The 57,344-nt window shown below is 64.7% G+C and carries 50 protein-coding genes (1 of these 50 running past the window's edge); 28 read left to right on the top strand and 22 right to left on the bottom strand.

The features are described 5' to 3' along the window. Positions 1 to 796, bottom strand: partial view of a hypothetical protein gene (locus DFO58_RS14100; protein WP_120991477.1) — the 5' portion only. It extends 329 nt beyond the left edge of the window; the window shows 796 of its 1,125 coding nt (coding positions 1-796); the start codon lies at positions 794 to 796; its stop codon lies off the left edge, out of view. Positions 797 to 909: 113 nt separating this feature from the next. Between DFO58_RS14100 and DFO58_RS14105 the strand changes: the two genes are divergently transcribed. After that, a complete protein-coding gene (locus DFO58_RS14105; RefSeq protein WP_120991478.1) occupies positions 910 to 1,881 on the top strand; it encodes a D-2-hydroxyacid dehydrogenase family protein in 972 nt (323 codons plus the stop codon). 72 nt (positions 1,882 to 1,953) lie between these two features. Here the strand turns inward: DFO58_RS14105 and DFO58_RS14110 are convergent, their stop codons facing one another. From DFO58_RS14110 to DFO58_RS14125, 4 genes are all read right to left on the bottom strand, one after another. Then, positions 1,954 to 3,240, bottom strand: coding sequence for a sodium/glutamate symporter (locus DFO58_RS14110; RefSeq protein ID WP_120991479.1), 1,287 nt, complete (start codon positions 3,238 to 3,240; stop codon positions 1,954 to 1,956). Positions 3,241 to 3,245: 5 nt separating this feature from the next. Further along, entirely contained in the window at positions 3,246 to 4,184 is a 939-nt protein-coding gene (gene hutG, locus DFO58_RS14115) for a formimidoylglutamase (RefSeq protein ID WP_120991480.1), read from the bottom strand. Next, a complete protein-coding gene (locus DFO58_RS14120) occupies positions 4,181 to 4,915 on the bottom strand; it encodes an IclR family transcriptional regulator (protein ID WP_160309066.1) in 735 nt (244 codons plus the stop codon). Before DFO58_RS14120 ends, hutG begins: the two co-directional genes overlap by 4 nt. Before the next feature lie 414 nt (positions 4,916 to 5,329). Beyond that, positions 5,330 to 6,034 (bottom strand): phosphatase PAP2 family protein, encoded by a 705-nt coding sequence (locus tag DFO58_RS14125; protein WP_052772206.1) that lies wholly within the window; start codon positions 6,032 to 6,034, stop codon positions 5,330 to 5,332. A 56-nt stretch (positions 6,035 to 6,090) separates the two neighbouring features. Here DFO58_RS14125 and DFO58_RS14130 point away from each other — a divergent pair, with 56 nt between their 5' ends. The 7 genes from DFO58_RS14130 (at position 6,091) to DFO58_RS14160 (ending at position 14,982) form a co-directional block, all read left to right on the top strand. Continuing rightward, on the top strand, positions 6,091 to 6,549 hold the full coding sequence (locus tag DFO58_RS14130; protein ID WP_183043211.1) for a 23S rRNA (pseudouridine(1915)-N(3))-methyltransferase RlmH: 459 nt from the start codon (positions 6,091 to 6,093) through the stop codon (positions 6,547 to 6,549). A 59-nt stretch (positions 6,550 to 6,608) separates the two neighbouring features. After that, entirely contained in the window at positions 6,609 to 7,076 is a 468-nt protein-coding gene (locus DFO58_RS14135) for a hypothetical protein (protein ID WP_120991481.1), read from the top strand. Continuing rightward, the gene (locus DFO58_RS14140) at positions 7,060 to 7,359 is read left to right on the top strand and encodes a transcriptional regulator (RefSeq protein ID WP_120991482.1); all 300 of its coding nucleotides are present in this window, start codon (positions 7,060 to 7,062) and stop codon (positions 7,357 to 7,359) included. The genes DFO58_RS14135 and DFO58_RS14140 overlap by 17 nt, the downstream gene beginning before the upstream one ends. Before the next feature lie 39 nt (positions 7,360 to 7,398). Next, a complete protein-coding gene (locus DFO58_RS14145; RefSeq protein WP_120991483.1) occupies positions 7,399 to 12,063 on the top strand; it encodes an ATP-dependent helicase in 4,665 nt (1,554 codons plus the stop codon). A gap of 54 nt (positions 12,064 to 12,117) precedes the next feature. Then, on the top strand, positions 12,118 to 12,945 hold the full coding sequence (locus tag DFO58_RS14150; protein WP_120991484.1) for a DNA-formamidopyrimidine glycosylase family protein: 828 nt from the start codon (positions 12,118 to 12,120) through the stop codon (positions 12,943 to 12,945). A 47-nt stretch (positions 12,946 to 12,992) separates the two neighbouring features. Then, positions 12,993 to 14,006, top strand: a complete 1,014-nt coding sequence (locus DFO58_RS14155) for a pseudouridine synthase (RefSeq protein WP_113607724.1) — start codon at positions 12,993 to 12,995, stop codon at positions 14,004 to 14,006. A 76-nt stretch (positions 14,007 to 14,082) separates the two neighbouring features. Further along, entirely contained in the window at positions 14,083 to 14,982 is a 900-nt protein-coding gene (locus DFO58_RS14160; RefSeq protein WP_053797299.1) for a hypothetical protein, read from the top strand. Between the two features lie 24 nt (positions 14,983 to 15,006). Here DFO58_RS14160 and DFO58_RS14165 read toward each other — a convergent pair whose 3' ends face one another. Further along, the gene (locus DFO58_RS14165) at positions 15,007 to 15,783 is read right to left on the bottom strand and encodes an SDR family NAD(P)-dependent oxidoreductase (RefSeq protein ID WP_047118030.1); all 777 of its coding nucleotides are present in this window, start codon (positions 15,781 to 15,783) and stop codon (positions 15,007 to 15,009) included. A 159-nt stretch (positions 15,784 to 15,942) separates the two neighbouring features. After that, a complete protein-coding gene (locus tag DFO58_RS14170) occupies positions 15,943 to 17,370 on the bottom strand; it encodes an MDR family MFS transporter (RefSeq protein ID WP_231736008.1) in 1,428 nt (475 codons plus the stop codon). A gap of 216 nt (positions 17,371 to 17,586) precedes the next feature. Here DFO58_RS14170 and DFO58_RS14175 point away from each other — a divergent pair, with 216 nt between their 5' ends. Further along, positions 17,587 to 18,126: an NUDIX hydrolase family protein gene (locus DFO58_RS14175; protein ID WP_047118032.1), complete on the top strand. Its 540-nt coding sequence runs from the start codon at positions 17,587 to 17,589 to the stop codon at positions 18,124 to 18,126. Here DFO58_RS14175 and DFO58_RS14180 read toward each other — a convergent pair. Further along, positions 18,123 to 19,223: an FUSC family protein gene (locus DFO58_RS14180; RefSeq protein ID WP_244910908.1), complete on the bottom strand. Its 1,101-nt coding sequence runs from the start codon at positions 19,221 to 19,223 to the stop codon at positions 18,123 to 18,125. The two genes, DFO58_RS14175 and DFO58_RS14180, sit on opposite strands and share 4 nt — an antisense overlap. Positions 19,224 to 19,366: 143 nt before the next feature. Here DFO58_RS14180 and tgt point away from each other — a divergent pair, with 143 nt between their 5' ends. Further along, positions 19,367 to 20,665, top strand: a complete 1,299-nt coding sequence (gene tgt / locus DFO58_RS14185; protein ID WP_286163630.1) for a tRNA guanosine(34) transglycosylase Tgt — start codon at positions 19,367 to 19,369, stop codon at positions 20,663 to 20,665. Between the two features lie 51 nt (positions 20,666 to 20,716). Here tgt and DFO58_RS14190 read toward each other — a convergent pair whose 3' ends face one another. The 3 genes from DFO58_RS14190 to DFO58_RS14200 are packed head-to-tail and all read right to left on the bottom strand — an operon-like array spanning position 20,717 to position 23,744. Beyond that, complete coding sequence (locus tag DFO58_RS14190) at positions 20,717 to 22,267, bottom strand: DUF6297 family protein (RefSeq protein WP_120991486.1); 1,551 nt, start codon at positions 22,265 to 22,267, stop codon at positions 20,717 to 20,719. A gap of 7 nt (positions 22,268 to 22,274) precedes the next feature. Next, entirely contained in the window at positions 22,275 to 22,970 is a 696-nt protein-coding gene (locus tag DFO58_RS14195) for an ABC transporter ATP-binding protein (RefSeq protein WP_113607646.1), read from the bottom strand. A 60-nt stretch (positions 22,971 to 23,030) separates the two neighbouring features. Further along, the gene (locus tag DFO58_RS14200; protein ID WP_047118037.1) at positions 23,031 to 23,744 is read right to left on the bottom strand and encodes a queuosine precursor transporter; all 714 of its coding nucleotides are present in this window, start codon (positions 23,742 to 23,744) and stop codon (positions 23,031 to 23,033) included. 337 nt (positions 23,745 to 24,081) lie between these two features. Between DFO58_RS14200 and DFO58_RS14205 the strand changes: the two genes are divergently transcribed. From DFO58_RS14205 to DFO58_RS14225, 5 genes are all read left to right on the top strand, one after another. Beyond that, on the top strand, positions 24,082 to 24,786 hold the full coding sequence (locus DFO58_RS14205) for a TetR family transcriptional regulator (RefSeq protein WP_120991487.1): 705 nt from the start codon (positions 24,082 to 24,084) through the stop codon (positions 24,784 to 24,786). A 144-nt stretch (positions 24,787 to 24,930) separates the two neighbouring features. Next, the gene (locus DFO58_RS14210; RefSeq protein ID WP_147407293.1) at positions 24,931 to 25,545 is read left to right on the top strand and encodes a hypothetical protein; all 615 of its coding nucleotides are present in this window, start codon (positions 24,931 to 24,933) and stop codon (positions 25,543 to 25,545) included. A gap of 36 nt (positions 25,546 to 25,581) precedes the next feature. Further along, on the top strand, positions 25,582 to 26,406 hold the full coding sequence (locus DFO58_RS14215; RefSeq protein ID WP_120991488.1) for a hydroxymethylpyrimidine/phosphomethylpyrimidine kinase: 825 nt from the start codon (positions 25,582 to 25,584) through the stop codon (positions 26,404 to 26,406). Positions 26,407 to 26,791: 385 nt separating this feature from the next. After that, a complete protein-coding gene (locus DFO58_RS14220) occupies positions 26,792 to 27,280 on the top strand; it encodes an FBP domain-containing protein (RefSeq protein ID WP_120991489.1) in 489 nt (162 codons plus the stop codon). 380 nt (positions 27,281 to 27,660) lie between these two features. Beyond that, positions 27,661 to 30,924, top strand: a complete 3,264-nt coding sequence (locus tag DFO58_RS14225; RefSeq protein WP_120991490.1) for a S8 family serine peptidase — start codon at positions 27,661 to 27,663, stop codon at positions 30,922 to 30,924. Between the two features lie 117 nt (positions 30,925 to 31,041). Here the strand turns inward: DFO58_RS14225 and DFO58_RS14230 are convergent, their stop codons facing one another. The 3 genes from DFO58_RS14230 to umuD are packed head-to-tail and all read right to left on the bottom strand — an operon-like array spanning position 31,042 to position 34,116. Continuing rightward, complete coding sequence (locus DFO58_RS14230) at positions 31,042 to 32,331, bottom strand: glycoside hydrolase family 3 N-terminal domain-containing protein (protein WP_183043212.1); 1,290 nt, start codon at positions 32,329 to 32,331, stop codon at positions 31,042 to 31,044. A 56-nt stretch (positions 32,332 to 32,387) separates the two neighbouring features. Then, a complete protein-coding gene (locus DFO58_RS14235) occupies positions 32,388 to 33,680 on the bottom strand; it encodes a Y-family DNA polymerase (RefSeq protein WP_047118045.1) in 1,293 nt (430 codons plus the stop codon). Further along, the gene (umuD, locus tag DFO58_RS14240; RefSeq protein WP_286163616.1) at positions 33,670 to 34,116 is read right to left on the bottom strand and encodes a translesion error-prone DNA polymerase V autoproteolytic subunit; all 447 of its coding nucleotides are present in this window, start codon (positions 34,114 to 34,116) and stop codon (positions 33,670 to 33,672) included. Before umuD ends, DFO58_RS14235 begins: the two co-directional genes overlap by 11 nt. Positions 34,117 to 34,282: 166 nt before the next feature. Here umuD and DFO58_RS14245 point away from each other — a divergent pair, with 166 nt between their 5' ends. After that, positions 34,283 to 35,137 (top strand): NAD-dependent epimerase/dehydratase family protein, encoded by an 855-nt coding sequence (locus tag DFO58_RS14245; protein ID WP_047118046.1) that lies wholly within the window; start codon positions 34,283 to 34,285, stop codon positions 35,135 to 35,137. A 96-nt stretch (positions 35,138 to 35,233) separates the two neighbouring features. On the opposite strand, the gene DFO58_RS14250 is transcribed toward DFO58_RS14245, so the two are convergent. Beyond that, positions 35,234 to 36,508: an FAD-dependent oxidoreductase gene (locus DFO58_RS14250; RefSeq protein WP_047118047.1), complete on the bottom strand. Its 1,275-nt coding sequence runs from the start codon at positions 36,506 to 36,508 to the stop codon at positions 35,234 to 35,236. A gap of 308 nt (positions 36,509 to 36,816) precedes the next feature. Between DFO58_RS14250 and DFO58_RS14255 the strand changes: the two genes are divergently transcribed. Further along, the gene (locus DFO58_RS14255; RefSeq protein ID WP_120991492.1) at positions 36,817 to 38,040 is read left to right on the top strand and encodes a hypothetical protein; all 1,224 of its coding nucleotides are present in this window, start codon (positions 36,817 to 36,819) and stop codon (positions 38,038 to 38,040) included. Between the two features lie 88 nt (positions 38,041 to 38,128). Here the strand turns inward: DFO58_RS14255 and DFO58_RS14260 are convergent, their stop codons facing one another. The 3 genes from DFO58_RS14260 to DFO58_RS14270 form a co-directional block, all read right to left on the bottom strand. Next, positions 38,129 to 38,749 (bottom strand): malonic semialdehyde reductase, encoded by a 621-nt coding sequence (locus tag DFO58_RS14260; protein WP_047118049.1) that lies wholly within the window; start codon positions 38,747 to 38,749, stop codon positions 38,129 to 38,131. Between the two features lie 342 nt (positions 38,750 to 39,091). Further along, the gene (locus DFO58_RS14265; RefSeq protein WP_053797286.1) at positions 39,092 to 40,276 is read right to left on the bottom strand and encodes a histidine kinase; all 1,185 of its coding nucleotides are present in this window, start codon (positions 40,274 to 40,276) and stop codon (positions 39,092 to 39,094) included. 46 nt (positions 40,277 to 40,322) lie between these two features. Further along, positions 40,323 to 40,514, bottom strand: a complete 192-nt coding sequence (locus DFO58_RS14270; RefSeq protein WP_120991588.1) for a hypothetical protein — start codon at positions 40,512 to 40,514, stop codon at positions 40,323 to 40,325. Between the two features lie 85 nt (positions 40,515 to 40,599). Between DFO58_RS14270 and DFO58_RS14275 the strand changes: the two genes are divergently transcribed. The 8 genes from DFO58_RS14275 (at position 40,600) to DFO58_RS14310 (ending at position 47,426) form a co-directional block, all read left to right on the top strand. Further along, positions 40,600 to 41,277, top strand: a complete 678-nt coding sequence (locus tag DFO58_RS14275; RefSeq protein WP_053797285.1) for a response regulator transcription factor — start codon at positions 40,600 to 40,602, stop codon at positions 41,275 to 41,277. Between the two features lie 123 nt (positions 41,278 to 41,400). Continuing rightward, a complete protein-coding gene (locus tag DFO58_RS14280; RefSeq protein WP_047118053.1) occupies positions 41,401 to 43,956 on the top strand; it encodes an ATP-dependent Clp protease ATP-binding subunit in 2,556 nt (851 codons plus the stop codon). A gap of 132 nt (positions 43,957 to 44,088) precedes the next feature. Then, positions 44,089 to 44,430, top strand: a complete 342-nt coding sequence (locus tag DFO58_RS14285) for a VOC family protein (RefSeq protein WP_147407294.1) — start codon at positions 44,089 to 44,091, stop codon at positions 44,428 to 44,430. A 4-nt stretch (positions 44,431 to 44,434) separates the two neighbouring features. After that, complete coding sequence (locus tag DFO58_RS14290; RefSeq protein WP_120991494.1) at positions 44,435 to 45,022, top strand: hypothetical protein; 588 nt, start codon at positions 44,435 to 44,437, stop codon at positions 45,020 to 45,022. A 205-nt stretch (positions 45,023 to 45,227) separates the two neighbouring features. Then, a complete protein-coding gene (locus DFO58_RS18295; protein ID WP_147407295.1) occupies positions 45,228 to 45,422 on the top strand; it encodes a hypothetical protein in 195 nt (64 codons plus the stop codon). Between the two features lie 45 nt (positions 45,423 to 45,467). Next, positions 45,468 to 46,025 carry a hypothetical protein gene (locus tag DFO58_RS14300; protein WP_120991496.1) on the top strand — a complete coding sequence of 186 codons (558 nt, stop codon included), beginning with the start codon at positions 45,468 to 45,470 and terminating at the stop codon, positions 46,023 to 46,025. Positions 46,026 to 46,043: 18 nt separating this feature from the next. Next, the gene (locus DFO58_RS14305; RefSeq protein ID WP_120991497.1) at positions 46,044 to 46,712 is read left to right on the top strand and encodes an alpha/beta family hydrolase; all 669 of its coding nucleotides are present in this window, start codon (positions 46,044 to 46,046) and stop codon (positions 46,710 to 46,712) included. A 165-nt stretch (positions 46,713 to 46,877) separates the two neighbouring features. After that, positions 46,878 to 47,426, top strand: coding sequence for an AAA family ATPase (locus DFO58_RS14310; RefSeq protein WP_181728138.1), 549 nt, complete (start codon positions 46,878 to 46,880; stop codon positions 47,424 to 47,426). 186 nt (positions 47,427 to 47,612) lie between these two features. Here the strand turns inward: DFO58_RS14310 and xsc are convergent, their stop codons facing one another. Further along, a complete protein-coding gene (xsc, locus tag DFO58_RS14315) occupies positions 47,613 to 49,454 on the bottom strand; it encodes a sulfoacetaldehyde acetyltransferase (protein ID WP_220124912.1) in 1,842 nt (613 codons plus the stop codon). 188 nt (positions 49,455 to 49,642) lie between these two features. Between xsc and DFO58_RS14320 the strand changes: the two genes are divergently transcribed. Genes DFO58_RS14320 through DFO58_RS14330 form a run of 3 tightly spaced genes read left to right on the top strand, consistent with a single transcriptional unit; the run spans position 49,643 to position 53,196 of the window. Beyond that, positions 49,643 to 50,470 carry an IclR family transcriptional regulator gene (locus tag DFO58_RS14320; RefSeq protein WP_120991498.1) on the top strand — a complete coding sequence of 276 codons (828 nt, stop codon included), beginning with the start codon at positions 49,643 to 49,645 and terminating at the stop codon, positions 50,468 to 50,470. Positions 50,471 to 50,475: 5 nt separating this feature from the next. Further along, positions 50,476 to 51,492, top strand: coding sequence for an AAA family ATPase (locus DFO58_RS14325; RefSeq protein ID WP_120991499.1), 1,017 nt, complete (start codon positions 50,476 to 50,478; stop codon positions 51,490 to 51,492). Next, positions 51,493 to 53,196 carry a cobalt chelatase gene (locus DFO58_RS14330; protein ID WP_120991500.1) on the top strand — a complete coding sequence of 568 codons (1,704 nt, stop codon included), beginning with the start codon at positions 51,493 to 51,495 and terminating at the stop codon, positions 53,194 to 53,196. Positions 53,197 to 53,265: 69 nt separating this feature from the next. Here the strand turns inward: DFO58_RS14330 and DFO58_RS14335 are convergent, their stop codons facing one another. Genes DFO58_RS14335 through DFO58_RS14345 form a run of 3 tightly spaced genes read right to left on the bottom strand, consistent with a single transcriptional unit; the run spans position 53,266 to position 57,280 of the window. Beyond that, positions 53,266 to 54,825: an APC family permease gene (locus DFO58_RS14335; protein ID WP_286163617.1), complete on the bottom strand. Its 1,560-nt coding sequence runs from the start codon at positions 54,823 to 54,825 to the stop codon at positions 53,266 to 53,268. A 2-nt stretch (positions 54,826 to 54,827) separates the two neighbouring features. After that, positions 54,828 to 55,868: a phosphate acyltransferase gene (locus DFO58_RS14340; RefSeq protein ID WP_220668559.1), complete on the bottom strand. Its 1,041-nt coding sequence runs from the start codon at positions 55,866 to 55,868 to the stop codon at positions 54,828 to 54,830. A gap of 17 nt (positions 55,869 to 55,885) precedes the next feature. Then, a complete protein-coding gene (locus DFO58_RS14345; protein WP_113607628.1) occupies positions 55,886 to 57,280 on the bottom strand; it encodes an aspartate aminotransferase family protein in 1,395 nt (464 codons plus the stop codon). Between the last annotated feature and the right edge of the window lie 64 nt (positions 57,281 to 57,344).

A 57,344-nucleotide genomic window follows, 5' to 3' on the forward strand; every position in this document is an offset into this window, starting at 1 on the left:
GCCTTGGCTCGGTGATGTGGAATACCGGCTTCCGGCATTCGATCTGCAGGCGCCGCACCAGCGCCGAGCTCCATCCCATGCCGTCCTCCACACAAGCCAGGCCGATGGGCTCTTCAAGCTCGAAGGTTCCGAAGCTGCGGTACAGCCCGCCCGGCGGATTCGGCCACCAGTGCCCGCTGGCCAGCTGGTCCATCTTTTCCCGCAGGTCTGCCTTGCTGGCGCGTTCTTTCTCCGCGAGATCGAGGTTCCACGCCTTCAGCTGGGATTGCGCAGGTTCAAGGCCCGGTTCCCACTGGCCTTCGGCGCTTTCGCCCGTCCAGGTGATCATCCACTGGTTCGACTGCGTGGATGCGCCCATCCAGCTCTGGATGATGCCGGTTGACGCGACATGCTCTGCTACCCGCTCCAGTGCTTGAACGAGTCGGGGGTCGCCGAACAAGGTGTCCTCGGCATCCGGAGGCTGCCAGTACATGGCCCAATCGACGCTGTCCGTCAGCGCTGAGCGAATCAGCTCGGGCATCGCTTCGGGCAGGGGCACGGTGCGGAGCATCTGCGCAATCTGGGCAATCGATGGCGCCGTTTCATCCGCGGCGGATTCCTGCGGCTCTGCACCTGCACTTTCCTCGGCCATGGTGAAGCGCACAACCCCGTCGCCTCGTTGCTGCGCCAATTCGAAGGACGCGTCGAACACCGAACGCATCAGGTGTTGCGCCTCGGGGGCGGTCCCGGACAGCACGATACTGCTGAGCAGCCGGCGGCCGCGGCGCCCGGCGAGCAGGGATTGTTTCAAGTCCATGGATGTTCCCTTCACCCGGAAGTTTCCACCCAGTCTGCCAGAGTGCGTGCTGGTCAGCGGAAATAAGGGAAATACTCTCGTTTCCCGGCACCGGTGGTGCTTAGTATTGAGCCATGCGAATTGCCGTCCTCGACGATTACCACGACATCTCCCGCACGCTCGCCGATTTCCAGTCCCTGGCCCAGGAGCTGGACGCCGAACTGAGCGTCTTCACCGAATTCCTGGGGCATGACGACGCCACCGTGATCGCGGCGCTTGAGCCCTTCGACGTCATCGTCGCGATGCGCGAACGCACGCCGTTTCCGCGCGCCCGGCTGCAGGCCCTGCCGAACCTGAAGCTGCTGGTGACCACCGGACGGCGCAACGGCTCCATCGACCTCGAAGCGGCCGCGGAGCACGGCGTGGTGGTCAGCCATACCGGCTACATCGCCACCGACGCCGCCGAGCACACCTGGGCGCTGATCCTCGCCGCGGCCCGGCGCCTGGATGTGGAGATCTTCTCCGCGCAGCGCCCGCTGGAGCACTCCACAGGGTGGCAGAGCACCATGGGCATCGGCTTGTCGGGCAAGACCCTGGGCGTCTACGGGCTGGGAAACCTCGGCTCCCGCGTGGCGAAGATCGGGCTGGCCTTCGGCATGCACGTGATCGCCTACAGCCAGAACCTGACCGCGGAGCGCGCCGCCCAGGTCGGCGTGCGCAAGGTGAGCGAGCACGAGCTGTTCGCGACCAGCGACGTGCTGACCATCCACCTCAAGCTCTCCGAGCGCAGCACCGAGGTGGTGGGCTCCAAGCAGCTGGCCTGGATGAAGCCCGACGCGATCCTGGTGAACACCTCGCGCAGCCGCATCGTGCAGACCGATGCGCTCATTGATGCGTTGGAAAACGAGCAGCTCTACCTGGCCGCGGTGGACGTCTTCGATGTGGAGCCGCTGCCGGAGGGCGACCGGCTGGCCGCAACCCGCGGGGTCGTCGCCACCCCGCACATCGGCTACGTGACCGTGGAGCAGTTCGCGATGTTCTACCAGGACGCGGCCGCGGACATCCGGGCCTGGGCCAAGGGCAAACCGGTGCGGGTGCTGAATTAATCCCGTGCAGACAGCAGTGCCCTCGGCGCATCGTATTCCCGATGCGCCGAGGGCACTTGGTGGTGAGCGGATTTAACCTGCCACGAGGTTCATGCACCACACGATCCAGGGCAGCGCCACCAGGTCGATGAGCACCGCGCCGGCCAGCGGCACGATCAGGAACGCCTTCTCCGAGCGCACGCCGTACTTGGCGTTGAAGGAGTCCATGTTCGCCAGGGCGTTGGGGGTCGCGCCCAGGCCGTGGCCCATGAAACCTGCGACCATGGTGGCCGCGTCGTAGTTCTTGCCCATGATGCGGAAGACCACGATCGCGCTAAACAGGGTGATGAACACCAGCTGCACCAGCAGGATGATGGACAGCGGGCCGGCGAGGTTCGCCAGTTCCCAGATCTTCAGGCTCATCATGGCCTGGGTCAGGAAGAAGCCGAGGGTCAGCTGGGAGATCAGGTTGACCGAGTCGTCATTGATCTTCACCCAGTTGAACTTGTCGTTCAGGTTGCGGAAGATCACCGCGGCGATCATGGCGCCCACGTAGGCGGGCAGCGAGAAGCCGGTCATCTGCGCGATCCAGTCGCCCAGCAGCATGCCCAGCACCATGATGATGCCGATGATGGTGGAGGTGGAGAGGATCGAGGAGTAGTTGCTGATCTCGTCGCCCGGCTGCTTGACGGCCTCGTCGAGGTCCTCTCCGGTGGCCGGGCCGCCGGCGAAACCGCCGCCGCCGGCAAGCTTCTTCACGCCGTAGCCTGCGCCGACCTTCTGGGCGATCGTCTGCGGCTTGGCCGGAACTTCCAGCTTGTGGCGGTGCATCAGGAAGCTGGCGAGCATGCCGCCGATCAGGCTGCCTGCCACCAGGCCGAAGGTGGCCGAGGCGATGGCCACGGTGGTGGCGCCTTCGACGCCCATGGATTCAGCGGTAGGGCCGAAGGCCGCGGCGCCGCCGTGTCCGCCTTCGAGGCTGACCGCGCCGGCCATGATGCCCAGCATCGGGTCCACGCCAAGCAGCTTGGCCATGCCCATGCCGATGATGTTCTGCGCGAAGGCCAGCGTCCAGCAGGCCACCAGGTAGATCAGCAGCAGCTTGCCGCCCTTTTTGATGGTCGCCAGCGAACCTGCCAGGCCGATGGTGGTGAAGAACGCGATCATCGCCGGGGTCTGCAGGGAGGTGTCCAGGCTGATTTCCACGGTGCCGGTCTGGCGCAGCACGAGCACCAGCAGGGCGAACAGGAAGCCGCCGACCACGGGGGCCGGGATGCAGAACTTCTCCAGAAAGGCGACGCGGCGGCGGGCGAACTCGCCGAAGACCAGCAGGATCAGCGCCAGTGCCGCGGTCTGGACCAAGGATAGTTGTAATTCCATATATCTTAACCTCGGTTCAAGATCAGGTCATTGAGCAGTCGCGCGCCAGTGCGGGCGGTGCGCTGATCGATGTCAAAGAGAGGGTTGAGCTCAGCAATATCTGCGTGCTTGAGCTTGCCGCTGCGGGCGGCGGCCAAGACGATCTCGCGGACCATTTCAAGGCTGACGCCGAAGCCGGCCGGGGCGCTGACGCCCGGTGCCACGCTGGCCGGCAGCGCGTCCAGGTCGATGGTCAGGTACAGGTGGTCCACCGAGTCGGCGAAGTTCGCGATGAATTCGCGCACCGCCTGCAGGTTGCCCAGATGGCATTCGGTGTCCAGAAGCACCTCGACGCCAAGCTCGGCGGCGCGGTCGAAGAGCACCTTGGTGTTGGCTGCTTCGCTGATGCCCACGGCCGCATAGCGGAAGGGGCGCCTGGCGGCTGCCTGGGCCTTGGCGATCTGCGCGAAACCGGTGCCGGAGCTCGGCAGCGGCGCCTCGCGCAGGTCGAAGTGCGCATCGATGTTCAGTATGCCCAGACTCCAGCTGGAGTCTTCGCCGAGGGCGCGGGCCAGTCCGGCGTAGCTGGCGAAGGTGATTTCGTGGCCTCCGCCAAGACCCACGGTGAAGTGTCCTTCGCGCAGCAGCTGGGCCAGCACGTCCGCGAAGGCCTCTTGCCCGGATTCCAGGTCTTCGCCGTCGACCTCGATGTCTCCGGCGTCGTAGAGCTTGACCGGTTCGTGCAGGGCAATGGAGGACAGCGCGGTGCGCAGGGCCTGCGCCCCGTCGCGCGCACCCACTCGGCCCTTGTTGCGGCGCACGCCTTCGTCGCTGGCGAAACCCAGCAGCGCGGCGCCGGGTTCGGCCCCGGCTGTCCAGGCCTGGATGGTGTTGTGCCAGCGGGCATGCTCCGGACCGGGACCATCGTTGCGTCCGGTCCAGTCGGTTGCCTGTTTCCAGGTCATTTGATTCCTCCACTCAGGCTCAGTGCGGTTCTGCAGGTTTGTTGGATCAGTTCAGCTTGGCGTTCGAGGCTGCGCTGGGCGGGAGCCATTAGGCTCACCACTGCTTGCAGCTCTCCGTTCAGGTCCGTGACCGGGGAGCTGACGCACCAGACGCCTTCCTCCACCTCAGAGAGGCTGACTGCGTAGCCCGCTCGGAAGGCCGATTCGCAGGCCTGCTCAAGGCGTGTCCTCGACGGAGCATCGACATCATGGAAGTCGAAGATTTCGGCGCGTTGCTCCCGGGACATCAGGGCCATCAGCATGGTGCCCGAGGCCCCGAGGGTCAGCGGGTGGGAAGTGCCCACCGAGTAGCTGCACCGCAACGCCTGGGTGGACTCGATGGTTTCCACGCACACCGATTCGGCGCCATGGGCCACGATGAAGGCGGCGAGTTCGCCGGAGTCCTGCGACAGCTGGCGCAGGTAGGGGGCGACGGTTCCGCTCGCCAGGCTGGAATCCCAGTAACGTTCGGCAAGCTGCACGGCCGCGGCGCCGGCGCCGTAGTGTCCGGAGGAAGTTTTGTGGACGAAGCCGGAGAACACCAAGTGGTCCAGCAGACGGTACACCGAGCTCACCGGAATGCCGGTTTCGGTGGACAGCTCGCGCACGCTTGCCTGCGGAACCTTCGCCAATGCAGAGAGAATCCACAAGACCCGTGCGGTCTGTGAATCGGACTCTTTCCTTACGCTCATGGCACCTTCATCGAGAGGCCGTGGACGGCCGTGAACAACTTTTTCGTGCGGGTCCGCCCGCCGGCGGAAATTGGCACAATGAACCATTGTTCTGTCATGTATGCGGCGAGGACAAATCGAAATTCTCACCGAGTGAGAAAGAATCGGGGCAAATTCTCAGTCGCTGGAAAAAGGTGTGCCTCGCCGGCAGCGCCCCGGAATCATGCCCAAATTCTCCAATGGATTGTTGAACAACATGAAATCTCCCGAGGTTCCGCGTACTGACGTGCGCTAAAGCGGCGCTTTTGAACTCCGGGCTAGTTGAGCAACACCAACAGGGTCGTTAAGCAGCGCATCGCAGGCCGATAAGTCGGCCCGCGATGTCGGAATCATATTTGAAGTTAATGTCACATCCACCCGGGGATGTTCAGCAAGCTAGGAAGATTGCCGAATCCTCTTCGAGGGGACGAAGAAATAGTGCAAGATAGCCACAACAGCCGCCCAGCCTGCGCCAATGAGCAACCCGACTAGGACGTCAGAAACCCAGTGGTGGGAAAGGTAGACCCTGGAGGCTCCCATGGCCGCGACGAACAACACCGCTATGCCGCCCAGCAGGTATGCGTAGCGACGCAATCCGTAGACCACAGCCAGGTAGGTGGCGATGCCAATCAGAGCTGCCGCATTCAGCGTGTGCCCGCTGGGGAACGAGAAGGACCCCGGCGGCGCAGGGCCTCCGGGCACGCCAGTCGGGCGCGCAACCTGCAGCACTGATTTGAGCACCACCGTCAGCAGCACCGACCCCAAGGCGGTGAAGGCTACCGTGGCCAAAGGCCACCAGCTGCGCGCCCACAGGCAAATGATTGCCGTCAGGATCACCATGGTCACCGTCATGCCGGGCGTTGATCCCCAGAGATAGAGCACGGTGGCAACCGAGTGCCACACAGGATCCTGGTGAGCCAGAACCCACTGCTCGACCGGCAGGTCGACATCCTTGGACCATCCCCCGATCCTGAGGGAGACCAGCATTCGCCGGGTGAAATAGAACAGCACCACGATGAGTCCAAAGGCGATCCACAACGCCTGCACGCCGCGTGATCGCTGACCCGGGCGAAAAAACCATGAAGATCGCATGGTCTCCATCGTATCCACAGACCCCCTGTGTTCGCTGACCGGCGGCTATGCGGAAGAATAGAACCATGACAATCAAGGTGTTGGCCGTCGGCAAGAAGCATGAGTCTTGGGTGGACGAGGGGATCTCCCGCTATGAGAAGCGGCTGAAGAAACCCTTCGACCTGTCGTGGCAGCTGCTCTCGCATTCCTCGCGGGAAAACGACGCGGCACGCACCGAGGAGTCGGCCCGCATCCTGGCCAAAATCGACGACCGGGACTTCGTGGTGCTGCTCGATGAGCGCGGGAAGAACGTCGACTCCCCAGCGCTGGCCAATACCCTGCGCACGCCGATCGACTCCGCGCGAAATGTCGTGATCATCATCGGCGGAGCCTACGGCGTTGATCCAACCGTTCACGCGCGGGCGAACTTCACCTGGTCGCTGTCCAAGCTGGTGTTCCCGCACCAGCTGGTCCGCCTGATCCTCACCGAACAGCTCTACCGTGCCCAGGACATCTTGGCCGGCGGCAAGTACCACCACGTTTAGCCATCCTTGACTTTCCATCTTGGAAAGACAAAACTTGCCGTAACGGAAAGTGAGGGAACATGAACCCGCAAGAACCCGCGAACCCGACCAAGCACGAGGCCTCCAGTCTCCTTGCCGACGCACAGGCCGCCTCTCAGAACATGGTCCGAAGCAGCGACTCTCCGCGCGGATTCACCACCTGTGTAGTCCTGCTGATCAGTGCGCTAACAAGTATCGACGGTCTCGTTCCAGACCAGATTCTGTATTCGCTTTTCGCGTTGTTCATTCCCCTGATTATTTGGTTGGCTGTCTTTCTACGCAAACGCGCCAAGCAGCGGCCACTGCCCGGCAATTCGACAGCCTTTGGCTGCTACCTGGTGGTGATCATTCTGGCCACGATGTTCCTGCGTATGTGGGAGGCATCTACTTGGTTCGAAGCCGCGGGAAAGATGGTTGTCTGCTGTGCAATCCTCGGGGTCCTAGCCCACAAAATGCGTGCTTCGCTGACGCAGGAACGCGTGGAGGACGGCAGTGAGCAAGCCTGCTGAACCACGCTTTGACGACCTGATTCACGCACCGTTGCGCCTGCGGATCTGCGCCAGCCTCGCACCCGTCCAATGGGCCGAGTTCGCGCACCTCAAGGAAAATTTGAACGTTGCCGATTCAGTGCTGAGCAAACACCTGAAACAGCTCACCGATGCCGGATACGTGGAGGTGGAACGCTTCGCCAAGCTCGGCCGCAGCCACGTGCGTCTCTGCCTGAGCAAGGAAGGCCGCCGTGCCTACGTCGGCCATCTGGCGGCACTGCGCAAAATCACCGAGGGCGAATAAGCCCTCCAGCTGTCCGTGCCAGAACGTAGGATCGATTCCATGAGCGATGTCCTGACCCGCTTCGGCGCGGCCACCCAGAAGTGGTTCACCGAAGTCTTCACCGAGCCGACCACCGCACAGGTCGGTGCCTGGACATCCATCTCCGAAGGCAACCACACGCTGGTCATCGCCCCGACCGGCTCCGGCAAGACCTTGGCGGCCTTCCTCTGGGCGCTGGATCGGCTGCACCACGCGGAATTGGATGCCCCGGCGCTGCCCGGACTGGACCAGGACAGCGACCATCCGACGGGCACCGGCACCAAGGTGCTCTACATTTCGCCGCTGAAGGCCCTGGGCGTGGATGTGGAGCGCAACCTGCGCTCCCCGCTGGCCGGCATCCGGGCCACCGCCCACGAGCTGGGACTCTCCCAGCCCTCGGTCTCGGTGGGCGTGCGCTCGGGCGACACCCCCGCTTCCGAGCGCCGGCAGCTGCTGCGCAATCCCCCGGACATCCTGATCACCACACCCGAGTCGCTGTACCTGATGCTGACCAGCCAGGCGCGCACCACGCTGTCGCAGGTGCACACGGTCATCATCGACGAGATCCACGCGATCGCCAACACCAAGCGCGGCACCCATCTGGCGCTGTCCCTGGAACGGCTGGATTCCCTGCTCGCCGCCCCGGCACAGCGCATCGGCCTGTCAGCCACCGTCGAGCCGCCCGAGGAAGTCGCGCGCTTCCTGGCCGGCTCCGCCCCGGTGAACACCGTGCGCCCGGAATCCACCAAGCAATGGGAGCTTGAGGTGCGGGTTCCGGTCGAGGACATGACCGACCTGCCCTCCGCCGCCGCCGCCCACGACCTGGGCCCCGGCTCGTCTCCGGCAGCCGCGGCCAGCATCTGGCCGCACGTGGAGAACCAGCTGGTGGACCTGGTGCTGGCCAACCACTCGACCATCATCTTCGCCAACTCCCGGCGGCTGGCCGAACGGCTGACCGGGCGGCTGAATGAAATCTATGCCGAGCGCGAGGGCTTCGCGGTAGAGAACCAGCTGTCCTCCTCCCCCGCGGTGATGATGGCGCAGGCCGGGTCCACCGCGGCCGCGGATCCCGAGGCGCCGCTGCTGGCCCGCGCCCACCACGGCTCGGTCTCCAAGGACGCCCGCGCGGCCATCGAGGAGGATTTGAAGCTCGGCCGGCTGCGCGCGGTGGTCGCCACCAGCTCGCTGGAACTGGGCATCGACATGGGCCTGGTGGACCTGGTGATCCAGGTCGAGTCCCCCAACTCGGTGTCTTCCGGACTGCAGCGCGTGGGCCGCGCAGGCCACCAAGTGGGTTCGGTCTCCCAGGGAATCTTCTTCCCCAAGCACCGCGCCGACCTGCTCTCCACCGCGCTGGTGGTCACCCGCATGCGCGAGGGCAAGATCGAGAAGATGGCGATCCCTGCCAATCCGCTCGATGTGCTGGCCCAGCAGACCCTTGCCGCGGTGGCCATGGAAGACCTGGACGTCGAGGCATGGTTCGACACCGTCCGGCGCGCGGCCCCCTACCAGCAGCTGCCGCGCAGCGTGTACCTGGCCACGCTGGACATGCTCACCGGCAAGTACCCCTCCGACGAATTCGCCACGCTCAAGCCGCGGATCATCTGGGACCGCGACGCCGGGGTGCTCTCCGCGCGCCCCGGAGCGCAGCGCCTGGCCGTGATCTCCGGCGGCACCATCCCTGACCGCGGGCTGTTCGGCGTGTTCCTGGCCGGATCCGAGGACGACAAGGCGCCCAAACGCGTGGGCGAGCTGGACGAGGAAATGGTCTACGAGTCCCGGGTGGGCGACGTGTTCGCCCTAGGCGCCACCAGTTGGCGCATCGAGGACATCACCCACGACCGGGTGCTGGTCACCCCCGCCTTCGGCCAGCCCGGCAAGCTGCCCTTCTGGCACGGCGACGGGCTGGGCCGCCCGGTGGAGCTGGGCGCGGCGTTGGGCGAATTCACCACCGGCCTGCTGGCCCGCGAACGCTCCGAGGCCGCCGAAGAGCTGGGCGCAGGAGGACTGGATGCCTTCGCCGCGCAGAACCTGCTGAACTACCTGGGCGAGCAGCGCGAGGCCACCGGGCAGGTCCCCAACCACCAGACCTTCGTGGTGGAGCGCTTCCACGACGAGCTGGGCGACTGGCGGGTGATCCTGCATTCGCCCTTCGGGCTGGCGGTGCACGCCCCGTGGGCGTTGGCAGTCGGTGCGCGGGTGCGTGAACGCTGGGGGCTGGACGCCTCCGCGATGGCCGCCGATGACGGGATCGTGCTGCGCATCCCCGCCATGGACGACGAGCCGCCCGGGGCCGAGCTGTTCGCGTTCGAGTCCGACGAGATCGTGGATCTGGTCACCGGGCAGGTGGCCAATTCGGCGCTGTTCGCCGCGCGCTTCCGCGAATGCGCCGCCCGGGCGCTGCTGCTGCCGCGCATCAACCCGACCAAGCGCACCCCGCTGTGGCAGCAGCGCCAGCGCGCCAGCCAGCTGCTGGACGTGGCCCGCAACTACCCGGATTTCCCGATCATCCTGGAAACCGTACGCGAATGCCTGAACGACGTGTACGACCTGCCAGCGCTGACCCGGATCCTGTCCCAGGTCTCTTCGCGCGCCATCCGGCTGGTGGAGGTCACCACCGAGCTGCCTTCGCCCTTCGCGCAGTCGCTGCTCTTCGGCTATGTGGCGCAGTTCCTCTACGAATCCGACGCTCCGCTGGCCGAACGCCGGGCCGCGGCGCTGAGCCTGGACCCGGTGCTGCTGGGCGAGCTGCTGGGCCGCAACGACGTGCGCGAGATCCTGGATCCGCAGGTCATCGCCGAGCTGGCGCAGCAGCTGCAGTACCTGGCGCCCAAGCGCCGGCTGGCCGGCATGGAGGGGGCCGCGGACCTGCTGCGGCTGCTGGGCCCCCTGACCGCCGCTCAGCTGGCTGAACGCCTGCGTGATCCTGCCGACGAGCAGGCCCCGCTGGCCGAGGCGGCGGCCCGCGCGCACGCCGAATCGCTGGTGGCCACCCGGCGTGCGTTCACCCTGCGGATCGGCGGGCAGCTGGCCTACGCGGGAATCGAGGACGCGGCCAAGCTGCGCGACGCACTGGGCACCCCGCTGCCCACCGGCATCCCCGCCGCCTTCCTGGAGCCCGCGGCCCAGCCCGTCGAGGACCTGGTTTCGCGCTATGCCCGCACCCACGCCCCGTTCACGCTCACCGAGATCTCCGGGGTGCTGGGCCTGGGCGTGGCGGTGCTGCGCCCGGTGCTGGATGCCATGACCGCCGCCGGGCGGCTCTCGCTGGGAGCCTTCCGCCCGGTGGAGCTGATTCCCGAGGGCGTCAGCGGGGACGAGTACTGCGACGTGCAGGTGCTGCGCACCATCCGCACCCGCTCGCTGGCCGCCCTGCGCGCCGAGGTGGAGCCGGTGGACCAGCTGGCTTTCGCGCGTTTCCTGCCGGCCTGGCAGCAGGTCGGCTCCCGGCTGGAGGGCAGCGACGGAGTCTACGAGGTGGCGATGCAGCTGGCAGGCGTCGAGCTGCCCGCCTCCGCGCTGGAGTCCTTTGTGCTGCCTGCCCGGCTGCCCGGCTACCAGAGCGCCTGGCTGGACGAGCTGACCAGCGCCGGGGACGTGCTCATCTGCGGCGCCGGCGCGGCCGGGGGCAAGGACGGCTGGCTCTCGCTGCATACCGCCGAGCATGCCCCGCTGAGCCTGCCGATCCCGGACCCCGCGCCGCTGGATGCGCTGGCCCGCCGGGTGCTTGAATCCTTCGACCCGACCGGCGCGTACTTCGTGCAGGAGATCGCCGCGCGCATCCACCCCGGCGAGGGGCGCCCGCCCAGCGAGCAGGAGATCACCGAGGCTTGCTGGCAGCTGTTCTGGGCCGGGTTCATCTCCCCTGACACCCTGGCGCCGGTGCGCGGCTACCTGGCCGGGGGCAGCACCGCGCACAAGATCGCCAAGCCCGCCCCGCGCGCCCGCGCCGCCCGGCTGAACCGGCTGTCCGGACTCAGCCGCATGGCCCGCGAGCAGGGCGTGGTGCATGCGCGCAGCACCCGCGGTTCGGCGCGCTGGGCGCTGCTGCCCGAGCCGGTGCGCGACCCCACCATCGCCGCGCACGCCACCGCGGAAATCATGCTTGAGCGCTACGGGGTGCTGACCCGCGGCTCGGTGGCCGCCGAGGCGGTGCCGGGGGGCTTCGGACAGCTTTACCGGGTGCTGTCCAAGCTGGAGGAGGCCGGGCATGCGCGCCGTGGCTACTTCATCGAGAAGCTGGGCGCCGCGCAGTTCTCCACCTCGAACACCATTGACCGGCTGCGCGGCTTCGTGCTGCCCGAGGACCCGCGCCGCCAGCCCGAAGCCGTGGTGCTGGCCGCCACCGACCCGGCCAACCCCTATGGCGCGGCGCTGCCGTGGCCCGCCACGCAGACCGGGCACCGCCCCGGGCGCAAGGCCGGGGCGATCGTGGGCATGCTGGACGGCGAGCTGGTGCTGTACCTCGAACGCGGCGGACGCACCGTGCTGGCCTTTGGCGAACCCGGAGAGCAGGCCTGGGCGCTGCTGGCGGCCAGGCTGGTTGCGGCGCTGCGCCGTGCCGGGGTGGACAAGATCGCCATCGCCACGGTCAACGGCGAACCTGTGCAGGAGCACCCGGCGGCCGCCGCCCTGCTGGGCGCCGGTTTCTACTCGACCCCGCAGGGCATCCGCTTCCGGCGGTAGCCTGGACACCAGCGCGCTGTACGCGGCGGCTGGCAGCAGCAAAGGAGATGCACCATGCCGGAAGGCGATTCCGTTTACCGGGCCACCGCAAGGCTGCACCATGCGCTGGCCGGGAAGAGCATCCTGCGTTCGGACTTCCGGGTCCCGGCACTGTCCACGGTGGACCTGGCCGGCTACACGGTGTCCGAGGTCCTCCCGCGCGGCAAGCACCTGCTCATGCGGCTGCAGCCTCCCGCCACGGCGGAACCTGCCTTCAACCAGCCGCCGCTGACCCTGCATTCGCACCTGCTCATGGAGGGGCGGTGGGATCTCTACGGTCCGGGAGCCCGCTTCAAGCGTCCGGCGCACACCGCACGCGTGGTGCTCGCCTGCGACGGCGTCGTGGCGGTCGGCTTCGACATCGCCCAGGTCAAGCTCGTGCCCACTGCCGAGGAAGCGCAGCTGGTCGGGCACCTGGGCCCGGACCTGCTGGGGCCCGACTGGGATGCGCAGGCGGCCGCCGCGAATTTCCGCGCGCAGCCGCACCGCGGGATCGGCGAGGCGCTGCTGGACCAGCGGCTGATGGCGGGGGTGGGCAACATCTACCGCTGCGAGGTCCTGTTCCTCACCCGGCTTCACCCGCTCACGCCGGTGGGGCAGGTTGTGGGCTTGGAAAAGGTCATCGAGATGTCGCAGCGCTTGCTGGACATCAACAAGGACCGGCCGCGCAGGGTGACCACCGGCCTGGCCCGGACCCGCGAGCCCTATTGGGTGTACGGGCGCGCCGGCAAGCCCTGCCTGCGCTGCGGCGCGAAGATCCAGCTGCTGAAGATCGCGGCCGAGGATTCGGGCCTGGAGCGAGACTGCTACTTCTGCCCTTCCTGCCAGCCGGCTGCGCACTGATGAGGACAACGGCCCGGGGCAAAGATGAAAGAATGGGAGCCATGGCCATGGCATCTCCGCTCCCCGTCCGCAACGGCGTCAACGCCACCCGTCTGCACCTGCCGCGCACCGGTCCATGGGACACGGTGGCCCAGTATCTGCTCGAACGGTTCGGGCATGTGGACCCCGAGGGCATCCTGCGCCGCTTCGATGACGGCGAGATCGTGGGAATCGGCGGGGTGAAGCTGGACCGGCAGACGCCTATGGGCGAGCACGAGTTCATCTGGTACTACCGCTCGCTGCCGGTGGAGACCCCGATCCCCTTCGAAGCCAAGATCCTCCACCAGGACGAGCACCTGCTGGTGGTGGACAAACCGCACTTCCTGCCCACCACTCCGGGCGGCAAGTTCATCCAGGAATCCGTCCTGGTGCGGCTGCGCAACCAGACCGGCATCGACGATCTGGTGCCGATGCACCGGCTGGACCGGGCCACCGCCGGGGTGATCCTCTTCGCCGTCAACCCGGAAACCCGCGGCGCCTACCAGATGCTCTTCGAGCGCCGCGAGATCGCCAAACGCTACAAGGCGGTGGTCGCGCTGGCCCCCGGCGACGGGCTGGAGACCGGCGTGGTGCTGCAGGCCAATGGGGAGCACAGCCAGCAACGCACCAGCGAAGAACTGCGCGCCCTGCTGGCTGGCATGCCGATGACCTACGAGAACCGCATGTCCAAGGTGAAGGGCCAGCTGCGCTCGATCGTCGAGGACGGCGAGCCCAACGCGCAGACGCTGATCAGCGTGGAGGCCATCGGCCGCAGCGCCGGATTCCACGCGGGCACCGAGGTGGCGCTGATGGATCTGGAGCCGCATTCGGGCAAAACCCACCAGCTGCGCATCCACCTCGCCTCGCTGGGCCTGGGCATCGTCAACGATGCCTTCTACCCGCGGCTGTGGGACCTGGCGCCGGACGACTACGACCGCCCGCTGCAGCTGCTGGCGCACACCATTTCCTTCACCGACCCGATCACCGGCGCCGCGCGCAGCTTCAGTTCCGCGCAGAGCCTGCGCGAAGCCCCGGCCGCCTAGCGCCTCTTCTCACCTCGGCATATTTACCCTAGGCTGTTGCACACCCCTGCACGGGCCCGACGAAGGATGGTATGCCATGGCCGAGCCACAGCCCAATATGCAGCTGCGCACCCTGGTGGGCTCCGCCCAGCGGGCCATCGCCGAGTCCACGCGCAGGCCTGCGTTCGAGCTGCCCTATACGGCCCCTGACCTGCGGCCCAATCCCGCGGTGGAAGTCTTCGACAAGGTCCGCGCCGGGCTGTTCGCCCTGTCCGGGGTGCTACTGCTGGCCACCTCGCTGGCCTTCGGCGCCGGGATGGATGCCCGCACCCAGGCCAGCCTGCTGGATACCGGGCTGGTGCATGCGGTGATCTGGCCGGTCATCGGGATCGCGCTGATCGCCAGCGCCGCCTTCAGCGCCCTGCCCGCCCAGCTCTCCTCGCGCCGGCAGCGCGCCGCCGGCATCCATGCGCTGAGCGCCGCGGCCCTGCTGAGCTGCGCGCTGACGCTCGCCTCCGGGTTCCTGCCCTGGACCGCCGCGGCGGTCTCCGCGGCGGCCGCCGGGATCGCGCTGTACGGGGTGCACCAGCTGAACCTGAATACCGCCCGCAACCGGACCGAGCGTATCGCCACGGACATGCCGCTGGGCTTCTTCGCCGGATTCGCCCTGGTCTACACGCTGCAGCTGGTGTTCGCAGCCGCCGGCTGGAACGAGCCGGGCCATGCGCTGGCGGTGTCGCTGGTCGCGGTGGCCGCCGCGGTGCCGGCGGCGGTGTTCGCCCACTCCGAACGCGGCAGGCATGCCTTCGCCAGCGGGTTCGGCCTGGCGCTGGCCGCTGCCGCGGCCCAGGGCTGGATGCTGGGCGCCACCCCGCTGTGGGCCTGCGTGCTGTGGGTGTTCCTGGCGATCGTGGTGTTCGTCTGCGCGGAGAACCGGCGGTTCCAGATCAGCCACGCCGAGCACCGGGTGCAGGCGGGCCGGACCCTGGATTTCTGAGTCCGGCCCGCCTGCGCCGCGGGTTCAGCGCGGCGCCATGCGGATCGCGCCGTCCAAACGGATCGTCTCCCCGTTGAGCATCGGGTTGGCCACGATGTGCTCCACCAAGGCCGCGTACTCCTCCGGGCGGCCCAACCGCGAAGGGTGCGGCACCTGCGCGCCGAGCGAATCCTGCGCCGCCTGCGGCAGCCCTGCCATCATCGGCGTCTGGAAGATGCCCGGGGCGATGGTCATGACGCGGATCTGGTGCTGCGCCAGCTCACGGGCCAGCGGCAGCGTCATTGCGGCCACGGCGCCCTTGGAGGCGGCGTAGGCCGGCTGCCCGATCTGCCCGTCGAAGGCCGCCACGGAGGCGGTGTTGATGATGACCCCGCGCTCGGCGGTGCCCTGCGCGTCGATGAGCGACTCGCTGTGCGCCATCAGCTCGGCGCCCAGGCGGATCACGTTGAACGTGCCGTTGACATTGATCTGGAGCACCTTGGCGAACTTCTCCAGCGGCAGCACGCCCTCGCGTCCCAGCACCTTGCCCGGGGTTGCCACCCCTGCGCAGTTCACCAGCACCCGCAGCTGGCCCAGCTCGCGCACGCGCTCCATCACGTCTGCCACTTCCTCGGAACTGGTGACGTCCGCCGGGGCGTAGCGCACGTTCGCGCCGATCGCCGCGGCGATTTCATCCCCGTCCTCGCGCGGCAGGTCCAGCACCACCACGTGCTTGGCCTGCGCAGCCAGTTTCTGGGCCGTGGCCCGTCCCAACCCGGACAGTCCGCCAGTCACCAGCGCGACCGAATCCCGTAGCTGCATGCAAACCCCTTCGATAGTCGTGAATCTCCGGTCAGCCTATCGCCCGCATGGGCAAAGGTGAAGATCCGGATCCCGGTGCCCGGGAGCCCGCTGGCACGCAAAAGCCCGGCACCACGAGGGTGCCGGGCTGCGCGGCAAAGCCGGAGAATTCCGCTCTGGCTAGTGGGATGCCACCGGAGCCTGGTCGGAAGGCTGCTGGGTCTCCTGCTTCTTGCCGCCCAGCAGGATCCCGATGACCAGGATGCCGATGCTGCACGCGGCGCCCACCAGGAAGCCGGGCTTGAAGCCCTGAACCGTCGCGGTGACGACGTCCGTGCCTGCGGCGATCTTCGAGGCGGTGGACGCGGCCACCACGCCGACGATCAGCGCGGTGCCCATGGCGCCGGCCAGCTGCTGCAGGGTGGAGAGCAGCGCCGAGCCGTGCGAGTGCAGGTGGTGCGGCAGCGGGTTCAGCGCGGTGGTGAACGCCGGGGTGAAGATGAAGGCCAGGCCCAGGCTCATGACCAGGTGCAGCAGAACCAGCAGCCAGATCGGGGTGGCGGCGTTCAGGATCAGCGCGTAGCCGAACAGCGACGCCAGCAGGATGATGGAGCCCGGAACGATCAGCGGGCGGGCGCCGACCTTGTCGTAGAGCTTGCCGACCAGCGGGGCCAGCAGGCCCATGAGCAGGCCGCCGGGCAGCATGATCAGGCCGGTGGTCAGCGTCTCGATGCCCAGCACCGTCGTGAAGAACAGCGGCAGCAGGATGATCACGCCGAACAGGGAAATCATCGCGCACATCATCAGCGCCAGCGACAGCGTGAAGTCGCGGTAGGTCAGCGAGCGCAGGTCCAGCAGGGCCTTGTCCCCGTGCTGCAGCTTGACCTGCAGCAGCACAAAGGCGGTCAGGCACAGCACCGAGACCGCCAGGATCCCGAGGCCCAGCGGGGTCACGCCGGCCGACAGGCCGCTCAGGCCGTAGACCAGGCCGCCGAAGCCCGGCACGGCCAGGATCAGCGACGGGATGGACAGCGGCGCGGAGTTGTCGCCCGGTTCGTTGGACAGGCGCGGGGTGCCGATCAGCAGCGCCGCCACGGCGATCGGGATGATCACGATGAACATGAACCGCCAGGACAGGTACTGCAGGATGATGCCGGACAGGGTCGGGCCGATGGCAGGGGCCACCGAGATCACGATCGACACGTTGCCCATCAGCACCCCGCGGCGTGCCGGCGGCACCAGGTCGAGGATCGTGGTCATCAGCAACGGCATCATGATCGCGGTGCCGCAGGCCTGGATGACGCGGGCGACCAGCAGCACGGAGAAGCCCGGGGAGACCGCGGCCAGCACGGTGCCCAGGGTGAACAGGCCGATGGCCAGCACGAAGACCTTGCGGGTGCTCAGCCGCTGCAGCAGGAATCCGGTGGTCGGGATGACCACCGCCATGGTCAGCATGAAGATCGTGGCGAGCCACTGGATGGCGTCGGCGGTGACGTTGAATTCCTCCATCAGCACGGGCAGTGCCACGTTCATGATGGTTTCATTGAGGATGACAACGAAGCTGGAGACGATCAGCACGGCAATCGTCGTGAAATTTTGTTTGCTCAAGCGGTCCGGAGCGTGTGACACAACAGGTCTGCTTCCAAGAGAAGTGCGGGAATGGTCGGCCGATCCAGGGTCAGATGCATTCTGATTGGGATAGCCCAATCAATTCTACAGAGCGCCTCGGCGCGATACTAGGGCACGGGCGCAGCAGATTGGTGAGTTGCGCAACACGGATACAGATTCATGGCCTGAGAGGTGTTTGTGTACCAAGATGGAACCATGAACGTGCGCACGCCTGATCCCTACCCTGGATGGCTCTCTGAGGAAGATCTCTACGAGGCCCGCCAGCGCCTTCCCATGCTGTACGTCGAGGCCATTCCGGTGCGCCTGGACCCGCTGGGCTATGTCAACGAGGTCGGCCTGCTGCTGACCGCGGACAACGACGGGCGCATGTTGCGCACCTTCGTCTCCGGACGCGTCATGTACCGCGAAACGATCCGTGCCGCATTGATCCGGCACATCGAGAAGGATCTGGGCACCATGGTGCTGCCGCAGCTCCCGGCGTCCCCGGTGCCGTTCACCGTGGCCGAGTACTTCCCGGCGCCCAGCGAAACCGGGCTGACCGACGACCGCCAACATGCGGTCTCCATGTGCTATATCGTGCCGGTGCGCGGCGAGTCCTCGCCACGCCAAGACGCGCTGGAACTGACCTGGCTCACCCCTGCCGAAGCGCTGAGCAGCGACATCCAGGGCGAGTTCGCCGGAGGCCGCGAAAATATTCTCCGTCAGGCATTAGCCCACGTCGGAGTGAATATCTAGAACTGCTTGCCCGGGTTTGGCGGGTCGATGCCGGCCTGGCGCCGCTTGATCCCGCCAAACCAGCTCCCCAGGAGCACCCCGAGGATGCCGACCACGGAACCGATCACGGTTTCCACCATGCGGTCGTAGAGCAGCGCCGTGGACAGTCCCGACATCACGGAGACGCCCACCAGCGCCAGCGGGGTGACGAAGATCTGCGCCATGAAGTAGTTGCGCATGACCAGCATCTCGGCCATGAACTGGAAGAATCCGATCAGCGTCAGCAGCAGCCACAACGGCGGATTCAGCACGATCAGCAGCGCCATGAGCACCAGCCCGACCAGGGTTCCCAGCACGCGGTGGATGCCGCGGCGCATCCTGAGCTTGGTGGTGTGCCCGACCAGCGGCACCACCGCGGCCACCATGGCCCAGTAGTTGTGGCCGGCTTCCAGCCGACTTCCCACGATGTTGGCCAGGGCTCCGGCGATGCCGGCGGTCAGGATGTAGAACAGCCCTTCCCACCAGATCGCGGAGCGGACGTTGTCCGACAGCGGTGGCAGCGGCGTGCGCTGCCACAGGCTCGACCACTGGCCCAATGCTCCGGCCGCGCCGATCACCAGCGCCAGCATCATGGTCAGCACCGCCACCAGCAGTCCCTGCCAGGCCGGGACCGGGTTGGAAATGGAGGCAATCGCGGCAAACGCGAAGATGTGGAACAGCGAACCGGCCGGACGCAGCCGCAGGAATCCAGCGAGCACCGAGCAGAGCCCCGCAACCAGCGTCGTGGCGCCGACGATTTGCCATGCCTTGAGCTCCGGCTGGTCGTGGGCGATCCACAGGTGGGAAGCGGCCAGCGCCGCGGCGATGACGCCGAACAGCAGCGCGCTTGAACGCACCTGCATGCGCAGGCGGTTCCAGTAGCCGTCCACCCGGCCGTAGACGCCGACGAAGGCGCCGAAGACCGCGAACACCACCAGGTCCAGGCGGTCGATGGCCATCAGGAAGATCAGCGGGGCGAAAACGCCGACGGCGGTACGCAGGCCGATCCAGTGGTCCTTGCGGGCAGGGCCCAGCGTGATCAATGACTTCGCGGATTCTTTCAATTGCTCTAGACCCACAGCTTCCTTCCGTCGCGTTGCACACAACAAGACAGCCTCCATTATTCGCTCTTTCCCATGTGAAAGCCTAGGTTTCGGGGCCGGATCACACTGTCGTTTTACTCACCGGCTCTTTAATACGGCAAACTTGGTACGTGCCCGATATGAACTTTGATCCCAGTGCCCCCCACCCGCGCCAGCAAGAATTCGGCTTTGAAGTCGGGACCCGACTGACTGCCGAGGACGGAACCCCGATGCTCGGACGCACCGGCGTGATCCGCACGCCGCATGGCGAAGTGAAGACCCCTGCGTTCATCGCCGTCGGCACCAAGGCGACAGTCAAGGCGCTGACCCCCGAGCACGTCAAGCAGCTCGGCGCCCAGGCGGTGCTGTCCAACGCCTACCACCTGTACCTGCAGCCGGGCGCCGACATCCTGGACGAGGCCGGCGGTCTGGGCAAGTTCATGGGCTGGGACGGCCCGACCTTCACCGACTCCGGCGGATTCCAAGTGATGAGCCTGGGCTCGGGTTTCAAGAAGGTCATCGACATGAAGTCCGTGGACCAGTCAGGCCCGGACGACGCGGTCGCCCCGGGCAAGGAACGCCTGGCCAACGTGGACGAGGACGGCGTCTGGTTCAAGTCCCACCTGGACGGAAACCGCCACCGCTTCTCCCCCGAGATCTCCATGGGCGTGCAGCACCAGATCGGCGCGGACATCATGTTCGCCTTCGACGAGCTGACCACGCTGCAGAATTCGCGCGGCTACCAGGTCGAGTCGCTGGAGCGCACCCGCCGCTGGGCCGAGCGCTGCATTGCCGAGCACTTCTCGCTGACCGATTCCCGCGAGGGCAAGGACTACCAGGCGCTGTTCGGGGTCATCCAGGGCGCGCAGTACGAAGACCTGCGCCGCAAGGCCTGCCGGGATCTCGGCGCCATGGCATTCGACGGCTTCGGCATCGGCGGCGCGCTGGAGAAGGAGAACCTGGGAACCATCGTCGGCTGGTGCGCCGAGGAGCTGCCCGAGGACAAGCCGCGGCACCTGCTGGGCATTTCCGAGCCGGACGACATCTTCACCGCGATCGAGAACGGCGCTGACACCTTCGACTGCGTCTCCCCGACCCGCGTCGCGCGCAACTCCGCGTTCTACACCCCGTGGGGCCGCTTCAACCTCTCCGGAGCACGGTACAAGCGCGATTTCACCCCGCTGGTGGACGGCTGCGAATGCTACGCCTGCCAGAATTTCTCCCGCGCCTACGTCCACCACCTGTACAAGGCCAAGGAGCTGCTCAGCCACACGCTGATCTCGATCCACAACGAGCACTTCACCGTGAGCCTGGTCGAGTCCGCCCGCCAGGCGATCGAGGACGGAACGTTCTTCCAGCTCAAGGAGCGGGTGCTGGCCAGCTACTACGCCGGCGCACCGGACCCGCAGGGCCAGCCGGTAGCGCAGCCTGCCAAGTAGGAGCCGCGCACCACCCGCCGGGCGGCGAACCTCCGCAGGATTCGGGGTTCGTCACCCGGCGATCTTTTTAAGCGACGGGGCGGCGCTGAGCAGGCACACCGCCCAGATCCCCCACGGGACGGCGGCCGTCGGGGCGAGGATCAGGACATACAGCGCAGCTCCCGAGGCGGCTGCGCGCAACAGGGTCCAGGCCTGCTGGATGAGCACCGCCGCGAGGGACATCTCATTCGCGGCTCCGGCGAAGATTTCTTCCCAGTCGCGCTCCGCACGCCGCGCGTGCGCCAGGCCTGCCGAGGCCAGGCCCAGCGCGGCGAACAGCACGGCCGCGGCCCAAGCCCACCAGGTCGCCTCCGCCAGCGCTCCGATACCCCACAGCCCGAGACTCCAGAAGCCCAGGACCGCCAACGACAGTCCCACAGCGACCACGGTCATTGCGTGCTCCATCTGGCTGCGGGCCACCCCGATCATCAGCCCGAGCTCCGGCTGGGTGGCGGTGGGCCGGAGCACCTCGGCCAGGCTCGTGCCCAGGACCACCAACAGGATTGCCAGAGCCCCGGCCAGTGCCAGCGGATTGGCCGCAGCGCGGACACTGAGCAGCAGCACCAGGATCGCCGCGCTGAACCCCAGCGCCGGCTTCCAGTAGCCTCCGCGCACGCAGCGCAGGACGATAACCGCTAGGGCCACCGGCAGCCCGCGGGCAAGCCGGCCACTGCCGCGCTTCCGCCTGCGGCCAGCATCCAGTTGCACGCCGCGCGCATCGGCCTGCATGATCGCTCCGGCAAGCTGCTGCTGGCGCAGCCCGCCCTCGCGCAGCGCCGCCCCGGGGGTTCCGGCAAGCCGCCGCGATGACCAGAGAATGCATGGCACGGCGGCGGCCAGGGCGCCGCTGCACAAAATCATCCAGAGCCCGACCTCCAGCAGCGACTGCTGCCAGGCCACCTGCCCGGCGTCGGCTGCGCCCATCCCGAACAGCTGCGACGCCCACAGCAGCACATAACTGGCGGCGAGCACCCGCAGCCCTGCGGAGCAGAACCGCCTCGCGGCCTGCTGGCGTCCGGCGCCTTGAAGCACTCCGGCCGCTGCCGCCGAGCCGAGCCCGGCCAGCGCGAAAAAGCCCACTGCCCACAACAGCAGCGGCGGGGACCAGGTACCCGTCAGCGCGAAGAGCGCCAGCACCCACAGCAGCCCGAGGAAAATGCCGGCAGCGGCGCCCAGCCCCAGTGCACGGCGCCAAGCCGGGAGCAGCAGCACCCGGCGGTCCGCCGGCAGGGGCAACCACCAGTCGGCCTGCTGGGGTCCCACGGCGTTGGGACCGAGATAAAGCATGAGCCGGAAGACCAACAACAGCAGCACCGGCAGCAGGAACAGCACGACCGCATCAAGGCTCCAGCGCGCGCTGGCCAGCTCCAGGTGCGGCACGCCTTCGCCCAGCAGCACGAAGATCGTTCCATAGAGGGCGCTGGCCAGATAGGTCAGCGCCACGATGGCGGCGAGCACCCAGACGTAGATGTCGGAGAACGAGTCGAAGCGTTCGGAAAAACTGCGCGCCGAACGCACACGTCGAAGGATCTCGCGCGGATCGTAACTGGTGGCCGATGGCATGCCTGGACTAGCGTTCAAGCCACTGCGCTCCGCGCTCGGACTCCAGGTATTCCCCGGTGTCGCCGTCCAGCAGGAGCGCCTGGTCCAGGCACAGCCGCAGCATGGCAGGATCGTGCGTCACCGCCAAGATGCTGACCGCTTCGCGGCGCAGCCCGGCCAGCCGCTCGTAGAACTGCTGGCGGATCCTCAGGTCCAGGCGCTGTTCGGGCTCGTCGAGGATCAGGAGCTCGGCCGGGCGGATCAGCGTCGCGGCCAGCAGCAGCTTGCGCCGTTGTCCCGAGGAGAGGTCCCCCGGAAGGTGGCCGGCAACCGTCGTGAGCTCGAAGAACTCCAGCTCGTTCTGGACTTTCTTTTCCCAGCCGGGCACCGAATGCCCCCGTGCCACCATTTCCAGGTGCTCGGCGACACTGAGTTCTTCGAAGAACGCGCCGTCGCTGACCTGCACGGCAACGTTCCGGCGGAAGTCCAGCGAATCCTCGTCCAGGGGCAGGCCGCGGAACGCTGTTTCACCGGATTGGGCCGGGGTGCGTCCGAGCAGGGTTGCCAGCAAAGTGGATTTGCCGCTGCCGTTGGAACCGATGATTCCCAGCCCGTCGCCGGTGCCGATCTTCAGGTTCAGGGGGCCGCAGATTGTGCGCTCCGGATAGCCGATGACCAGTCCGCGGGCTTCCAGATGCGTCCGGGTCTCTGATTCTGTCGCCATCTGCCCAGCGTATCGAGCGCGAGCACGGCAGGGAGTCGCTCGAAATGATGACTTGGAGGATTACTCCTGTCCGGCGGCCAGCCGCCCGTATCCCGGCTCGCGCTTCTTGAACCAGCGGATCACCAACGAGGTGACGGGGACGAAAATAATCTCCACGGCGGTCTTGTAGAGGAAACCGACCACCACGTAGTTGATGAACGTCGGGGCGTCGGCAATGCCGATGACCGGAGCTGCGATGGCGCAGAAGATGATGGTGTCCAGCAGCTCGCCGACGCCGCTGGAACCGATCAGGCGCGCGACCAGTCCGCGTTCGCCCGTGCGTTCCTTGAGCTTGACCAGCACCCACGAGTTGGCCAGCTGGCCCACCAGGAAACCGGCGGCCGAGGCGGCAACGATCTGCCAGATCGGTCCGAGCGTACGCTCAAGGGCTTCTTGGCCGTCGTAGAAGTCGGCGGCTGGCAGCTGGATCATGATCCAGAAGCAGGCCACCGCGAAGAATGCGAGCACGAAGGTGGTGATGATCGACCGCCGCGCCGCCTTCAGCCCGTAGACCTCGGAAATGACGTCGCCGAGGATATAGGCCAGTGGAAACAGGAAGAACCCGCCATCGGTCACCAGCGGGCCTAGGGTGACGCCCTTGGAAGCGCCGATGTTCGAGAGGATGACCACCGCTCCCATCAGGGTCAGAACGGTGGAGAAGTACGGGGACCCCGCAGCGGCGAAAACCGCCTTTGAAGATGGGGGCAGAGTGGTTTTGGCGTTGGATTCGCCCATGATTATTTTCCTTGTCAAAGTGGTTCGCCAGGACCGCCCTTGGCCGATGCCGCCTCGCCACGGTACGTGGTTCGAGATGCGCAGGGCGTTCAGTATGCTGTCCCGCTGTATTAGCACTTACCCAGCAAGTATCCCATGCACCAGCACGCTCCGCCGAGTGACCTACTTCATAGTAACAATGATTCGCGTATTCAAGAGTTGCAAAAGAGACATCTCACTTGAACTTCTTTGGAACATGAAATCGAGGTACGAAGAAGCCTGGTGACGAGCCTCCCCTACTTCCGCATGAACTCGACATGTTTTTGAACGCGTTCAAAAACTCGGTAGAATCGTCCACATGACCATTCAGCCGCGCACGCTCAAAGGGCAGGAAACCCAAGCCAAACTCCTGCACACGGCGCTGGACTGCTTTGCCGCCGAAGGGTATAAAGCCTCCAGCATGCGTGTCATTGCCGCGCGCGCCGGGGTCTCGCTTTCCCACGCCTACTACTACTTCTCCTCCAAGGAGGACATCGTCGCCCGGCTGTTGCTGAATCTGCGCACCGAGCAATTCGATCAATGCCACGCCGCACTCAATGAAGGAAACACACTCGAAAGCAACATCCGTTCAGTTTTCACCTCGGGCCTGGATGTCATGCAGCCCTACCATGAGTTCGGGCCCGCATTCCTGAAGGTTCTGCTGTCCCAGGATCTGATGGACAACGAACTTTCCGCGGTGGAATTCTCCCTCTGGGAAAAAGCCGTTTCCGGCGCACGGCCGCTGCCCCCATTGGGCATCCGTAGGGATCTGCCGAAATTCCTCTGGCTCCTGTCGCGGCAGCTGTTCTCCGCCTGGGCCTACGACCAGTCAGCCAACCAGCGACGCTCGATGCTGCTCATGAACAACGCCGCGCCCGTGGTCGCAAAGTTCGCGGTGCTCTGCAGGCTGCCGGTGGTGCGCTCTTTGTTCGAAGATGTCCTGTCCCTCATGGATTCGGGAAACTCGATTCGGGATCAAGAGGAAGGCCAAGCATCGGATCCGAAGGTTTCCAAAGCTTCTTGATTCGGGCCCCTGCGCGGCAAGCGACAGCGGAGCTCCACGCCTCGCACAGGACGTTCACGGTTCGCATTCTGGCGGTGCCATGTTTTGGGCGTAAAGTCGGAAGTGACAACCGGTGACACTGGCTTCGAAGGAGTGCGATACAACATGAGCGGAACACGACGTGAATTGCCAGCCTGGACCGAGGCGTACGCGCTCCTGCGGGACCGCATCGCTTCGTTTCCCACTCCCGGCGAGATTCGTTCGGTTAACCATGACGGCGAAGATGTCGAGGTCCTCGGATACTGGCCGGATGCCTCCTGGACCGCTCCGGCCGATGCCCAGCGACTGATCTTCCTCGGACCTGTCGACGAACAGACCGCGGCAGGCCTGCAGGATGCAGGCTGGAAGGAAACCGCGAAGATGTCGCTGCTGGCAGGCAAGCCGGAGGACGTCGAACAGGTCGTGAAACTTCCCGACACCTCGGCATTGTTCGAAGCCCCCATGAACGACTACGACGTCGTCGAGGTCACGGACTTCGATCGCCCGGTTGCCCGCGGCCGGATGCACTACGGTTCCAACTTCGGCCTGCTGTCGGATCCCGACCTGCATGCGCCCAGCGACCCCGATACCGCCCGCCGGGCGATTCTCGCGAACTTTGCCGGAGCTGCCTACGGGCACGGTATACCATGGCTGTTATTGGTCGCGTCCAGCGAAAATGCGGGAACGTTGGCCGAAGGCTGGTCCAAGGCCACCGACCTCAGCTTCTGGCAACAGGGCTAAAAGTAACCACCAGTACGCACAACCATTCATGGGACTATGACTAATACAAACACCGGAAGCAGCCCTGCGCTCACCCTGACCATCGCAGGCTCCGAGGCCACCGGCGGCGCCGGTGCCCAGGCCGACCTGAAGACCTTCCAGGAACTGGGAACCTACGGCATCGTCGCGCTGACTTGCATCGTGTCCTTCGACCCCAAGGATTCCTGGAACCACCGCTTCGTGCCAGTGGATCAGCAGGTCATCGCCGACCAGCTCGAAGCCATCCAGACCTGCTACGAAGGCAAGCTCGGCACCGTGAAGCTGGGCATGATGGGTTCGCCTGCCACGATCAACACCGTCGCCACCGCACTGAAGTCCCAGGAGTGGGACAATATCCTGCTGGATCCGGTCCTGATCTGCAAGGGCCAGGAGCCAGGCCATGCCCTGGACACCGACGAGGCGCTGAAGGCCAACCTGCTGCCGCTGGCCACCTTCGTCACCCCGAACCACTTCGAGGCCGAACAGCTCTCGGGGCTGACCATCACCTCGGAAGAGGATCTGGTGGCCGCGGCCAAGAAGATCCATGAAATCTCCGGCGCAGCGGTGCTCGCCAAGGGCGGAGTCCGCATCGCGGGCGACGACGCCGTGGACGTGTTCTACGACGGCGAGACCCTCGAAATCCTGCGCGAGAAGAAGATCGGCGAAGTCGCCGTTTCCGGCGCCGGCTGCTCCCTGGCCGCCGCAGTGACCTCCGAACTGGCTAAGGGCGCGACCCCGCTTGAGGCTGCACGCACCGCGAAGACATTCGTCACCGAAGGCATCCGCAACCGCGTCGCCGGCAAGACTCCATTCGACGCCCTGTGGCAGGGCGGCCGCCGCTAGTCCGCCCTGCACGCGGAACCGCCGACGCCGAGGAAAACCACCGTTCTCCTCGGCGTCTGTATTTAACCACCTGACCAGACGTTCTTGGGGGCAAGCGGGCTGGCTTGCTAAAGTGGTTGAAGTATCTCAATTTGTTGCGTGCCTGGGCACGGGAAAGGGCGGTCGGCGATGCACGCCACTTTGACGCTCTGCCCGTTCGTCCCTGCGGCGGACGGGGCAACTGGCAAATAGCACGGCTTCAACTCCAGCGTTGACGGCCAATGCCTTGCTGCCCTGCATCGTTTCCGCGCCTTAGACGGGACCCGATCCTTCCCACTATTCAGCGCCTTTGGCGCGCCGTCCGGCATTCCCGCCGGGCACCGGACGGAACCTCCAAGGAATTACCATGCAGCCATTGACCGAAAAAACCATCCGCGCCAGCTTCATCAACGCCAGCCGCCAGGAAGCCAAAAAACTCACCCTGCCGGAAAACTTCAACAGCCTCGACTGGGAGTCGCTGGAATACCTCGGATGGCGCGATCCCAAGATGCCGCAGCGCGGCTACATGATCTATACGAATACCGCAGGGGAAACCCGCGGCCTGCTGCTGCGCGCCACCGACGGCGCGCGCAAGGGTGGCAGCGCCGGCATGTGCGAGATGTGTCGCGACGTCACTTTGCCGTGCGCGGTGGGAATGTTCACCACCCGCCGCTCCGGCCAGGCCGGCCGCGACGGGGACACGTTGGGCACCCTGCTCTGCACCCGTTTCGAATGCTCCGCCAACGTACGCATCGCTCCGCCGAAGGACCCCATCAATCCCGATCCCATGGCGGTCGTTGCGCAGCGCATCATCCAGCTCGATGAGCGCGTGGACAGCTTCATCCAACGCGTCTAGCTGGCCTCCGGCGGAGCAGGGAAACATGCCTTGTTCCGCCGGCATCACCTCCCGTGCCGATGCACTTTCCGTCACAGGCCGCGTGCCCCGGAACGGAATAATCTAAAAATTTTGGCTCTCGCACGTTGACCTATCGGCGATTCTCCGTTGAAATTTCCGCCAACTGAATATGAAAGACGGATTCAGGCCGCCCGCCGGGCCCGCAATAATTGTTCAATATCCCCTTGATATATGGCGTGCGTCACCTATGATTCCAGACTAGGGGCTTGATGCTTCGGCGGACGTCGGCCCCTGGACGATCATCATGGCACGCACCGCTTTGTCGTATCGGCCGCCCGGCCTCGGGAGCATTTCCGCTGTCCAGCTCGGCTAGGAGAATCATGGTCACACGGCGCACTGGCACACTGCCGCGCCTGCTGCTGGGATCAGCCACTGCTTTGGCATTGGCGGTCACCATCGGCGGTCCGGCAAGCGCAGTCAATATTCCACAACCTGCGGACGGGGATGAGGCAGCTTCGCTGTCCGTCACCCGCAGCGATACCCTTTCAAACCTCAAGGTTTCCAAGCCCTTGGCCAAGGCCAGCGGAGAAGTCTCGGTCTTCGTCCAGCTGGAAGGCGACGGAGCCTTCCAGGAGGTCAAGAAGTCCGGCAAGTCCAAGGATGCGGCCAAGGTCAAGAAGATCCGCTCAGAGGTCAAGCAGAAGGGCAAGGAGCTCGCCGCCCAGGCGGATTCCGAGGTCATCTACTCGACGTCCAACGCCGTGCGCGGCGTGGCATTGACCGGTGACGCAGACGCGCTCCGGGCACTGGCCGAGCGCACGGATGTCGCCAAGATCAGCGCCATTGTTCCCAAGAAACCATCCAACCGCGGGTCGGTTATCGATACCGGCGCGCTGGAGTCGTGGACGGCACTGGACAAGACCGGTGACGGGGTGAAGATCGCGGTGCTGGACACCGGCATCGACTACACCCACGCCAGCTTCGGCGGCCCCGGAACCCTGGAGGGCTACAAGCAAGCCCAGGCATCGAAGGGCCTTCCCGCTGCGGATTCTGGCCTGCTTGACCCGAAGAAGTTCATCGGCGGCTGGGACCTGGTCGGAGACAACTACAACGCCGACCCGGATGCCGACGACTACCAGCCGATCCCGAATCCTGATCCCAACCCGTTGGACTGCGAACTCGCCGGGCACGGATCCCACGTGGCAGGCACCGCAGCCGGGTACGGCGTCAACGCGGACGGCACCACCTTCACCGGCGACTACTCCAAGCTCAAGGCTGACGACGTCATGGGCATGAAGGTCGGTCCCGGTTCCGCCCCGGAGGCGCAGCTGATCGGCATCCGCGTCTTCGGCTGCACCGGTTCATCCGACGTGGTGGGCCAGGCACTTGACTACGTACTTGATCCCAACGGCGACGGCGATTTCTCCGACCGCGCCGACGTGGTGAACATGTCCCTCGGTTCGGACCACTCCCCAGTGGAAGATCCGGAAAATGACATCGTCGATGCGCTGTCGGCTGCAGGCATCCTCTCCGTGGTGGCCTCCGGCAACGCCGGCGACGTCACCGATGTGGGCGGCTCGCCGGGCAACTCCCGCAGCTCGCTCACCGTGGCAAACTCGGTCGGCTCGAAGCTCACCATGGACAAGATTCGCGTCGACGCCCCGGCAGATGTCGCCGGTGACGTGGCTGGCCAGTACTCTGCGAACTTCAATTACACCAACGCAGATCCTGCCGAGCTGACCGGCGAAGTTGTTATGGCCCCCTCGTCCAACGCCTTCGGTTGCAGCCCGTTCGAGCCCGGTTCGCTGAAGGGCAAGTGGGTCTGGCTGCAGTGGAGTGAAAACGGCGAATTCCCCTGCGGTTCCGCAGCTCGATTCAATAACGCGGAGGCTGCAGGCGCCACCGGTGTCCTGCTGGATTCCGAAGCCAACGTCTTCGACGCCGGCATCGCCGGCAACACGACCATCCCCGGCGCCCAGCTGACCTTGGATAATTCCACCAAGCTGCGCCCTGCCGCCGAGGCCGGAACGCTGAAGGTCACCCTCTCCCCCGACTTCGCCGGCGCAGCTTCCAGCCCTTCCGGTGTGCTCGATACCTTGAACTCGTCCTCGTCGCGAGGCGTGCATGGGTCCAACGGCATCGTGAAGCCGGATGTCGCCGCCATGGGTACCCAGATCGGTTCGGTCGGCGTGGGCACCGGCAACGGCGTCGCCGTCATGTCCGGTACGTCCATGGCCACCCCGCTGGTTGCCGGCATTGCAGCACTGGTGCTTGAGGACACGGATCTGACGCCGGCCCAGGCCAAGAGCATCGTGATGAACACCGCCGCCACCGACATCAAGGATGCCGACGGCGACGTCTACGGTCCGAACCGCGTGGGCGCCGGCCGCGTCATGGCAGACAAGGCCATCTCCACTCCGGCCTACGCCTACGCGTCCAAGGACTCGGATCTGACCAGCGTTGTCTTCGGGGTTGTCGAGCTTGAGGGCAAGAAGAAGTACAAGGCCAGCCGCGACATCACGGTGAAGAACACCAGCAAGAAGACCCAGACCTACGCGGTGAAGTATGTACCTGCCACCGAGATTCCGGGTGCCACCTACAGCCTCGACCGCCGTTCGGTGACTGTCGCCCCGGGCAAGAGCACCAAGGTCAAGGTCACCTTGCAGGTTGATCCGAAGCGTTGGGCCAAGACCATGGATCCAACCATGGACGCCCAGCAGTCGGGCCTCGACCGCGCGTGGCTGGCAGACGCCACCGGACGCGTAGAGCTGACCAGCAAGTCCGCGCCAACCCTGCGCGTGCCTGTCCAGGCTGCTCCGAAGCTAGTCGCCGACATGTCGGCCAAGGTCAAGAAGGTCAAGAACGGCAAGCACGATTCGGCTCTGGAACTTTCGCTCAAGGGTGATGACGTCATCGCGGGCCAGGGCCCAAGCCAAGTCTTCTCCCTGATGGGAGCCTTTGAACTGGGCGCTAGCAGCAAGCGCGGCCCGTCCTCGCTGGACGCCATTCCAGGCGCACGGTCGATGGACCTGCAGCACGTCGGTGCCTCGACCACAGCTCCGCGCACCGGTGTTGCCGACGGTCTGCTGAATATCGGTATTTCGACCTACGCCAACTGGGCTCACCTGGCCGGCGGAACCGAGCTTGATGTCGAGATCGACACCAACAACGATGGCGAGGCCGACTTTGTCAGCTTCACCACCGCGATCGACGAGATCGATCTCGATCTGGTGGCAACCTTCGATTTGAAGACCCTCCAGCAGGTCGACCTGCAGCCGGTCAACGGCGTACTGGGCGATGTGGACACCAACAGCTTCGACACCAACACGGCAATCCTCCCGGTGTCGCTGGCTGCTCTGGGCCTGACCGAGAAGTCGTCGGACATCTCCTACCGCGTGGCGAGCTACTCCTGGTACAACACCAACGAGGAGGGTTCGATGGTTCCGATTGACGAGACCGGATGGGTCAAGTTCAATGTGACCGCTCCGAAGGTCGACTTCGGCGCAACCGGAACCTTGTTCACCGACCTGGACGACACCCGCCTGCCAGTCTCGGTTGCCCGCAACGCCAAGGATGCCAAGGCGCTGCTGCTGCACCTGCACAATGAGTCGGGCGAACGTGCCCAGGTGCTCAAAATCCGCTAGGACCGCAGGCTCCCAGCCAGCGTCCCAGCAATAGACCGGCCCGGACGGCTTCTTCGCGAGTAAGAAGTCGTCCGGGCCGCCGCCTGTTAAAAACGATTCCCCCGAGGTGCAGTCTGGCTATCTTCCTTCCAGCTTCTCCTCCAGCACCATCACCGCCGCCTCGCGGACCTGGGCAGCGAACTGCTTGTCCGATTTGGCTTCACGAGCCAGCGCCGCGGCCATCGTGACGGCGTCCGAAGTATTCACGCACAGCGGCACGGTGCCGCCGGCCGCAACGAATTTCACCGCACGCTGCCCCACCGAAACGCTCGACACCTGTTCCGCCTCGCACAGGTCATCGGAGATGACCAGTCCGTCGTATCCCAGCTTGTCGCGCAGCAACCCGGTGATCACCTTGGACGAAAATGGCGCGTCGTTCTTCCCATCGATCTGCGTGTAGCGGGCGTTGGAAACCATCACCCAGGACAGGTCCTGCGCAATCGCTTCCTTGAAGGGCTCAAGATCCTGGGACCCGGCGCCAACCGATGTGTCAGTGACGGAGCTTGAGGTGTCGGTATTCGCGGTGACTCGCCCCAGCCCCGGGAAGTGCTTGACCACCGGCTGGACACCTTCGGCCGCCAGCGCCTGGTTGATCGTCAGCACGTCCGCGGCGGCATCCGCGGCGTTGTTCGCATACTCGCGGCCGAAGTAGCCGATCGGGTCGTTGGCCGTGCCGATGCTGGAAGGAACCACATCGGCCACTGGCGCCAGGTTCACGTTGATGCCTGCCTCGGCCAGTTCGCCGCCAACGGCGGACATCCTTGATTTCAGCGTGGCCTGGGACCAGGCACCCTGTGTCAACGCAGTGGGCAGTTCGGTGAACCCGGGGCCCTGCAGGACCCGGACGAAGCCGCCTTCCTGGTCGGTGGCCACCCATACCGGCAGCTTGCCCGGGACATTCCGGTCCAGGGCGCCGGTGATTTTCCGGACCTGCGCCGCAGTTTGGGAGACCGAGAGCTGCGAGCGTCCGCGCAGGAAGACATTCGAGATACCCTGCTCCTCCAGCGCGGCGATCTGCGCTGCGCCGGCGCCGGTGGCTGGAACACCGGCCATCACCAGGCTGGCCGCCTGGTCATCCAGAGTCATCTCATCAACCAGCGCCTCGGCCTGCTCCCGCACGCCGGATCCGCCAGCGGGCGTCGAAGACTCGGTGCCCTGGCTGGATGGCGCTGAGCTCTGCTCCGGGCCTTCGGTCGGAGTGGAGGACGGCTGCGGGCTTGCGGACGCTGAGCTGCCCACCCCCGGTGCAGACGTTGCGGACGCGCTGGGGGTGGGGTTCTGGTTGCCGGGCTGGGCGGCGCTGCAGCCGCCCAGCACCAGGACGGAAAGCATACCCAGCGAAACAAGCCGGCGCGTACAAGGTGTCATGGGAACATTCTTCCATTCGATCCTGCGAGGAAACTTGGCTTGGCGGGCCGGGAATCTCAGGCCTTCACCAGGGGCAGCTCGTCCCACTCGGTGGTGTAGCGCTGGGAGATGTGCTCGCGCTTCATCGACCATGCCGGAGCCTGCGCGATCCCCGCGCGTCCAAGGCCAATGGCCTTGGCCCCGAATCGCGCCGAGATGTCCTGCACCACGCCCGAGACGTTCACCGGTTCGTGCTCCGGATCATTCCCGCCCTGGCCGAAGAGGTCCAGCTGCGCTTCACCCGGGGAGTCGCTCAGCCCGGAGAGGATGACTCCGCCGCGCACATAGTCCACGCCGGTGTGCATCAGCCCGTTCATGGCGGCCACGGCCAGACGCGTCAGCAGGATCGGGTCGCGGGTGGGCTTGGGCAACCGCACCTGGGTGCTGGGGAAGGAGGCCTCCCCCTGGGCGAAGCGGCTGGTCCCGGCCATCACCGTCAGCAGCGACGCATAGCGGCCTTCCTTGGCCAGGCGCGCGGCGGCCTTCTGCGCGTAGATGGACATGACTTCTTCCATGGCTTCGCGCGTGCGCACCGGGGAGGAGAAGGATCGGGTGAACATGACCTGCCCCTTGTCGCTGCGCTCCTCGACCGGGCCGATGCATCGTTGCCCGTTGAGCTCGAACACCGTGCGTTGCAGGACCACCGAGAATTTTCGCCGGATCAGCATCGGATCGGCTGCTTCGAGGTCCGCAATGGATTCGATGCCCATGCCGGCCAGCTTGGCGCCGGTCTTGCGCCCGACGCCCCAGACATCCGTGGCTGGCACCAGCGACTTGATCCGTGCGAGCACGTCCGGGTCCATGAGGTCCTGCACGCACACCCCGCCGAGGTTCGCATTGTGCTTGGCGACGTGGTTGGCGAACTTGGCCAGCGTCTTGGTCGAGGACACCCCGACACACACCGGGACCCCGATCAGGCGGTCGATGGACGAACGGATCTGCGCGGCCGTGGTACGCACCTGTTCCAGGCCGCCCTCCAGTCCGACGAATGATTCGTCGATGGAGTACACCTCATGCCAGGTGCCGAAGCGGCCGAGCAGTTCCATGACCCGCGCCGAGATGTCGCCGTAGAGTTCGTAGTTGCTTGAGCGCACGGCGAGGTTGTGGGTTTGCATGTAGCGCTGCACCTTGAAGAACGGCTCGCCGGTCCCGATGCCCAGGTCCTTGGCCTCCTGGGAGCGGGCCACCACGCAGCCGTCGTTATTGGAGAGCACCACAACCGGCCGGTTCATCAGCGAGCGGTCGAAAACACGCTCGCAGGAGACGTAGAAGTTGTTGACGTCGACGAGCGCGACGTGGTCACCGGACATGGTGCAGGCACCTCGTGACCACTCCGAAGACGCTCACGTCGTCCCCCTCGGCGAGCACCACCGGCAGCGTGGACTCGTCGCACAGCAGCCCGACCCGCTGTCCGTCGATCTGCCAGCGGCGCACCAGCAGCTGGCCGTTGAGCGTCAGGACCACCACGGAGTTGTGGCGCACCTGCATCGAGCGGTCCACGATGATCTCGTCGCCGTCGTAGATTCCGGCGGACTGCATGGATCCTCCGCCCACGCGCATGATGAAGGTGGATACCCGGTCCTTGACCAGCAGGCGGTTCAGGTCGAATCCGCCGTCGAAATAGTCGCGGGCGGGGGAAGGAAAGCCCATCGCGGAGACCGCTTGCACGGGCCCCTGGCTGGCGCCTTCCGGCACGTACGGCTGCGCATCTGCCACCGCTTTCTCACCTGCTTCGATCCATCCCACGGAGAATTTATTCGCATAAACTTTCGAACAATTGGAATTGTACCCTGTTTGATCGACACCGTGCCGACGACTATTTGTGAAGCCCGAAATGGCCAGGGCACACGGCTGCACCTACGCTGGGAGAGCGCGGCATCCGCAGCCCGCACCGTTCCAGCCAAGGAGTACCGTGAAAATTCTGCTGATCAGCTGCGGCGACGTGGCCACCGAAGCCGGGCTGCGCTTCGCCGCCCTCGGCCACGAGGTGACCGGATGGCGCCGGAACAGCTCCAAGCTGCCCGCGCCGCTGCACGGCCAGGACGTCGATTTGCAGGGCGACGAGCCCTGGCCGCGGATCGACCCGGAAACCCGGATCGCGGTGCTCACCCCGGTGCCTGCCAGCCGCGACGTGCCGGGCTACGAGCGGGCCTACCTGCAGGTGGCCGGCAAGCTGGTCGGCGCACTCAAGGAGCAGGCGCCGCAGCTTGAGCGCATCATCTATGTTTCCTCCTCGGCGGTCTCCGGCGGAGACCACGGAGACTGGGTGGACGAGTCAACCCCTTCGGAACCCAACCGCGAAACCTCGGTGGTGCTGGCCCGCACCGAGCAGGCACTGCTCGATTCGGGACTGCCGGTGACGGTGCTGCGCGCATCGGGCATCTACGGCCCGGGACGCAACCACCTGATCACCCAGGTGCGCAACGGCACCGCACGGCTGCCTTTCGGATCCCACTGGACCAACCGCATCCACCGCGACGACCTGGCCCGGGCCATCGTCCATGTGGCGGAACTGGGCGACCTCGCCGAGCAGCTGTATCTGGTGACCGACAACGAACCGGCGCAGCTGGAGGACATCTTCACCTTCCTGGCCGGCGAGCTGGACCTGCCGATTCCCCCTGCGGCCACCGAACCCGCCGCCCGGCGCGCCGCGGACCGCAGGATCGATAACTCCAAGCTGCTGTCCACCGGCTTCACGCTGGCATTCCCCGGGTACCGCGAAGGCTACCGCTCGGTGCTGGCCGGGGAATCATCGCGCCACCCCTGAGCAGCGGTTAAACGTAAACGAACCGGCTTGCACGACCTGAATGGGTGCGTGCAGGCCGGTTCGCCTTTTCACGTTCCGGGTGTGGACCGAAACGGGCTAGAAACCCTTGCGCAGCGGGTTGAAATGGCGGGAAATGGCCGGTGCGGCCTGGCCGGTGATCTGGGCGGCAAGGATCTTGCCGGTCAGCGGGCCGAGGGCGACGCCCCACATGCCGTGCCCGCCGCCGACCGAGACGCGCGAGGAGGAGGTCTGGCCAACCAGCGGCAGGCCGTCAGCGGTGCACGGGCGTCCGCCGACCCATTCTTCCTTGCGGTTCTCCCAGTTGATTCCCTTGTAGACCGGGGTGGCCGCGGCCACGATGGCCTCGATGCGCTTCGGTTCCAGCTTGTGGTTGACGTCGCGGAACTCCATGGTGCCGGCCACGCGGAAGCGGTCGCCGAGGGGGGTGCAGGCCACGCGCTGGGACGGGAAGTAGATCGGGTGGGTCGGCATGCTCTCCGGTTCCACGGTGAACGAGTAGCCACGGCCTGCCTGGACAACCACCTTGACGCCGAACTTGGCCGCCAGGTCGGTCATCCATGCGCCGGTTGCCAGCACCACGTGGTCGGCGGTGATGGCGCGGCCCTCGGAACCGATCACGGTGACCGATCCGCCGTTGTCGCGCACGTCGGTGACGTTGAAGGCGCCGATGATGTCGCCGCCACGGGCGACCACAGACTCGGCGAGCGATTCCATGAACTTCGGCGGGTTCAGGTAGCGCTGGCCCTTGATGGCGATGCCGGCGGCAACGTTGTCCGACAGGGTCGGCTCGATGCTGCGCAGCTGGTCCCCGGAAAGCAGGTCGAAGTCGACATGGCCACCGGTCTTGTGGATCATCTCGAACTCATGCAGCAGCGCGTCGCGGTCCTTCATGGAAACGAAGCCGGTCAGGAACGGGTCTGCAGGCTTGGTCAGCTCGCGGGCGCCCGGTCCCGCGGAGGTGTCTTCGGCGATTTCGTCGAATGCGTCCAGGCCGGTGTGGCCCACCTCGGAGAAGATGCGCATGGCTTCTTCCCACTTCTTCGGGGTCGAGTGCCAGGCGAAGCCGAGCAGGAAGCGCAGCAGCTTCCCATCGGCCTTCAGCGGAATGTAGAGCGGCGAAGCTGGATCCAGCATCATCTTCAGGCCGTTGGAGAACACCGACGGTTCGGCGATCGGCAGGGTCAGCGCCGGGGTCAGCCAGCCGGCATTGCCCCACGACGAGCCGGAGGCCACGCCGCCGCGGTCCACGACGGTCACCTTGACGCCGGCTTCCTGCAGGTACCAAGCGGTCGACAGGCCAACGAAACCTGCGCCGACAACTACAACATGATCAGGAACAGCTGCACCCATGATCCACACTCCTAAGTTTTCAGAGCCCCTCCACACGGGGCCGTCGCAACTCACTTTTGCGTGAAACAGGGCGAAAATCAACGAGTCCTGAGGATTCGACGGTGAGCGAGGACACACCAACCTGTGATCTGCGTTTTATACGGAGATCAAACTCAAGCGCCGTATTTATTTCGGCCAATCACGCTTCGACGGATAGAAAGCCTCCGGAGCACCACTGATTCGCACAGTTGTGGGTCGAGGATTTCGCTGCCTGCGTAGACTGGAGTGGAATCATCTTTCCTGCCTAGCTAAGGAAAATCAGCAAACTTATGGCATCACGCAAACCAGCCAAGAAAAAGCAGTCGCAGGGCCATCCAGCCCGCCGTGAAGGCGCAAGCTCGGTTCCCTTTGAATCCGAGGTCCGACAGGATCTGCAGCCTTTCAAGTCCCAGCTCTTCCGCCATTTCCAGGAAGAGGGCCGTCCTGCCAGCGAAACCCGTGCGGCGCTGGAAGGGCTGACCACGCTGCTGACCGTGCACGCCCAGCTGCGCAAGTCCGTGGACGTGAAGACGCTTGACCCTGAAGTTCTCGGCGAACAGCTGGGCCATCTGTCGTCACTGGGCAAGGAAGTTGCCGAGGCCAGCGCGGCGATCCTCAAGCACTATTTGACCTTCCTGGGCACCACCGCCAACTTCGGCGGCAGCGTGGATGACTTCAAGCAGACCTTCGAGTTCCTCTCCCGCATGGCCGGCGATTCGCCGATCATCGCACCGTTCCTCGAAGACGACGAGGCAAACGCCGCGCTGGAATCCATGCCGTACGTCTATGCCGCCCGCGAGCTGGTCAACTGGGTCGGCGAAGGCAAACCCACTTCGCCTTCGGGCGTGCTGACCGGCCAGACCCTTCAGGATGCGGCGTCCGCACTGGGCCTGCTGATCACCGTCGACGAGAGCGCGGAACCCGCGGCGGCCGGATCGGTCCTCTGGGAGCCGGAAGACGGCACAACCGTATCCGGCCTGGCCGAAGTCCCGCGCCTTTCGGCCTACTGGGACGCGCTGATCGGCACCGCCATGCTGCGCTACCAGGCACCGAACGCCATGCCGACCGAGTCTTTGGCGCAGGCATTGCTCGGCTCGACCGGCCCCGGCTCACGCCTGGTCAAGGAACTCATCGCGGAAGTCCTCTTCTCGCACGTGCTGATCAATACGCTGGAAACCCCGGGCCAGTCGACCATCGCGGAAATGACGGCCGGCGTGCTGAGCAACGCGGCCTCCAGCACGCCTCCGCGCACAGAGTTCGCACTGCAGGTTCCAACCACCGACGACCTGCCGGAAGAGCAACACCACCTGATCCCGAGCCTTGAGATTGTCATCCCGCAGGTCGAAAGCCTGCTGCGCAATTTCGAGCGCGAAGGGCTTGTGGTGATCGACGAGGAGATCACCGTGCCTGTCGCTCTGCGCTCCGCGCTGGAACGTGCGCTCGCCAAGGTTTCCGACCACGTACTTGGCGGCAACGCGGAATCCGAGGATGCTGAGGCCGATGTGGCCAAATAGGGCGCATCGCGGAAAACCTTAAAGGCTGAAGGAGTGCGACAGATGCGTCGCACTCCTTCAGCCTTTATTTCCTTGAACATGCCATCCGCTAGATGCTGCGGGTTGCCAGCTCGCTTGAGTGGCGCGGCAGGCGGTCGAACCACGGGTTCTCGCCTGGCTTGCCGACGTTCACGATCAGGAACGACTTGTGGTTGTTGTCCGCGTTGATGGCCTGGTCGACAGCAGCCTTGTCGAAACCGCCCATGGGGCCGGCAGCCAAGCCGACGGCGCGCACGGCCATGATGAAGTATCCGGCTTGGAGCCAGGCATTGTTGTTGCCCACCGCGGTGCGCACGTCGGGATTCTCGAACATGGACTTGCGCTCTGGAGCGTGGGGGAAGAAGCTCGGGAATTCTTCATGCCACTCGGTGTCGAAGGACAGCACCGCCAGCGCAGGAGCGGTCAGCGCCTTCTGCGCATTCGTTCCCGACATGGTTCCAGCAATGGTTTGCCGTGCTTCGTCCGATTTGACCCAGGTAATGCGAAGCGGCTGATTGTTCATCAGCGTAGGACCCATCTTCATCGCGTCGTAGATGGCATCGAGGGTTTCATCGGATACCGGCTCATCGCTGAATGAATTCGCGCTGCGGGCTTCGAAGAAAAGTTGATCGGCGGCAGCCGGATCGATCGAAAGTGCTTCGTAGATGCTGGATTCAGCTTGAATGGTCATGGGCTCGCTTTCGCAGTTTTCACGGATCCTTGGTGAATAGGATATAAAGTTCCCGTGCCGCTATTGCCGCCTTGTGAACACTGTCACTAGAATGCGCATAAGCCCTGCGTTATAAAAGGTACGTTACGTCACTTGCGGACAACGGCGTGCGATGGGGGCACAACGCCGATGAAAGATCGTCCGCTCAGTAACGCAACGTACCTTTTAATCACCCTTGGTCCTTCGTGGTGCCACTCGCAAAACACCACCAAGTACCTAACCGGTGATCGGTCTTCACCGATACATCTATAACTTATCGTGTCTGCAAGAATTGCGAAATCATACTTTAGTAGGAGGGTAGGCCTAGAACGGGATGCTGGCCGTCAAAATCCAGCGCCCATTGCGCTCTGAAGTATTGAATCTTCCACCGAAAGCCTTCATGCGGTCCTCCATGCCGATAAGGCCGCTGCCGCCTATCGGTAAGGAGTGCTTTCGGCTGTTCGTATCTGCGATCTGATTAGTAATTTTAAGCTTTGCTTCCTTGCCCTGAGCTGTCAGTGAAATCGAGCATTCGCCACCCGGCAAAGCATGCTTGATGACGTTTGTCGTTGCTTCCTGCATAACCCGATAGAGTGCGGTCTGCGCAGAGCGCGGCAGTTCCGAAATTTTTTCTTCGGTGTGAGATGACACAATAAAATTCGCCTCGCGTAGCCGCTGGGAGAAAAGTTCTACGCCCTGGACCGCATAAACCGTGGTTGCGGCCGGCTTGTCATTAACGCTCACTGCCGGGTCTGCCATGGTTCCGTCAGTACGCAGAACGTTGAGCATCAAGCGTAGATCGTGAAGCGTTTCGGTACTGAGCTTGGCGATGACGTCGATGGCTTCCAACGCCATCTGTCCATCATTGGCGAATTTCGCTGCTTTGGATTGCATGGCGACCACAGTGATGTCGTGAGCCACGATGTCATGGAGGTCGCGCGCGATGTTCCTGCGCTCTGCTTCAACTGCTTGGCGTGAACGTGCGTCAGCTTCCTCCATTTCTTTAACTGCCGCGGCGGTCCTTTCACGCAGGAGGAAAATACTTCGCGTCAAGGCGAACGATAGCGCCGCCAGTGGCGCCAAAAGTACGATGAGAATGGCGTCATCACCTGCGCGAAAGGCGAATTGAAGCATCCAAGCGGCCAAAAGCGTGAGATACCAGATTCGTACTTGTCGAGACACAGCTGTAGCCGCCAGCGCCGTGAAGATAATCGTTGAAAATATTATCCAAAGCGCGAGCGAACCGTTACTGAAGAAGAAAAAAGTCGCTGCAAGCGAGATCGCAAGGGATACCGCCAGCCAGCGCGTTCCTAGCACCAAGGCAACTGAAAGAACAAGACCAGCAAGTGCACCACGGATCTCGTTTTCAGTAGATTCCTTAAAGCCTTCTTGGAGCAGCGTAACTATTTCGGTACCAGAAATCGCCAAGAGGACAGCGACTCCGCCCCAAACAACGACACCCCGACCAGCAAACTGCTTGGTCAGGGTGTCTTTAATTCTTGCATTCATACGCCGAATACTTCACCGGCATACCCGCGAAGTCAAGCGGATGTTGTTAGCCACAAGCGATGCCGTAGTTTTTGCAAAGCCATACTGAGAAATCAGTACCCCAGCCAGCAGGCGTTGCAACTGCGCCACCCTTCGAGATCAGCTGGCTGCCAGCGGTTGCGGCCGATGCCGGAGCTGCAACTGCAGTAACCGGCGCGAGTACCAATGCCGCTACCGCGAGCATCTTCAGTGCCTTCATAACACACCCCATGTTTGAGTATTCTTATATATAGTTTCGAGTGAGCAGTCCGGACCTGGCCTGCAGTATCTTTCTAAGGAAACTGATGGAGCAGATCAAAGTGCTCATCGTCGACGACGAGCCTTTAATTCGGAATGCGCTGGGCACAATCCTAGCAACGGATCAGAGAATTGTAACGCTTGAGTCTGTAGATAACGGATTAAAAGCGGTTGAATTTTGCCGGGACAATGAAGTCGACGTTGTTCTGATGGATTTGCAGATGCCGATCATGGACGGCGTCGAAGCCACACGCGAAATTAAGACGGCTCGGAACAGCCCTGCAATCCTGGCCATCACCGCCTTTTCCTCGGACGATTACCTCGTCCCGGTGCTGGCGGCCGGAGCCGGAGGCTACTTGGTCAAAGACACCGAACCGGCAGAGATCATCAGCGCGATCCATGCGGTCCACAACGGCACCGCAGCCATTTCCCCCTCGGTTTCTTCGGATCTCGTCTCCGCAATTCAATCGGCATACCGGGACACCAGCCAGGAAGTCCGGGATCTGATTGAGGATCTCGGCCTCACTGCGCGCGAGGTGGAAATTCTGAACCTTCTGGCGAACGGCCTTAATAACACTGAAATCAGCCGAAAATTGAAGATTTCAGAAGCCACTGTAAAAACGCATATGGCCAAGATCTTCTCCAAGCTCGAAGTTCGCGACCGCGTCCAAGCGCTGGTAGCCGCTACGCGCATGGGCCTCATCGAGATTCCACGCGATCAGTAAGCCGCTTCGCCGATGGTGAAATAGGTCTCCTAACACGCCTTCCCGGCAAGTGCCGGGAATAGATTTGTGCCGAAGACGTTGAACATGAGCATAGACCGCTCAAGTTTCTACTAGGAGGCTCACTTGCCAGCATTCTTCGGCTCACCCGACAACGGCTCGTTCGAGGAATTCCTCTCCCGGTTCCTTTCCTCGCGCGCTCAAGCTGCCCGGCCGATCGATATCACCCGCCTGCTTTCCGCACGCACCCATGAGGCAGTCACCACCGCAGCCTCGATTTCGCATGAGCACGGCCATGACGAAATCGATTCGCTCCACCTTCTCATCGCGCTGCTGCGCACCGAACCCATCCGTTCGCACCTCGAAGCCATGGGCACGGACATCGAGTCCCTGTCCAAGGACGCCATCGCCCACCTGCCGCAGAGCCAGGACCAGCAGGAGAAGCCGACCCGGCTTTCCTCCGCTGCCCAGCGCAGCCTGTTCGACGCCTACCAGGTGGCGCGCAACTACGGTTCGACCTACATCGACCCGGACCACCTGTTCCTTGCCTTCGTCTTCAACCCGGAATCCCCCGTCAGCAACCTGCTGGCCCAGCACGGGATCACCGGCCAGTCGCTGCAGCAGGCAGCCATGGAGCAGGTCCAGCGCGCCCAGTCCGGCCAGGCGCAGGACTCCGAGGAGTCCGACGTCTCGATGCTGGAGCGCTACGGCACCGACCTGACCGCATTGGCCGCGGACGGCCAGATCGACCCGGTCATCGGACGCGACGACGAGCTGGCCCAGGTCATCGAGATCCTGGCCCGCCGCACCAAGAACAACCCGGTGCTCATCGGCGAAGCCGGCGTGGGCAAGACCGCCATCGCCGAGGGGCTGGCCCGCGCCATCGTGGCGGATGAGGTCCCGGAGCAGATCCGCGGCGCCCAGCTGATCTCCATCGACCTGCCCGGCATGCTCGCAGGCACCCGCTACCGCGGCGACTTCGAGCAGCGCCTGACCGGCCTGCTGGAAGAGGTCGCCGACGCCGAGGGCCAGGCCATCGTCTTCATCGACGAGATGCACCTGCTGGTCGGCGCGGGCTCGGGCGAATCGGGCAACATGGACGCCGCCAACATCCTCAAGCCGCGCCTGGCGCGCGGCGAGCTGCATCTGATCGGCGCCACCACGCTGGACGAGTTCCGCAAGGTGGAGAAGGACTCCGCGCTGGCCCGCCGCTTCGGCAAGGTCACCGTGGAGGAGCCGTCCCAGGAGATCGCGCTGGCGATCCTCGAGGGTCTGCGCGAATCCTACGAGGACCACCACCAGGTGCAGTACACCCCTGAGGCGCTGAAGGCCGCGGTGAGCCTGTCGGCCCGCTACCTGACGGACCGCCGCCTGCCGGACAAGGCGATCGACCTGATCGACATCGCCGGCGCCCGCCGTTCCATCGCGGCCGGGGACACCGAGGACGTCCAGGGCCTGCGCGCCGAGCTGGTCGATGCAGAGCGCGACAAGGCCCGGGCGATCTCCGAGGAGCGCTTCGAGGACGCCGGAGCCTGGCGCGACCACATCACCGCGCTGAGCGAGCGCATCGCCGCGGCGGAGCAGGCCGGCGACGCCGGTATCACCCGCGTGGTCGACGAAGCCCAGATCTCCGAGGTCATCTCCCGCTCCACGGGCATCCCGGCCTCGCGGATCTCCGGAGACGACAAGGCGCGCCTGTCGACGCTGGAAGAGTCGCTGCACGCCTCGGTGATCGGCCAGTCCGAAGCCGTGGCTGCGGTGGCCCGCGCGGTGCGCCGCAACCGCACCGGCCTGTCCCCCGCCCAGCGCCCGATCGGCTCCTTCCTGTTCCTCGGCCCGACCGGCGTGGGCAAGACCGAGCTGGCCAAGGCCCTGGCGACCAACCTGTTCGGCTCGGCCGACGCGATGATCCGCGTGGACATGAGCGAATACGGCGAGAAGCACACGGTGGCACGCCTGATCGGAGCGCCTCCGGGTTACATCGGCCATGACCAGCCCGGCCAGTTGACCGAAAAGGTGCGCCGCAACCCGTACTCGGTGATCCTGCTCGACGAGATCGAGAAGGCCCACCCGGACGTGTTCAACGTGCTGCTGCAGGTGCTTGACGACGGCCGGCTGACCGACTCGGCCGGGCGCACCGTGGATTTCTCCAACACGCTGATCCTGATGACCAGCAACCTGGGCGGCGAGTATCTGGCCAACAAGGCAGGCAACTTCGGCTTCACCTCGGCCAATGCGGCCAGCGAGGCCGGGGAGATCCGCGCCAAGGTGATGGGCAAGGTGCGCGAGTTCATGCGCCCCGAGTTCCTGAACCGGCTGGATGAGGTGCTGCTGTTCAGCAAGCTGAGCCAGTCGGAGATCGGGCAGATCGTCAAGCTGGTGCTGGCCGAAACCGGTGAGCGCCTGGCCGACCAGGAGCTCTCGCTGGATGTCAGCGACGCCGCCGTGGCCTGGCTCGCCGACGAAGGATACGACCCGGAGTTCGGCGCCCGCCCGCTGCGCCGCCTGGTGCAGCGCAAGGTCCAGGACGCGATTGCCGACCTGCTGATCAACGACGCGGTTGCCGCCGGGGACACCATCGCCGTGGACTACGCCGACGGGAAGCTGAAGGTCGCCAAGCAGGTCGCGCCCCCGGCTCCGCCGGCAGCCGAGGAAAAGGTCATGGACTTCTTCGGCAGCTAGCCAGCGAAGGGCGGCCTGCGGGAACCGGCAACGGTCCCGCAGGCCGCCCTTCGCCGTCCCAGTCAATTGCTTGCGTTGCCCTACCCAAGATCCCCGCGCCCCGGTAGGTTGGTACCCATGGCGAATATCGGCATGATCACTCTCGATACCCTGGACGAGCAGTCGGCGGCTGCCTGGTGGCGGCTGGTGCTGCACGGCGAATACGCGGGCCAGTACCCCGGCTTCACCATGCTCTCGATTCCCGGGTTCCCGGCCAGAATCGGCTTCCAGCAGGTCGGCGAGGTGACTGAAGGCAAGAACCGGGTGCATCTGGACCTTGAGGCCAAGGCCGACCGTGCCAAGGAAGTCGGCGAGCTGCTGGCGGCCGGGGCCACCCTGGTCGAGGAGCACACGGATGACCCCGACTTCGGGTGGAGCGTGCTGCGCGACCCCTTCGGCATCGTCTTCTGCGTCTCGGATCCCCACGGGGACTAGTCTCATGGGCCTTTTCTCCAGGAAGACCGAGCAGCCGGCAACCCACCGCATCGATGTGCATTTCGCCCAGCCGATGACCGTCCGCCTGCGCCAGCAGCAGGAGCAGGCCCTGCTGGAAGTGGCGGCGGCCAAGCAGCAGTGCGCCGCGCGCGTGGTCGCTTCGGGAACCGCGATCTCGGAGCACGAGGAACCGCTCTCCAGCGATGTGCAGTTCGAGGTCTCCTGCCCGGACCTGAAGAAGCTGGTCGCGGCCGTGAGCGGTTGGCTGGTGGCCAACGGGCTGGCGCGCGGTTCATGGATCGAGGTCGACGGCGAGCGCACCGCGCTGGGCACCAGCGAATACGTGCTGCTGCGCACCCGTCTGGCCGAGGAATCAGATGCGGATCTGGAAGCAACCGTGCTGGCGCTGCACCGTGCGCTGGGCGACGGCACCATCGGATGGCATGAGGACGTCTATTTCCGCTTCGACGGGCCGGTGTTCGTCTTCAACGGCGACTCCGCGCAGGCGATCCTGGACGCGCTGGGCGGGGAGCTGGTCAAGCACCCGCTGCTCCGCAAGGCCGAACTGGTGGCAGCGACCCCGGCCAGCTAGCGTATTTCCGGCCGCGTTCGGCGAATTGTTCACTTTTGCGTGCAAAGAAGGCTCTTCTCGGCCGTGCACATAGACTGGAGCTCCTGCCATATCTTTGGAGGTTGTCTTCCGAAACCGCATTCTGGGCCTTGCAGTTGCCGCAGCATTCCTGCTGTCTGGTTGCAGCTCCACCCCGACACAGCAGCCCGAGGTGGCTCCCCCGGCAGTGGGTTCGACCGCGTCGAGCCCTGCCGCCGAGGCCGTCGCACCGTCATCTGCCCAGTCCGCAGAACAATCGGTGGAACCACTCCGGAATTCCGTACAGGGCTGGGCCGACGAGAAAATCCAGATGTGGGTGGACAATTCCGGGATCAAGTCCACCAAGGGATTCCTGTACCCCTACAACTTGATGACCGGCTAGACCTCGCCCAAACCCGGAGTCATCGACATCAAGCTCGCGAATGACATGGTCTTCAACAAGGACGGAATGCAGGAGTCCTACCAAGGGCCGACCGATGAGCTTCGATTCATGGGTCTGATCACGTTCGAGAGCATCGGCAAGGACTCGCCCGAACTTGAAACCATTACGTTCTCCACCGAAAACAACAAGTACTCAGGCACATATACCCGCGCATTGACCGGGGCCGACCCGGATGACCGCGAAGCCTGGGCGCAGGAGAAATACGTCCAATGGCTGAACAGCATGAACGACACCTACGAATCGTTCTGCAAAGCGGAAATCACCAGCCTCAAGATCTACCGTCAGTGCATTCCGAGCGATCTGCATGCCTACATCGACAAAGTTGAATCTCCCGCACCCGGTGAACTTGTGGTAACCCTCGAGGATGGACCATGGATGGACGGCACCTACGATTCGCCGGCATCAGGGTTTGTATCCAGCAACATGATGATCCGCATCAACGACAAGAACGACGGTCTGCAGCCTTTGGAGAAACTGACCGTCACAGCACGCGGCGGCGAAGACACCAGCGTCGAAGAATACTATGAGTCCATCAATGGCTAGGCCATCTACGCTGGTCCCATGAGCCTCGAAATTTCAATCCCCGTCGAATCCGGTGAGGTCAGCGCCCTGCTGGACACCGCGGATGATCCAACCGCACTGCTGGTCGTAGCGCACGGCTCCGGAGCCGGCAAGGACCACCCGTTCATGGCCGGCTACGCGCAGGCGGTTGCCGCACTGGGTATCAGCGTCCTGCGCTTCAACTTCCCCTACATGGATGCAGGCAAGAAGTTTCCGGACAAGGCGCCGACGGCTGTCTCAGTATGGAATCACGTGCGCGACTGGGCTGCGGAGAACCTTGCCGGCGATCTTCCCATCTTCGCCGCCGGCAAATCCTTCGGCGGCCGCATGGCATCCGTGGCCGTGTCCGTGGGGATGGACACCGCAGGCTTGGTCTTCCTCGGCTACCCGCTGCATGCGCCGAAGAAAGAGGAGAAGCTGCGCGACGAGCACCTGTACCCGTTGCAGGTTCCGATGCTTTTCCTCGAAGGCACCCGAGATCCCTTCGCCAACCCGCAGATCATGGCGGATGTGGCATCCAGGCTGAATAACCGCACCGAACTGGTTTGGTTCGAAGGCGGAGACCACTCGTTCAAGGTGGCACGCTCGGGGCGCACCCCGGAGCAAGACGGGTCAGGTCTTGCCCAGGCCACGGCTCGCTTCATTTCCGCATGCCTTTCGCGACCCTGAAATCTGTTCACCGAATTCACAGCTTGATTCTGGAATCCACTCTTTTGCTCGTTCGTTCTACTACTACACCCGCCACGTCCATCAGGAGCATCCATGGCGCTAACCGTTATAGAACCCCGAACCGATTCCCCGCTGCCGACTGGGGGCTCCCGAACACTCATCATCGTGGGCAGCGATGGAAGCGGCAAGACCACCACCATCAATGCCTTGGTCGATGAACTCGTACGCGATGGAATAGCCGCAAGAAATGTCGCAAACCCGGCTGGGCGTCGCTGGTTCACCCGTCAATTCACGGACAAGGGCCGCACGATCCCCGTACGAATGCTCGACCTGTTTGAATCGTGCATTCGCACGCTCAATGTCGCAGTCAATTCCTTTACCGCAACGCGTTTCGACGGCTTAACCGTCATGGATCGCCACTTGCACTGCCAGTTGGTGCTCCGCAGGCTCCGCGGCCAGCCAGCGGGCCTGCTGCTTCCCAAACTTGCGAAATATATGGTCCGGGAATCCCAGATCATCGTCTTGGACGTTGACCCCGCACTCGCGCAGGAACGTATCGTTGCGCGCGCGGAGGATTTCGAGACACTGGATTATCTGGTTTCGAGTCGACGAGAATATCTGACGATGGCGGCACAGCAGGGCTGGACCGTCATCGATGCATCCGGCACCGTTGCCCGAACGGTACGACAGATACGCAACACGCTAGGTTGCTAGGTTGCTAGGTGCCAACATCACCGGCGCCGAGGGACTCGCAATTTTCCGGCAGCCTCCGAAGCATGCCTCGGGATGGCTTCCTGCCTTGCCAGCGGCTGAATCAACGCTGGATTCGAGATACACCGATGCCCCTGGACCATAAACGGTTCAGGGGCATCGGAGTGTTGAGTTGCTGGCACCTATGACTTATACGTAGTCCTGGTACTTCTCAAGGTGGCGGACCGGGGTGGAGAGCGCATCGCGGCGGAACGGATCGCCCAGCTCGCGGGTGCACATGATTTCGATAACCGTGGTCTTGCCGTCGACCATCTGCGCGTCGATGGCTGCCTGCAGCGCAGGACCTACGTCTTCCAGCTTGTCGACAACAACACCCTCGGCACCCATGCTGCGTGCCATTTCTGCAAAGCTCTCGCCGTTGTCCAGTTCGCCTGCCACGAAACGGCGTCCGTAGAACTCGACCTGGTTCTTCTTCTCGGCGCCCCACTGGCGGTTGCGGAACACGATGGCAGTCACCGGGATGTCATGGCGTACCGCGGTGAGCACCTCGCCCATGCTCATGGCCCAAGCTCCGTCACCTGCGTAGGCGATTGCAGGGCGCTCCGGAGCCGCGGCCTTGGCGCCGATGATGGTCGGCAACGCGTAACCGCAATTGCCGAAGGACATCGGTGCGAAGAAACTGCGCGGACGTTCGAACCGCAGGTAGCTGTGGGCTACCGAGTTGATGTTGCCGATATCGGTGGACACCATCACGTCGCGAGGCATGGCCTTTTCCAGCTCGCGCAATACCTGACGAGGGTGCAGCCAGTTGCCTTCTTCCTGCTCCGCCTCCTCGATGACGTCCAGGGAGTAGTCGTCCTTTTCATGGGTCCAGTTATCAAGTTCCGCTTCCCACGACTGCTTGGCGTCCTGGATCGTCGCCGCGCGCTCGGCCTTGGTGGCGTCCGAGGCCAACGCCTGGTTCTTCAGTCGTGCAACCAGCTCGGTGGCCACTGCCTTGGCGTCGCCGCAGATACCCACGGAGATCTTCTTGACCAGTCCAAGCATCTTGTGGTCGGCGTCCACCTGGATGATCTTGGCGTTCTTCGGCCAGTATTCCTGTCCGTACTGCGGCAGGGTACCGAATGGGCCAAGCCGGGTGCCCAAGGCCAGAACCACGTCCGCCTGGGCAATCAGGCTCATGCCTGCCTTGGAGCCCTGGTAGCCCAGCGGGCCAGCCCACAGCGGGTGGCTCGCAGGGAAGGAGTCGTTGTGCTGGTAGCTGTTGACCACGGGGGCGCCCAAGCGTTCGGCCAGGGCCTTGCACTCTTCGACGCCGTCTGCCATGACGATGCCGCCGCCGGAAATGATCACGGGGAACTTGGCCTCGGCCAGCAGCTGCACCGCTTCATCCAGGGACTTGGTTCCACCGGCGCCGCGGTCCACACGACGCGGCGCCGGAATCTCGGTGACACTCTCGCTGTAGAAGTAGTCGCGAGGAATGTTCAGCTGCGTCGGGCCGATCTCGCTCATGGCCCGGTCGAAGCAGCGTGCGGTGTATTCAGCCATGCGATGCGGATGGGTGACATGCCCCTGGTACTTGGTGAACTCCTGGAACATCGGCAGCTGGTTCGCCTCCTGGAATCCGCCCAGGCCGATGGTGTTGGTGCCGGCTTCCGGAGTGACGATGACAACCGGGCTGTGGGCCCAGAATGCTGCGGCAATTCCGGTCACGCAGTTGGAGATGCCCGGGCCGTTCTGCCCGATCACCACACCGTGGCGGCCGGAAGCGCGGGCATAACCGTCGGCCATGTGCGCTGCACCCTGTTCATGCACCACGGGAACCAGGCGGATGCCTGCCGGAGCGAAGATGTCCATGGCATCCATGAAGGCTGATCCCATGATTCCGAAGATATCGGTGACGTCATTGGCAACCAGCGTTTCAACAAAAGCCTCGGACGAGGTCATTTTCTGCGCGCCCTTGACCGCTTCGCGTTTGGCCACCGAGTTCTGAACCTCGGCGTTTGCTGATTCGATGATCTGCTCGGACATGTTGCCCCCTTCGGACATCGGACCCCTAAGGAGCCATTTGATTGTGTCTCATTTTTTGCCTGCATATTCCACAAAAAGTGGGATTGAGATCAAAACTATGCGTCGTGGGTCACACTCGTCAACCCCTGTTCAGCTTTTTGTTTCAAATGCTAATATTTGATGAAACTCGCAAGGCTAGGAGCTAACTAATGGAAAACCTCACCGAACCCTCCTTGGGCCCCAGCGGAGCAGTACAAGGTGAAACGCCAGCTCTGCGAATGATCGCGCTTTTGGAACTCATCACCACCCGCGACCAGCTGTTCACCCTGCAGTCACTCGTCGACCAAACCGGCATTCCCAAACCCACGTTGCACCGCATGCTGCAACAGCTGGAAAGTTCCAACCTTTTGACCCGGCACAGCGACGGCCGGCATTACGCAACAGGCTCGCGCATGCGCCGGCTTGCCGAGGATACTCTTCTCAACGACACCCGCAACGGGGCGCGCAACGCCATCCTGAAAGACCTCGTGGCCCAGATCGGCGAAAGCTGCAATGTCACGGCGCTGTCCGGGAACGAGGTCATCTATCTGGACCGCGTGGAGACGACCGAACCGATTCGCGTCCACCTGGGCCCGGGTTCCAGGGTTCCGGCGCATTGCTCTGCCAGCGGCAAGTTGATTGTTTCGCAGTTCGGAACCGCGCAGCGCGAAAGGCTGCTGAACAACGATCGGCTCACCCGCTTCACCGCTTACACGCTCACCGACTACCCCGCACTGGAATTCGAACTCGCACGGATCCGCCAGCAAGGCTACGCGCTGGATCAGCAGGAATACCTCGACGGACTGGTGTGCCTCGCAGTGCTCGTCCCCAATGCATCGGGACGATCGAATATGTGTGTTGCGGTGCAAGCCCCGATCATGCGCAAGAGCGCAGCTGATCTCGAAGGCCTCCTTCCCCTGATGCAGCGCGCCGCCGCGGACATTGCCCGTATCGAAGACCTGACCGACAACTCCGAACTCCAAGCATCAGGATGGTGAGCCCCATGAACGTCCCGGAAACTACCGAAATCCCTCAAGCGGTCGCCGAGGAAAACGCACCGGACAGGGAAAACGTCAACGTCCGAGGGCTTTTCGGGATCGACAGCAACCTGACGGTGAGCCGTTTTACCCGCGCCACGGCACAGGTCCCGACGCTGGACGCTTCATATCAATTCGACAGGTCAACTACCCTCGCCATCCTGGCCGGCTTCACGCACAAATCCCGCGTTCTGGTCCAAGGCATGCATGGAACCGGCAAGTCGACCCACATTGAGCAGGTCGCGGCCCGGCTGCGGTGGCCGGTGATGCGGGTGAACCTCGACGGGCAGCTCAGCCGACTGGACCTGGTGGGAAAAGATGCAGTCGTCCTGCGCGACGGCCAGCCGATGACAGTCTTCCAAGAAGGCGTCCTGCCCTGGGCCATGAGCCAGCCGATGGCGCTGATCCTGGACGAATACGACGCGGGACGACCTGATGTCATGTTCGTGATCCAACGCCTGCTGGAACAAGATGGTGCTTTGGTTCTCCCCGATCAGAACAGGGTCATCCGGCCGCATCCTGACTTCCGGCTTTTTGCCACTGCCAATACCGTGGGACTGGGCAATCTTACGGGTCTCTACCACGGCGTGCAGCGCCTGAACCATGCCCAGCTCGACCGCTGGAATGTCGTGGCCAGTTTGAATTACCTGCCGGCCGAGCAGGAACTGGACATCGTCGCATCGCGTGTCCCGCATCTGGCAGCCCGAAACGCCGGCAGGACGCTCATTGAACGCATGATCGAGCTGGCGGCCTTAACCCGCCAAGGATTCGCGGCAGGAGACCTCTCCACGCTGATGTCGCCGCGTACGGTGATCACCTGGGCGCAGAACATCGAAATCTTCCAGGACCCGGCACTCGCCTTCAGGCTGTCGTTCTTGAACAAATGCGATGATGCCGAGCGCCCGCTGCTGGCCGAGTACTACCAGCGCTGCTTCGATGCGGATCTTGCCGAATCCCTGGATTCTTCTGATTTGGTGGCCTAGATGGGCGCCGCACAGGGCACGGAGCTGCTTCGGCGGCTGCAGGCCGCGAGCCTGCGCGCGGTCAGCTCCGAGCCGCAGCTGGAGCTTCGCGGCGGAACTGCGTGGAAGCATGGCTTGCCGCTTCCGTATAACGCAGGGCACCTGTACCCGAGACTCGACGGCAGCGATATCCGTCTGGCGCGCGGGGCCAGTGACGGGCTAGCCCTGCGCACCAGGCACTCGTCCTTGGAATGCCATCAAAGCCGCCTGCCGGAATCCGACGGCGGACGCTTCATCTTTGAACTGCTCGAACAGCTGCGCTGCGAATCCCTGTGCTCCCTGCCGGGAGTGAAGACAAATCTCAGGCACACTTTCTGGCACTGGGCCTGGCAGTTTCACGGGTCAACGCTGGCGGAAACCGATCTGGGCCAGTTGCTCTGGGCCGTATGCGTTCTCGCCCACGCCAAGGTCAACGGGGTCGAACTGCCCACCGACATCGGCGACCGCATCGAGGCGACCAGGGCCGCCTTCCCGCCCGGGCTCGGCGCAGCCATTTCCAATTTGCGCGCGATCCGCCATGACCAGCAGGCCTATGCATTGGTAGCGCAGGAAATCGCCTCGCTGGTTGACGCGGATATTTCCGCACGGCGGGCGGCACGAGGCCGGTCTCAACCCCCTGCACGCTCGGCAAAGGACGTGCGCGGATTTACCCTGCATCTTGATGTCGCCAACGAAGCCCAGCACTATGGCAAGGCGGCCTTGTCCGACGGCGGCGCCAGCGCGGCGGACCCCGGAAACTACCGGATTTTCACCACGGCTTTCGACCGGCAGATACCTGCCACCCAATCCATACGCCGTGCGCAACTCGAAAAATACCGCCAGACCGTCGACGACATCGCCGCGCGGTCAGGGGTCAACCAGCCGCTGCTGTCCCGACAACTTCGGGCCCTGCTCTGCCAGCCGGATGTCGATGGGCGCCGCGGTGGCGCGGAACAGGGATTGCTCGATGGCTCACGACTGGCCCAGCTTGTCGCCATGCCGCAGGAACGGCGCATCTTCCTCGAAGACCAGCACTGCTCGGCGCCGTACGCCGCAGTGAGTTTCCTGGTGGACTGTTCGGGTTCCATGCGCCATCACGCGCCGCAGGTCGCCGGGTTCCTGCACCTGTTGCTGCGCGCCCTTGAGCGCTGCGACGTGCCCACCGAAGTCCTCGGATACACCACAGGGAACTGGAACGGCGGCCGCGCGCTGGCTGCATGGCGCAAGCAAGGCGCTGAGCCGAACCCCGGCCGCCTCAACGAACTGGCCCACCTGGTGTTCAAGACCGAGGAGCAAAGCTGGCGGAACAGCCGGCTCTCCCTGGGGGCGCTGCTGCATCAGCCCCGCTACAAGGAGGGGATCGACGGGGAAGCTGTTCGCTGGGCCGCTGAGCGGCTCGGCCAGTCCCCTGCCGAGCGCCGATTGCTCATTGTCCTGTCGGACGGCAGCCCGTCGGACGCCGCCACCGGCAATGCCAACGGTGAGTCATATCTCCAGCACGACCTGGTCAACGCCGTCTGGGCCGCGCGAGGCACCGGGCTCGACGTGGGCGCGCTCGGAGTCGGATTGGACATGAGCAACTACTTCGGCGACTGCAGCACCACCTTGGACACCGGGCAGTTGGCCACCGCCCAGGGCATTCGCGAATTCCTGCAGCTGCTGCAGCGTATGCTCCGCATCCGCTGAAAAATACCGTTGTTGGCGGCCCCTTCCACGGGCCGTCAACAACGGTATTCTTGTGGGCAGTGCTGCTTCCTAGCTCCTGGAACGCTGGCGCAATTCGGTGCCCTTTGGCCGCGGAGCGCCCAGCACCAGCATGTCGACCTGTTCATCGCTCAGCGTCTTGTTGTGCTTGCGGCGCACCAGGAAGAAGATCACTCCCAGCAGGGTCCAGACCACCAGTGCGATCATCGATTCCTTGCCCAACGCGCCAGGGGATCCCGGGATCAGCAGCAACGCCATGAACGTCAGCGCCGTGATGGCTCCCAGCAGGCTCAGCACCTTCTTGGACGTCGAGTTCACCTCCCCGAGCTCGCTCTGGCCGCGCTTGGAATTCGTGGTTCGGAAGAGCTTGAACGCGCACAGGCAGGTGTAGAGGTAGGCGACGGTCACGCCGACCGCCGACATGTCCACGACCCAGGTCAGTGCCGCACGGCCGAACCAGGGGCTGATCAGGCAGACCGCTGCGACGAAGAGCACGCCGTAGTGCGGGGTCTTGTATTTGGGATGCAGCCGGGCGAAGATCGCGGGAACCATTTGCGCACGGCCCATCCCAAGCAGGATGCGGCTGGCGGATACATAGAATCCGTTCAAGCCGGTGCTCACGCCCATCGTGATGCCGATGCTCAGCAGCAGCATGCCGATTCCGCCCATGACGCCGGTCAGCGCATCAGCGCTGCCCCAGGCCGAGTCGCCGTTGGCGAGGGCTTCCCATGGTGCGCTGAATGCCACCGAGGCGATCATTGCGCAGTACAGCACGGCCGCTGCCAGCAGCGCCAGGACGATCAAGCGCATGGCCTTGGCCGGCGGGAAGTCGAATTCCTCGGCCGCCTGGGGCACGTTGTCGAAGCCGATGAAGGCCCACGGCGCGATGGCCACGATCGCCGCAATGGCTGCCACCGGGTTCACACCCGCAGGGAAGGCGGGGGTGGCGTTGGACAGCACCGTCTGCGGGCTGATCAGCACACCCACCAGGATGCAGGCCACGGCAATCAGCATGATCACGCAGGCGATGAACTGGATGCGCCCCGAGAGCGCGGTGCCGCGGATGTTGAGCAATGCGAACACGACGAGCACGGTCATTGAAATGACCACTTCAACGATGTAGACGTCCCAGCCGGCCACCGTATACAGGTATCCCTGCTGGACGAGATCGGGCATCAGCTTGCGGAAGAGCAAGGCCATGGCCGAGGCGTTCAGCGCCACGATGCACGTATAGCCCAGCGTCAGGTACCAACCGCAGAAGTAGGCGTGCGTCCGGCCGAAGCCGACCAGTGCGAAGGCCAGCTCGCCGCCGGACACGGGGAATGACTTGATCAGGAAACCGTAGCTGACCGCGATCAGGACCATCAGCGCGCCGCCGATCATGAATCCGCTGATCGCCCCGACCGGCCCGCCGACCGCGAGCCAGTCGGTCGGCAGGATGAATGCGCCCCAGCCGACCGCGGAGCCCAGGGCAATGGCCCAGACCCAGCGCGCCTTCAGCGTCTTGGCAAGACGTTCGGGCTGTTCACTGCCCGGGGCCGTGCCGGGCCTGCCGGCACCTCCCGAAGACTGGGGTGTTGCCGCCTGGTTGCTGCCTTGTGGTGTTGTCACCTTCATGAGAACCTCGCTCGTTGGTGGTGCGGGCCGCTCTCGCGACGAGTTTCGCCGCCAGGGGGGTTGTAGGCTGCCGCCTGCACCAAGGAAATAAGGGAGACATTGACTATGTCGCTAACACTCGCCCCGCGGGACAAGTCATTCACCGGCGCGGCCAACCCCTGGAGGATGGGGCCGTAGGCCTGCGCGCCCGCGAGCCGTTGGGTGATTTTGTACCCGATGTTTCCGGCCGCCAGGTTGGGGAAGATATAGACGTTGGCCCGTCCTGCGACGGCCGAGTCCGGAGCCTTGGCCGCAGCCACCAGCTGGTCGGCCGCGGCGTCGAATTGCAGCTCCCCGTCGATGAACAGCCCGGGACGCAGAGCGCGCGCCCTGGCTGTGGCCTCGCGGACTACCGACACGCTGGCGTGTTCCGCGCTGCCTGCGGTGGAGAAGGACAGCATCGCGACCCGCGGTTCCCCGCCGGTCAGGGCGCGGAAGCTGTCTGCCGTGGCGATGGCGATCTGCGCCAGCTGCTCCACCGTCGGATCGGGGATCACCGCGCAGTCGCCGAAGCACTGGTACTCTCCCGATGACAAACGCATCAGGAAGCTGGAGGAGACGGTGCCGCCGGGGGTTGACGGGCCAACGACCCGGAAGGCCATCCGCATGACCTGCGAGGTGGGGCAGGTGGCGCCGGCGACTACTGCCTGCGCCTCGCCTGCCGCCACCGCCGCCATCGAGACCGCCAGCGGATCCTCCAGCGCTTCGGGCAGGGCCTCCGGCCCGCGGGCGCCAAGCGCGCGCTCCAGATGCTCCAGCACCGCAGAGCTGCGCAGCTGCACAAGGTCCTGTCTGGCGGCGCCGGACGAGCTTCCCCCCAGTAGCCGGGGTTCGGCGCCCAGCGACCGCAGGATGTCCGCGGCCTGGCGCACCCGCGCATCGTCGCCCTCCGGCAAGATGATGCGCTGTGCGCCGCCGCCTGCGCGAACCCGGGCAAAGCGTTCATGCAGCATGGGGTCGATGTCCGCGTGCTGCGGCACCGCGCTGGCCAACAGCATGGTGTGCCCTTCCGCCCTTAGGCCCGCGCCAGGGACGGTGCGCCGAGGCGGAGGTAGGAATCGGCCGCGCTCATCACGTGGTCCACCTTGCCCAGCAGGTCGTCCAGCACGTCCTGGTCGGCCACCAGCGGCGGCGAGAGCACGAGCATGGTGGCTCCGCGGTTGTCCGGGCGGGTGATCAGGTTGACCTCGCGCATGGCCTGCGGCATGACCTGCGTGAGCAGCGCCTTGGACTCGTCGGCGCTCAGTTCCCGGCCGCTGTTCCGGTCGCCCATCAATTCGATGGCGTAGAAGAAGCCTGCGCCCCGGTATTCCTTGATGCTTGAATGGGCCGCCACGAGCTTGTCCAGGCCGTTCTGGAAGTAGGGTTCGAGGCTGCGCACGTTGCCGGTGATGTTCTCTTCCGCCAGCGCCTGCAGGTTGGCGACCGCCACCGCGGTGGATACCGGGTGCCCGCCCCAGGTGGCGCCGTGGGTGAAGATGCCTGCCTGCTCGCTGGCCAGCATGGCATCGGCCAGCGGCTTGCGGATGATCACGCCGCCCAGCGGGGCGTAGCCGGAGGTGGAGCCCTTGGCGAAGGTGATCAGGTCCGGGACCACGTCGAACTTGATGCTGCCGAACCACTCGCCCAGGCGTCCGAAACCGGTGATGACTTCGTCGGCGACCAGCAGGATGCCGTGCTTGTCGCAGATGGCGCGCAGTTCCTGCCAGTAGCCGGCCGGCGGCACCAGTGCGCCGCGGGAGTTCTGCACCGGCTCGGCGAACAGGGCGGCGATGGTCTCCGCGCCTTCGCGCTCGATCAGTTCGCGGATGGCCTGCACCGAGGGCAGGTCGGCTGCGCTGCCGCCCTCCGGGATGCTCTCACCCAGGGTGTTCGGCACGTGGAAAACTCCCGGCATCAGGGTGCCGAAGGGCTCCTTGTAGGCCGGAATGCCGGTGACCGCCAGGGCGCCGAGGGTGGTGCCGTGGTAGGCCATGTTCCGGGCGATGATCTTGGTGCGCTGAGGCTGGCCTTGGCCTCGGTGGTACTGGCGGGCGAACTTGATGGCCGACTCCACCGCCTCGGAGCCCGAGTTGACGAAAAACACCGTCTCCAGGTCGCCCGGAGCCAGGTTGGCGATGGCGGTGGCTGCCTCGACGGCTGCCGGATGGGCCGAGCCCCAGTTGGTCCAGTAGGCCAGCTTGGACATCTGCTCGTAGGCGGCCTTGGGGATGTCCTGGCGCCCGTGCCCGATATTCGCACAGAAGAGGCCTGCCAGTCCGTCGAGGAACTTGGTGCCGTCTTCGTCGAACAGGTAGCTGCCCTCGCCGCGCACGATGATCGGCAGCTGGTCGCTGTTCCAGACCTGCCCCGTCGTGAAGTGCGGGTAAAGGTGGCGCTGTGCCCGCGTGCGGATATCTGAAGTCGTCATCTTTTTCCTCCTTTAGTGACCCATGGAGACACCATGTGGTGTGTATCACTCTGCCCGCTTGCTG

It is taken from the genome of Arthrobacter sp. AG1021 (assembly GCF_003633665.1).
GTDB lineage: Bacteria > Actinomycetota > Actinomycetes > Actinomycetales > Micrococcaceae > Glutamicibacter > Glutamicibacter soli.

What these genes read in the sequence shown, in the direction of transcription:
- DFO58_RS14105 (WP_120991478.1), top strand. Translation starts at nt 910, where the DNA reads ATGCGAATTGCCGTCCTCGACGATTACCACGACATCTCCCGCACGCTC.
- DFO58_RS14110 (WP_120991479.1), bottom strand. Translation starts at nt 3,240, where the DNA reads ATGGAATTACAACTATCCTTGGTCCAGACCGCGGCACTGGCGCTGATC.
- hutG (WP_120991480.1), bottom strand. Translation starts at nt 4,184, where the DNA reads ATGACCTGGAAACAGGCAACCGACTGGACCGGACGCAACGATGGTCCC.
- DFO58_RS14120 (WP_160309066.1), bottom strand. Translation starts at nt 4,915, where the DNA reads ATGAGCGTAAGGAAAGAGTCCGATTCACAGACCGCACGGGTCTTGTGG.
- DFO58_RS14125 (WP_052772206.1), bottom strand. Translation starts at nt 6,034, where the DNA reads ATGGAGACCATGCGATCTTCATGGTTTTTTCGCCCGGGTCAGCGATCA.
- DFO58_RS14130 (WP_183043211.1), top strand. Translation starts at nt 6,091, where the DNA reads ATGACAATCAAGGTGTTGGCCGTCGGCAAGAAGCATGAGTCTTGGGTG.
- DFO58_RS14135 (WP_120991481.1), top strand. Translation starts at nt 6,609, where the DNA reads ATGAACCCGCAAGAACCCGCGAACCCGACCAAGCACGAGGCCTCCAGT.
- DFO58_RS14145 (WP_120991483.1), top strand. Translation starts at nt 7,399, where the DNA reads ATGAGCGATGTCCTGACCCGCTTCGGCGCGGCCACCCAGAAGTGGTTC.
- DFO58_RS14150 (WP_120991484.1), top strand. Translation starts at nt 12,118, where the DNA reads ATGCCGGAAGGCGATTCCGTTTACCGGGCCACCGCAAGGCTGCACCAT.
- DFO58_RS14155 (WP_113607724.1), top strand. Translation starts at nt 12,993, where the DNA reads ATGGCATCTCCGCTCCCCGTCCGCAACGGCGTCAACGCCACCCGTCTG.
- DFO58_RS14160 (WP_053797299.1), top strand. Translation starts at nt 14,083, where the DNA reads ATGGCCGAGCCACAGCCCAATATGCAGCTGCGCACCCTGGTGGGCTCC.
- DFO58_RS14165 (WP_047118030.1), bottom strand. Translation starts at nt 15,783, where the DNA reads ATGCAGCTACGGGATTCGGTCGCGCTGGTGACTGGCGGACTGTCCGGG.
- DFO58_RS14175 (WP_047118032.1), top strand. Translation starts at nt 17,587, where the DNA reads ATGAACGTGCGCACGCCTGATCCCTACCCTGGATGGCTCTCTGAGGAA.
- tgt (WP_286163630.1), top strand. Translation starts at nt 19,367, where the DNA reads ATGAACTTTGATCCCAGTGCCCCCCACCCGCGCCAGCAAGAATTCGGC.
- DFO58_RS14190 (WP_120991486.1), bottom strand. Translation starts at nt 22,267, where the DNA reads ATGCCATCGGCCACCAGTTACGATCCGCGCGAGATCCTTCGACGTGTG.
- DFO58_RS14195 (WP_113607646.1), bottom strand. Translation starts at nt 22,970, where the DNA reads ATGGCGACAGAATCAGAGACCCGGACGCATCTGGAAGCCCGCGGACTG.
- DFO58_RS14200 (WP_047118037.1), bottom strand. Translation starts at nt 23,744, where the DNA reads ATGGGCGAATCCAACGCCAAAACCACTCTGCCCCCATCTTCAAAGGCG.
- DFO58_RS14205 (WP_120991487.1), top strand. Translation starts at nt 24,082, where the DNA reads ATGACCATTCAGCCGCGCACGCTCAAAGGGCAGGAAACCCAAGCCAAA.
- DFO58_RS14210 (WP_147407293.1), top strand. Translation starts at nt 24,931, where the DNA reads ATGAGCGGAACACGACGTGAATTGCCAGCCTGGACCGAGGCGTACGCG.
- DFO58_RS14215 (WP_120991488.1), top strand. Translation starts at nt 25,582, where the DNA reads ATGACTAATACAAACACCGGAAGCAGCCCTGCGCTCACCCTGACCATC.
- DFO58_RS14220 (WP_120991489.1), top strand. Translation starts at nt 26,792, where the DNA reads ATGCAGCCATTGACCGAAAAAACCATCCGCGCCAGCTTCATCAACGCC.
- DFO58_RS14225 (WP_120991490.1), top strand. Translation starts at nt 27,661, where the DNA reads ATGGTCACACGGCGCACTGGCACACTGCCGCGCCTGCTGCTGGGATCA.
- DFO58_RS14230 (WP_183043212.1), bottom strand. Translation starts at nt 32,331, where the DNA reads ATGACACCTTGTACGCGCCGGCTTGTTTCGCTGGGTATGCTTTCCGTC.
- DFO58_RS14235 (WP_047118045.1), bottom strand. Translation starts at nt 33,680, where the DNA reads ATGTCCGGTGACCACGTCGCGCTCGTCGACGTCAACAACTTCTACGTC.
- DFO58_RS14250 (WP_047118047.1), bottom strand. Translation starts at nt 36,508, where the DNA reads ATGGGTGCAGCTGTTCCTGATCATGTTGTAGTTGTCGGCGCAGGTTTC.
- DFO58_RS14255 (WP_120991492.1), top strand. Translation starts at nt 36,817, where the DNA reads ATGGCATCACGCAAACCAGCCAAGAAAAAGCAGTCGCAGGGCCATCCA.
- DFO58_RS14260 (WP_047118049.1), bottom strand. Translation starts at nt 38,749, where the DNA reads ATGACCATTCAAGCTGAATCCAGCATCTACGAAGCACTTTCGATCGAT.
- DFO58_RS14265 (WP_053797286.1), bottom strand. Translation starts at nt 40,276, where the DNA reads ATGAATGCAAGAATTAAAGACACCCTGACCAAGCAGTTTGCTGGTCGG.
- DFO58_RS14270 (WP_120991588.1), bottom strand. Translation starts at nt 40,514, where the DNA reads ATGAAGGCACTGAAGATGCTCGCGGTAGCGGCATTGGTACTCGCGCCG.
- DFO58_RS14275 (WP_053797285.1), top strand. Translation starts at nt 40,600, where the DNA reads ATGGAGCAGATCAAAGTGCTCATCGTCGACGACGAGCCTTTAATTCGG.
- DFO58_RS14285 (WP_147407294.1), top strand. Translation starts at nt 44,089, where the DNA reads ATGATCACTCTCGATACCCTGGACGAGCAGTCGGCGGCTGCCTGGTGG.
- DFO58_RS14290 (WP_120991494.1), top strand. Translation starts at nt 44,435, where the DNA reads ATGGGCCTTTTCTCCAGGAAGACCGAGCAGCCGGCAACCCACCGCATC.
- DFO58_RS14300 (WP_120991496.1), top strand. Translation starts at nt 45,468, where the DNA reads ATGGTCTTCAACAAGGACGGAATGCAGGAGTCCTACCAAGGGCCGACC.
- DFO58_RS14305 (WP_120991497.1), top strand. Translation starts at nt 46,044, where the DNA reads ATGAGCCTCGAAATTTCAATCCCCGTCGAATCCGGTGAGGTCAGCGCC.
- xsc (WP_220124912.1), bottom strand. Translation starts at nt 49,454, where the DNA reads ATGTCCGAGCAGATCATCGAATCAGCAAACGCCGAGGTTCAGAACTCG.
- DFO58_RS14320 (WP_120991498.1), top strand. Translation starts at nt 49,643, where the DNA reads ATGGAAAACCTCACCGAACCCTCCTTGGGCCCCAGCGGAGCAGTACAA.
- DFO58_RS14325 (WP_120991499.1), top strand. Translation starts at nt 50,476, where the DNA reads ATGAACGTCCCGGAAACTACCGAAATCCCTCAAGCGGTCGCCGAGGAA.
- DFO58_RS14330 (WP_120991500.1), top strand. Translation starts at nt 51,493, where the DNA reads ATGGGCGCCGCACAGGGCACGGAGCTGCTTCGGCGGCTGCAGGCCGCG.
- DFO58_RS14340 (WP_220668559.1), bottom strand. Translation starts at nt 55,868, where the DNA reads ATGCTGTTGGCCAGCGCGGTGCCGCAGCACGCGGACATCGACCCCATG.
- DFO58_RS14345 (WP_113607628.1), bottom strand. Translation starts at nt 57,280, where the DNA reads ATGACGACTTCAGATATCCGCACGCGGGCACAGCGCCACCTTTACCCG.